The 55493-nt window shown below is 61.4% G+C and carries 55 protein-coding genes and 1 pseudogene (2 of these 56 cut by a window edge); 28 read left to right on the forward strand and 28 right to left on the reverse strand.

The genetic code is table 11. The annotated features are described in order from the left end of the window. The 3 genes from Q8O96_RS09770 to Q8O96_RS09780 form a co-directional block, all read left to right on the forward strand. A protein-coding gene (locus Q8O96_RS09770) for an arylesterase (protein ID WP_102860887.1) crosses the window boundary here: on the forward strand, positions 1-76 show its 3' end. 530 nt of this gene lie to the left of the window's left edge; 76 of the gene's 606 nt are visible here — the last part of the coding sequence; its start codon lies beyond the left edge, outside the window; the stop codon is at positions 74-76. Positions 77-132: 56 nt separating this feature from the next. Then, complete coding sequence (locus tag Q8O96_RS09775) at positions 133-426, forward strand: hypothetical protein (RefSeq protein WP_007931378.1); 294 nt, start codon at positions 133-135, stop codon at positions 424-426. A gap of 134 nt (positions 427-560) precedes the next feature. Continuing rightward, positions 561-1535 (forward strand): L,D-transpeptidase family protein, encoded by a 975-nt coding sequence (locus Q8O96_RS09780; RefSeq protein ID WP_207166345.1) that lies wholly within the window; start codon positions 561-563, stop codon positions 1533-1535. 127 nt (positions 1536-1662) lie between these two features. On the opposite strand, the gene oprI is transcribed toward Q8O96_RS09780, so the two are convergent. Then, on the reverse strand, positions 1663-1914 hold the full coding sequence (oprI, locus tag Q8O96_RS09785) for an outer membrane lipoprotei OprI (protein ID WP_003448337.1): 252 nt from the start codon (positions 1912-1914) through the stop codon (positions 1663-1665). 633 nt (positions 1915-2547) lie between these two features. Here oprI and Q8O96_RS09790 point away from each other — a divergent pair. Beyond that, complete coding sequence (locus Q8O96_RS09790; RefSeq protein ID WP_011062548.1) at positions 2548-2829, forward strand: GNAT family N-acetyltransferase; 282 nt, start codon at positions 2548-2550, stop codon at positions 2827-2829. A gap of 61 nt (positions 2830-2890) precedes the next feature. On the opposite strand, the gene Q8O96_RS09795 is transcribed toward Q8O96_RS09790, so the two are convergent. Both Q8O96_RS09795 and Q8O96_RS09800 read right to left on the reverse strand, forming a co-directional pair. After that, positions 2891-3967 (reverse strand): 3-deoxy-7-phosphoheptulonate synthase, encoded by a 1077-nt coding sequence (locus Q8O96_RS09795; protein WP_016967428.1) that lies wholly within the window; start codon positions 3965-3967, stop codon positions 2891-2893. A 140-nt stretch (positions 3968-4107) separates the two neighbouring features. After that, positions 4108-4542 (reverse strand): PilZ domain-containing protein, encoded by a 435-nt coding sequence (locus Q8O96_RS09800; protein WP_102860889.1) that lies wholly within the window; start codon positions 4540-4542, stop codon positions 4108-4110. On the opposite strand from Q8O96_RS09800, the gene Q8O96_RS09805 reads away from it, so the two are divergent. The 5 genes from Q8O96_RS09805 (at position 4541) to cysB (ending at position 8496) form a co-directional block, all read left to right on the forward strand. Then, on the forward strand, positions 4541-4927 hold the full coding sequence (locus Q8O96_RS09805) for a thioredoxin (protein ID WP_102880446.1): 387 nt from the start codon (positions 4541-4543) through the stop codon (positions 4925-4927). The two genes, Q8O96_RS09800 and Q8O96_RS09805, sit on opposite strands and share 2 nt — an antisense overlap. Beyond that, on the forward strand, positions 4927-5883 hold the full coding sequence (locus Q8O96_RS09810; protein WP_305948719.1) for a putative 2-dehydropantoate 2-reductase: 957 nt from the start codon (positions 4927-4929) through the stop codon (positions 5881-5883). Before Q8O96_RS09805 ends, Q8O96_RS09810 begins: the two co-directional genes overlap by 1 nt. A 25-nt stretch (positions 5884-5908) precedes the next feature. Then, positions 5909-6814, forward strand: coding sequence for a 5'-nucleotidase (locus Q8O96_RS09815; protein ID WP_102860892.1), 906 nt, complete (start codon positions 5909-5911; stop codon positions 6812-6814). A gap of 95 nt (positions 6815-6909) precedes the next feature. Continuing rightward, complete coding sequence (locus tag Q8O96_RS09820; RefSeq protein WP_102860893.1) at positions 6910-7410, forward strand: universal stress protein; 501 nt, start codon at positions 6910-6912, stop codon at positions 7408-7410. 111 nt (positions 7411-7521) lie between these two features. Beyond that, positions 7522-8496, forward strand: coding sequence for an HTH-type transcriptional regulator CysB (gene cysB / locus Q8O96_RS09825; RefSeq protein WP_102860894.1), 975 nt, complete (start codon positions 7522-7524; stop codon positions 8494-8496). A gap of 6 nt (positions 8497-8502) precedes the next feature. Here cysB and Q8O96_RS09830 read toward each other — a convergent pair whose 3' ends face one another. Both Q8O96_RS09830 and Q8O96_RS09835 read right to left on the reverse strand, forming a co-directional pair. Continuing rightward, positions 8503-8985 carry a GreA/GreB family elongation factor gene (locus tag Q8O96_RS09830; RefSeq protein WP_102860895.1) on the reverse strand — a complete coding sequence of 161 codons (483 nt, stop codon included), beginning with the start codon at positions 8983-8985 and terminating at the stop codon, positions 8503-8505. 2 nt (positions 8986-8987) lie between these two features. Next, positions 8988-9383, reverse strand: coding sequence for a hypothetical protein (locus Q8O96_RS09835; protein ID WP_102860896.1), 396 nt, complete (start codon positions 9381-9383; stop codon positions 8988-8990). 124 nt (positions 9384-9507) lie between these two features. Between Q8O96_RS09835 and earP the strand changes: the two genes are divergently transcribed. Further along, entirely contained in the window at positions 9508-10641 is a 1134-nt protein-coding gene (gene earP / locus Q8O96_RS09840; protein ID WP_305948720.1) for an elongation factor P maturation arginine rhamnosyltransferase EarP, read from the forward strand. A gap of 48 nt (positions 10642-10689) precedes the next feature. Continuing rightward, positions 10690-11262 (forward strand): elongation factor P, encoded by a 573-nt coding sequence (locus Q8O96_RS09845; RefSeq protein ID WP_007931398.1) that lies wholly within the window; start codon positions 10690-10692, stop codon positions 11260-11262. Between the two features lie 71 nt (positions 11263-11333). Here Q8O96_RS09845 and Q8O96_RS09850 read toward each other — a convergent pair whose 3' ends face one another. From Q8O96_RS09850 to Q8O96_RS09860, 3 genes are all read right to left on the reverse strand, one after another. Beyond that, entirely contained in the window at positions 11334-11753 is a 420-nt protein-coding gene (locus tag Q8O96_RS09850) for an organic hydroperoxide resistance protein (RefSeq protein WP_102860898.1), read from the reverse strand. 214 nt (positions 11754-11967) lie between these two features. Next, positions 11968-12429 carry a MarR family winged helix-turn-helix transcriptional regulator gene (locus tag Q8O96_RS09855; RefSeq protein WP_102860899.1) on the reverse strand — a complete coding sequence of 154 codons (462 nt, stop codon included), beginning with the start codon at positions 12427-12429 and terminating at the stop codon, positions 11968-11970. 75 nt (positions 12430-12504) lie between these two features. Beyond that, entirely contained in the window at positions 12505-13455 is a 951-nt protein-coding gene (locus tag Q8O96_RS09860; protein ID WP_102860900.1) for a LysR family transcriptional regulator, read from the reverse strand. Positions 13456-13560: 105 nt separating this feature from the next. Here Q8O96_RS09860 and Q8O96_RS09865 point away from each other — a divergent pair, with 105 nt between their 5' ends. Continuing rightward, positions 13561-14310: a sulfite exporter TauE/SafE family protein gene (locus Q8O96_RS09865; RefSeq protein ID WP_102860901.1), complete on the forward strand. Its 750-nt coding sequence runs from the start codon at positions 13561-13563 to the stop codon at positions 14308-14310. Here the strand turns inward: Q8O96_RS09865 and Q8O96_RS09870 are convergent. Next, a complete protein-coding gene (locus tag Q8O96_RS09870) occupies positions 14300-15154 on the reverse strand; it encodes a LysR substrate-binding domain-containing protein (RefSeq protein ID WP_102860902.1) in 855 nt (284 codons plus the stop codon). The genes Q8O96_RS09865 and Q8O96_RS09870 overlap by 11 nt on opposite strands. Before the next feature lie 97 nt (positions 15155-15251). On the opposite strand from Q8O96_RS09870, the gene Q8O96_RS09875 reads away from it, so the two are divergent. Continuing rightward, complete coding sequence (locus Q8O96_RS09875; RefSeq protein WP_102861006.1) at positions 15252-15473, forward strand: DUF1127 domain-containing protein; 222 nt, start codon at positions 15252-15254, stop codon at positions 15471-15473. 65 nt (positions 15474-15538) lie between these two features. After that, on the forward strand, positions 15539-16753 hold the full coding sequence (locus Q8O96_RS09880; protein WP_250329424.1) for a winged helix-turn-helix domain-containing protein: 1215 nt from the start codon (positions 15539-15541) through the stop codon (positions 16751-16753). 67 nt (positions 16754-16820) lie between these two features. Here Q8O96_RS09880 and Q8O96_RS09885 read toward each other — a convergent pair whose 3' ends face one another. Continuing rightward, entirely contained in the window at positions 16821-18167 is a 1347-nt protein-coding gene (locus tag Q8O96_RS09885) for a class II 3-deoxy-7-phosphoheptulonate synthase (RefSeq protein ID WP_305948721.1), read from the reverse strand. Positions 18168-18327: 160 nt separating this feature from the next. On the opposite strand from Q8O96_RS09885, the gene Q8O96_RS09890 reads away from it, so the two are divergent. After that, the gene (locus Q8O96_RS09890) at positions 18328-19083 is read left to right on the forward strand and encodes a spermidine synthase (RefSeq protein ID WP_102860905.1); all 756 of its coding nucleotides are present in this window, start codon (positions 18328-18330) and stop codon (positions 19081-19083) included. Between the two features lie 52 nt (positions 19084-19135). On the opposite strand, the gene Q8O96_RS09895 is transcribed toward Q8O96_RS09890, so the two are convergent. Next, positions 19136-19927, reverse strand: a complete 792-nt coding sequence (locus Q8O96_RS09895; protein WP_102860906.1) for a crotonase/enoyl-CoA hydratase family protein — start codon at positions 19925-19927, stop codon at positions 19136-19138. Positions 19928-20022: 95 nt separating this feature from the next. Beyond that, a complete protein-coding gene (locus Q8O96_RS09900; RefSeq protein WP_162884077.1) occupies positions 20023-20238 on the reverse strand; it encodes a hypothetical protein in 216 nt (71 codons plus the stop codon). A gap of 76 nt (positions 20239-20314) precedes the next feature. Here Q8O96_RS09900 and Q8O96_RS09905 point away from each other — a divergent pair. Further along, positions 20315-22022: pseudogene (locus Q8O96_RS09905) on the forward strand (DEAD/DEAH box helicase). Between the two features lie 138 nt (positions 22023-22160). On the opposite strand, the gene Q8O96_RS09910 reads toward Q8O96_RS09905, so the two are convergent. Further along, a complete protein-coding gene (locus tag Q8O96_RS09910; protein ID WP_305948722.1) occupies positions 22161-22928 on the reverse strand; it encodes a class III extradiol ring-cleavage dioxygenase in 768 nt (255 codons plus the stop codon). 101 nt (positions 22929-23029) lie between these two features. Here Q8O96_RS09910 and Q8O96_RS09915 point away from each other — a divergent pair, with 101 nt between their 5' ends. Next, positions 23030-23698, forward strand: coding sequence for a thiopurine S-methyltransferase (locus Q8O96_RS09915; protein ID WP_060840409.1), 669 nt, complete (start codon positions 23030-23032; stop codon positions 23696-23698). Positions 23699-23763: 65 nt separating this feature from the next. On the opposite strand, the gene htpX is transcribed toward Q8O96_RS09915, so the two are convergent. Then, entirely contained in the window at positions 23764-24651 is an 888-nt protein-coding gene (gene htpX, locus Q8O96_RS09920) for a protease HtpX (protein WP_016965069.1), read from the reverse strand. A gap of 304 nt (positions 24652-24955) precedes the next feature. Then, complete coding sequence (locus Q8O96_RS09925) at positions 24956-26167, reverse strand: pyridoxal phosphate-dependent aminotransferase (RefSeq protein WP_016965070.1); 1212 nt, start codon at positions 26165-26167, stop codon at positions 24956-24958. 223 nt (positions 26168-26390) lie between these two features. Between Q8O96_RS09925 and msrB the strand changes: the two genes are divergently transcribed. The 3 genes from msrB to Q8O96_RS09940 all read left to right on the forward strand — a co-directional run bounded on the left by msrB (position 26391) and on the right by Q8O96_RS09940 (position 27830). Next, complete coding sequence (gene msrB / locus Q8O96_RS09930) at positions 26391-26783, forward strand: peptide-methionine (R)-S-oxide reductase MsrB (RefSeq protein WP_102860909.1); 393 nt, start codon at positions 26391-26393, stop codon at positions 26781-26783. A 103-nt stretch (positions 26784-26886) separates the two neighbouring features. After that, entirely contained in the window at positions 26887-27372 is a 486-nt protein-coding gene (locus Q8O96_RS09935) for a glutathione peroxidase (protein WP_102860910.1), read from the forward strand. Next, positions 27369-27830: a MarR family winged helix-turn-helix transcriptional regulator gene (locus Q8O96_RS09940; RefSeq protein WP_305948723.1), complete on the forward strand. Its 462-nt coding sequence runs from the start codon at positions 27369-27371 to the stop codon at positions 27828-27830. The genes Q8O96_RS09935 and Q8O96_RS09940 overlap by 4 nt, the downstream gene beginning before the upstream one ends. On the opposite strand, the gene Q8O96_RS09945 is transcribed toward Q8O96_RS09940, so the two are convergent. After that, complete coding sequence (locus tag Q8O96_RS09945; protein WP_102860912.1) at positions 27814-30135, reverse strand: response regulator; 2322 nt, start codon at positions 30133-30135, stop codon at positions 27814-27816. The two genes, Q8O96_RS09940 and Q8O96_RS09945, sit on opposite strands and share 17 nt — an antisense overlap. A gap of 165 nt (positions 30136-30300) precedes the next feature. Between Q8O96_RS09945 and Q8O96_RS09950 the strand changes: the two genes are divergently transcribed. Next, the gene (locus tag Q8O96_RS09950) at positions 30301-31191 is read left to right on the forward strand and encodes an ATP-binding protein (RefSeq protein ID WP_102860913.1); all 891 of its coding nucleotides are present in this window, start codon (positions 30301-30303) and stop codon (positions 31189-31191) included. Next, a complete protein-coding gene (locus Q8O96_RS09955; RefSeq protein WP_016965076.1) occupies positions 31188-31670 on the forward strand; it encodes a GAF domain-containing protein in 483 nt (160 codons plus the stop codon). The genes Q8O96_RS09950 and Q8O96_RS09955 overlap by 4 nt, the downstream gene beginning before the upstream one ends. A gap of 6 nt (positions 31671-31676) precedes the next feature. Here Q8O96_RS09955 and Q8O96_RS09960 read toward each other — a convergent pair whose 3' ends face one another. The 10 genes from Q8O96_RS09960 to Q8O96_RS10005 all read right to left on the reverse strand — a co-directional run bounded on the left by Q8O96_RS09960 (position 31677) and on the right by Q8O96_RS10005 (position 48886). After that, positions 31677-34625 carry an HD domain-containing phosphohydrolase gene (locus Q8O96_RS09960; protein WP_305948724.1) on the reverse strand — a complete coding sequence of 983 codons (2949 nt, stop codon included), beginning with the start codon at positions 34623-34625 and terminating at the stop codon, positions 31677-31679. Positions 34626-34810: 185 nt separating this feature from the next. After that, on the reverse strand, positions 34811-36526 hold the full coding sequence (locus Q8O96_RS09965; RefSeq protein ID WP_305948725.1) for a response regulator: 1716 nt from the start codon (positions 36524-36526) through the stop codon (positions 34811-34813). A 43-nt stretch (positions 36527-36569) separates the two neighbouring features. After that, positions 36570-37196, reverse strand: coding sequence for a response regulator transcription factor (locus Q8O96_RS09970; RefSeq protein ID WP_102860916.1), 627 nt, complete (start codon positions 37194-37196; stop codon positions 36570-36572). Between the two features lie 249 nt (positions 37197-37445). Continuing rightward, entirely contained in the window at positions 37446-42404 is a 4959-nt protein-coding gene (locus Q8O96_RS09975) for a hemagglutinin repeat-containing protein (protein ID WP_305948726.1), read from the reverse strand. A 101-nt stretch (positions 42405-42505) separates the two neighbouring features. After that, a complete protein-coding gene (locus tag Q8O96_RS09980) occupies positions 42506-44230 on the reverse strand; it encodes a ShlB/FhaC/HecB family hemolysin secretion/activation protein (protein WP_371826166.1) in 1725 nt (574 codons plus the stop codon). A gap of 765 nt (positions 44231-44995) precedes the next feature. Then, a complete protein-coding gene (locus tag Q8O96_RS09985) occupies positions 44996-46327 on the reverse strand; it encodes a deoxyguanosinetriphosphate triphosphohydrolase (protein ID WP_102860919.1) in 1332 nt (443 codons plus the stop codon). A gap of 139 nt (positions 46328-46466) precedes the next feature. Beyond that, positions 46467-47630, reverse strand: a complete 1164-nt coding sequence (locus Q8O96_RS09990) for an EAL domain-containing protein (RefSeq protein ID WP_102860920.1) — start codon at positions 47628-47630, stop codon at positions 46467-46469. A gap of 212 nt (positions 47631-47842) precedes the next feature. After that, the gene (locus tag Q8O96_RS09995) at positions 47843-48184 is read right to left on the reverse strand and encodes a hypothetical protein (protein WP_102860921.1); all 342 of its coding nucleotides are present in this window, start codon (positions 48182-48184) and stop codon (positions 47843-47845) included. Beyond that, entirely contained in the window at positions 48181-48570 is a 390-nt protein-coding gene (locus tag Q8O96_RS10000) for a phage holin family protein (RefSeq protein ID WP_102860922.1), read from the reverse strand. The genes Q8O96_RS09995 and Q8O96_RS10000 overlap by 4 nt, the downstream gene beginning before the upstream one ends. Before the next feature lies 1 nt (position 48571). Continuing rightward, positions 48572-48886, reverse strand: a complete 315-nt coding sequence (locus Q8O96_RS10005) for a YqjD family protein (protein WP_011062506.1) — start codon at positions 48884-48886, stop codon at positions 48572-48574. Positions 48887-49218: 332 nt separating this feature from the next. Here Q8O96_RS10005 and Q8O96_RS10010 point away from each other — a divergent pair, with 332 nt between their 5' ends. Beyond that, positions 49219-50427, forward strand: coding sequence for an ammonium transporter (locus Q8O96_RS10010; protein WP_305948753.1), 1209 nt, complete (start codon positions 49219-49221; stop codon positions 50425-50427). A 50-nt stretch (positions 50428-50477) separates the two neighbouring features. Here Q8O96_RS10010 and Q8O96_RS10015 read toward each other — a convergent pair whose 3' ends face one another. Continuing rightward, the gene (locus tag Q8O96_RS10015; protein ID WP_305948727.1) at positions 50478-52433 is read right to left on the reverse strand and encodes a monovalent cation:proton antiporter family protein; all 1956 of its coding nucleotides are present in this window, start codon (positions 52431-52433) and stop codon (positions 50478-50480) included. A 299-nt stretch (positions 52434-52732) separates the two neighbouring features. Here Q8O96_RS10015 and Q8O96_RS10020 point away from each other — a divergent pair, with 299 nt between their 5' ends. The 4 genes from Q8O96_RS10020 (at position 52733) to Q8O96_RS10035 (ending at position 54858) form a co-directional block, all read left to right on the forward strand. Next, positions 52733-52969, forward strand: coding sequence for a glutaredoxin family protein (locus tag Q8O96_RS10020; RefSeq protein WP_102860924.1), 237 nt, complete (start codon positions 52733-52735; stop codon positions 52967-52969). 112 nt (positions 52970-53081) lie between these two features. After that, positions 53082-53528 (forward strand): S24 family peptidase, encoded by a 447-nt coding sequence (locus tag Q8O96_RS10025; protein ID WP_102860925.1) that lies wholly within the window; start codon positions 53082-53084, stop codon positions 53526-53528. A gap of 40 nt (positions 53529-53568) precedes the next feature. Beyond that, complete coding sequence (locus Q8O96_RS10030; RefSeq protein WP_102860926.1) at positions 53569-53889, forward strand: transcriptional regulator; 321 nt, start codon at positions 53569-53571, stop codon at positions 53887-53889. Positions 53890-53967: 78 nt separating this feature from the next. Beyond that, positions 53968-54858 (forward strand): pseudouridine synthase, encoded by an 891-nt coding sequence (locus tag Q8O96_RS10035; protein ID WP_305948728.1) that lies wholly within the window; start codon positions 53968-53970, stop codon positions 54856-54858. 72 nt (positions 54859-54930) lie between these two features. Here Q8O96_RS10035 and Q8O96_RS10040 read toward each other — a convergent pair whose 3' ends face one another. Beyond that, positions 54931-55152 carry a YgdI/YgdR family lipoprotein gene (locus Q8O96_RS10040; protein WP_102880419.1) on the reverse strand — a complete coding sequence of 74 codons (222 nt, stop codon included), beginning with the start codon at positions 55150-55152 and terminating at the stop codon, positions 54931-54933. Positions 55153-55436: 284 nt separating this feature from the next. Between Q8O96_RS10040 and moaB the strand changes: the two genes are divergently transcribed. Then, positions 55437-55493: the start of a molybdenum cofactor biosynthesis protein B gene (gene moaB / locus Q8O96_RS10045; protein WP_102860929.1), read on the forward strand. 483 nt of this gene lie beyond the right edge of the window; only the first 57 of its 540 coding nucleotides appear in the window; the start codon lies at positions 55437-55439; its stop codon lies off the right edge, out of view.

Consider the following 55493-nt stretch of genomic DNA (forward strand, 5'->3'; position numbering starts at 1 on the left):
CGGTCTGCACCCTGCAGCAGCGGCTCAGGACAAGTTGCTGGAAAATGTCTGGCCGACGCTAAAACCGCTGCTTTGACGCTTTTCTAGTGGCAGTGTTTCGGCTAATGTGGCGCCCCCGATTTGGAGCCCCCGATGCCGCGTCCCGCCTGGTCCCTGTTTGCCTATCAACTGATCGAGCCTGATGAACAGCTTGACCTGTTCGCCTGCCAGGAAGTTCGAGTGCATCTGGTGACGCGTCAGCTGGAGTTGGGTGGTTCTGCCGATCGGACCTTGTGTGGCACTTTGTTGCCCGCGCAGCCGCGCTGGTCGAGTGTGGATCGGACGATTTTCCAGGATCAACGACTCTGCCCTTTGTGCCGGGCAATCCTGGAGTCGCAAAAGCGCGGCACTCCGCCGATCTGGCCGGAGTTGCGCTTCGAGCTGTAGGCGGTCGATAGCGGACCGTTTCGACAGGGATTTCATGTGCCTGCGCTTGTGTCTCCCGCTTGGCTCCCGCAGCCAGGGGGCGGGGTGTACAATCGCGTTTCTATCACTCGTTTTTCATGCGAAGGATTATCCGGATGTTGCCGCGTCTCCCCGTCGTCACCCGCTGCCTGACACTTGCCGCATTGTGTGTGGCCGGTCCCGTTGCAGCATTGGAATTGCCTCTACCGCCGCCCGGTGAAGATATTGTCGGTCAGGTGCAGGTGATCAAGGCCAAGTACGAAGACACCTTCGCCGACCTGGGCACTGCTCATGACCTGGGGTATCTGGAGATGGTGGCGGCCAATCCGGGAGTCGACCCCTGGTTGCCGGGGGCGGGGACCGAGGTCATCTTGCCCACCCGTTTCATCCTGCCTCCCGGGCCCCGTGAGGGCATCGTGATTAACCTGGCGGAGTATCGTCTTTACTACTTCCCCAAGGGGCGGAATGTGGTTTACACCTTCCCGTTGGGCATTGGGCGCGAGGGTTGGGGGTCGCCGATCGCTCATACCAGCATTACTGCGAAAACCCCGAATCCAACCTGGACTCCACCAGCGTCGATCCGGGCCGAACATGCTGCCGATGGTGATCCGCTGCCGAGCGTGGTACCGGCAGGACCGAATAACCCGCTGGGGCCGTTCAAGTTCACCTTGGGCACGCCTGGTTACCTGATCCACGGTTCGAACAAAAAGTTCGGCATCGGTATGCGCACCAGCCATGGCTGTTTCCGTATGCTCAACAACAACGTGCTGGAAATGGCCGGGATGGTTCCGGTAGGAACTTCCGTGCGTATCATCAACGATCCGTACAAGTTCGGTATCAGCGGTGGCAAAGTCTATCTGGAGGCGCATACACCTTTGGATGACAAGGGTAATCCTTCAGTGGTCGACAAGCACACTGCGGTGATCAATGCTTTGCTCAAGCGCGAAGATCTGGCCAACAACCTGCGCATGAACTGGGATGTGGTCAGGGATGTAGTGGCGGCCGAAGATGGCTTGCCAGTGGAGATCGCAATACCGACCACTGCGCCTGCAACATCGTTGTCCAGTGCTCCGTTCGATCTGCAGCAGTAAGGGTTAGAACAACAACCCGTCGAGACCTGCCGGTGTCGACGGGTTTTTTATTGTCAGTGGAAAATCCCAGGCAATAAAAAAGCCGATCCAAAAAATGGATCGGCTTGATAACAATCCCGAGGGACTATTACTTGCGGCTAGCTTTTTCCAGCATACGCAGAGCGCGCTCGTTAGCTTCGTCAGCAGTCTGTTGTGCTTTTTGAGCAGCAGCCAGAGCTTCATCAGCTTTACGATAGGCTTCGTCTGCACGAGCCTGAGCACGAGCTGCTGCATCTTCAGTAGCAGTCAGACGAGCTTCGGTTTCTTTGGATACGCTGCTGCAACCGGTAGCCAGAACTGCGGCCAGAGCCAGAGCAGAGAATTTCAGAACGTTGTTCATCGTGTTCCCCTTCAAGGACTTTCTATTAGTAGCTATCACCTCAGAGTGAGGAAATAGCCGGCGTACATACTACCCATTACTTGTAGTAAGTAAACTGACGTAGCGCAAGAAGCAAAAAAAATTCTAGGCGGTGATTCTTTTTCGAGCAACTTTTTAAGCGATTGTATAAAAAACATTCAGCGGCAAGGCTCTGTCAGAGGGTGCTGGTTGTTTGCCAGCATTCTCCAGGCGCTGTTTCAGAGTCTAGGCTAAAGTAGCCTATATTCTGTCGATGGCACTTTTCTTCAGAATCTGCCCAGCCTTGGCCTATCTTTATCCATCTTGCCGGTGACTTTAAGAAACGGTGCTCGTCTTAAGTTTCAGCATCCGGCGATGTATAGCCTCAACGCATTTTTACACTGGGCCTGACGGTGCTTTCTGCAAGGCTTGCTGAGGGCGTTTTACGTTGATCTGTGACGAGTGTGGCTTGAGCATTTATGCCCAGGGCGCCTACTATTTTGTAACGTGCTCGCGATGTAAGGGGGATGCCTTCTACGGTGGTGTCCGACAGGCACGAGGTGGCGTAAGTTGTTCCTTCGCCGGAAAAACATCGGTAAGGTATGGGTCAGCATTCCAGACCCGCAAGGAGTAGTGATGAGCGAGGCGTTGTCCATCCACCATGACCAGGCTGGTCATCAGTTCGAGACCAATGTGGACGGTCATCGTGCCTACCTGACCTATATGGACCTGGGTAAGCAGACTCTGGATATCTACCGCACCTTCGTGCCCAACGCATTACGTGGGCGCGGCATTGCCGCGGCGTTGACCGAGCAGGCGCTGGAGTACGCCGAGCGTATGGGTTACACAGTGATTCCATCCTGTTCTTATGTAGAACGCTACATGGAACGCCATCAGCGTCACGCAGCAAAGCTCTGATCGGGGCGACCATAAAAAACGCCGGGCTTGGCCCGGCGTTTTTGTGTCTGACGAAAAGGAATCAGCTGCGATCGCGTTTCGGCAATACGTCCTTGAGCTTGGCGTGCATGCTGCGCAGGGTTTTCTCGGTGCTTTCCCAGTCGATGCAGGCGTCGGTAATCGATACGCCGTACTGCAGGTCTGACAGGTCCTTCGGAATCGCCTGGCAACCCCAGTTCAGGTGACTTTCCACCATCAGACCGATGATCGACTGGTTGCCTTCCAGGATTTGGTTGGCAACGTTTTCCATGACTAGAGGTTGCAGCGCCGGGTCCTTGTTGGAGTTGGCATGGCTGCAGTCGATCATGATGTTCGGCTTGATCTTGGCCTTGCTCAGGGCTTGTTCGCAGACAGCGACGCTCACCGAGTCGTAGTTCGGCTTACCGTTGCCGCCACGCAGCACCACGTGGCCGTAGGCGTTGCCTTTGGTGGTTACGATCGATACGCCACCTTGTGGGTTGATCCCCAGGAAACGATGCGGGCTGGATACCGATTGCAGCGCATTGATCGCCACGGTTAGGCCACCGTCGGTGCCATTCTTGAAGCCCACGGCCGACGACAGGCCGGAAGCCATTTCCCGATGGGTCTGGGATTCGGTGGTGCGTGCACCGATGGCCGACCAACTGATCAGGTCCTGCAGATATTGCGGGGAGATCGGGTCAAGGGCTTCAGTGGCGGTAGGCAGGCCCATTTCAGCCAGGTCCAGCAACAACTGCCGCCCGATATGCAAACCGTCCTGAATCTTGAACGAGTCATCCAGGTAAGGGTCGTTGATCAGGCCTTTCCAGCCAACGGTAGTACGGGGTTTCTCGAAGTACACCCGCATTACCAGATAGAGAGTGTCAGAGACTTCCGCCGCCAGTGCCTTGAGACGTTCAGCGTACTCGTGCGCTGCCTTGATGTCGTGGATCGAGCAGGGCCCAATGACGATAAACAGACGGTGATCAGTGCCATCGAGGATGTTGCGGATCACTTCGCGACCCTTGGTCACGGTGCGCAAGGCGGTGTCGCTAAGGGGGATGTCTCGCTTGAGTTGATCAGGGGTGATCAGGGTCTCGTTGGAGGCGACGTTAAGGTCGTTGATCGGTAAATCAGCCATCGTGTTACTCGTCAGGTCACGGGTGCCGGCCGCCAGCGATCCCCGCGCGGCGGAGCACAGCGGATTTGAGCGCGTCGGGGAGCGGAACCTTAGCGCGTTACCCGGTGACTCTACAATGGGCAGACGGCGGTTTTATTGGGCTAAGGCTGCACAAAAGCCTGGTGTACGCGGTCCTCGGAATAGTCCTCTGCGTGCTGCTCGACCCAATTCAGGGCCAGGGCCTCGATGCATTGTTGTTCGCTCTGAGGTTCATGCAGGCGGCAGTATCGAGCGATCTGGCACACCTGTTCGCCCATGCGGGCGCCGAACAGCGTTTGTTCATCGACGAAAGCGATGCCCACCAGGTAGCCGCGCTTGCGTTTCAGGCACCAGGCGACATAGCCGTTGTAGCGCGCATTTTCCCCCAGCGTCGGCATATACACCTCTAGTGCGGTGCCGTGGCGCCAGGCGCGGTGGTAATTGCACGCCATGCCACCGAGGCTGATAGTGTGCAACCGCTGACGCGAAATGCAGGCGTATTTACGCAGGGTCAGTTCAACCGGAACATCATCAGGATGAGGCAAAAAACGTCCCATGACCGCAGACTCCGAGTGTCGTCCATTTGACATTGTTTCCCCCAGTATAGTGGTCGAATTGGAACTGACAGACTTCGATATCGACCAGCAATTGCTGGGTCTGGATGGGGTTTCCCTGGTGGTTTTCACCAGCGTTGGCTGTTCCAGTTGCCGTTGGGCGCGGGCGCAATTGCCGGGGCTGGGCTTGCCGGTCGAGCGCTTGTGCTGGGTCGACGCCGCTGACAACGGAGGCGCCGTGGAGCGCTATCAGGTGTTTCACCTGCCGGCCCTGTTTGTGGTGAGCGACGGTGAGTTTTATGGGGCGTTGCAGTCGCGGCTGACGTACAAGGAGCTCACTGAGGGCTTGCGTCAGGCGCTCAATCGAATTCCAGAGGAGTTGCCTTGATGAATGCAGGTCGTAAACCGCGTGTGGGCATTATCGGGACCGGAGCGATCGGAGGTTTTTACGGGGTGATGCTGGCACGCGCCGGTTTCGACGTGCACTTTCTATTGCGTAGCGAGTTTTCGACGGTGGTGGAGCAGGGGCTGCAGGTCAACAGCGCTCAGTACGGGGCGTTGAGCCTGAAACCGGTGCAGGCATACGCCAGCGCTGAGGAGATGCCGCTTTGTGACTGGCTGCTGGTGGGAGCCAAGACCACCAGCAACCTCCAGTTGGCGCCGGCGATCATTCAGGCGGCGGCGCCTGATGCCAAGGTTCTGTTGCTGCAGAACGGCCTGGACGTTGAAGATGGCCTGCGCGCCGTGCTTCCTGAGTCGCTGCACCTACTGGGTGGCTTGTGCTTTATCTGTGTCCATCGTGCGGGTCCCGGCCAGATCGAGCACCAGGCTCTTGGTGCAGTCAATCTGGGTTACCACAGCGGTCCAGCAAGCGCTGATCCGGTGTTGAGCCAGGCTATTGTCGAAGAAGGGGCGGCGTTGTTTCGTGAGGCCGGGCTTGATTCCAAGGTCATGGGCAACCTGCAGCAGGCGCGTTGGCAGAAGCTGGTGTGGAATGTGCCTTACAACGGTCTGTCGGTGCTGCTCAAGGCCAGCACCACGCCGTTGATGGCCGATCCGGACAGCCGCGAGTTGATTCAGAACCTCATGCAGGAGGTGCTTCTGGGGGCCGCGGCTTGTGGTCATGTCATTCCAGATGCCTACGCACAGCAACTGTTCAAGTCCACCGAGCACATGCCCGACTACTGGCCGAGCATGTACCATGATTTCCTGCATCAGCGTCCTCTGGAGTTGGCAGCCATCTATGCCGCACCTTTGGCGGCAGCCAGGGCCGCTGGCTGTGAGCTGCCGAAAATCCAGGCGCTTTACCAGGCCTTGAGTTTCATCGACCGGCATCACGCTTGAGCTGATTACCTGAAGGGGACGGAATATGGCAAATGGCCTGGATGGCAAGCTGGTGGTGGCGATTTCGTCGCGGGCGCTGTTCGATCTGAGCGACAGCCATAAGGTCTATCTGGCCCAGGGGGTCGAGGCTTATAGGCAGTACCAGATCGAACACGAAGAGGAGATCCTCGAACCGGGCGATGCCTTCCCATTGGTGAAGAAACTGCTCAGTCTCAATGCCAGTCTGGGGCGTGCGCGGGTCGAGGTGGTGCTGGTTTCACGCAACAGTGCCGACACCGGCCTGCGGGTGTTCAACTCGATCCAGCATTACGGCCTGGGTATTTCCCGTGCGGCCTTCGTCGGCGGTCGCAGTCCCTATCCCTATCTGGCGGCCTTTGGCAGCGATCTGTTTCTCTCTACCCATGCCGACGATGTGCGCAGTGCTCTGGAGGCTGGGTTTGCTGCCGCGACCATCCTCTCAGGCGGCGCCCGGCGTGCCGCCAATGGCGAGTTGCGCATCGCCTTCGACGGGGACGCCGTGCTGTTTTCCGATGACTCGGAACGGGTCTATCAAACCGGTGGCCTGGAGGCCTTTCAGGCCAGTGAGCAGCAGTCGGCCCGGGAGCCATTGCCGGGCGGACCGTTCAAGGGCTTTCTGGCGGCACTCAATCTGCTTCAGGGCGAGTTTCCCAATGATGCCTGCCCGATTCGCACGGCCTTGGTCACGGCCCGTTCGGCGCCGGCCCATGAGCGGGTGATCCGCACCTTGCGCGAGTGGGACATTCGTCTGGACGAGTCCTTGTTTCTGGGCGGCCTGGAGAAAGCCGCCTTTCTTGAAGCCTTCGCCGCCGATGTTTTTTTTGATGATCAGGCCGGTCACTGCGAGTTGGCCCGCGAGGTGGTTGCCACCGGTCACGTGCCCCACGGCATCAGCAACGAAGCCAGGGATTGAGCCCTAAAATCCCAGGCTTGGCGTCGAACCTCCCACAGTTCCAGGCACTGCTAAGCTGAATCAATCTCCGCCATCTTGGCAGTTGAGGAGGTCATATGATTCGTTCGATGCTGTATGCCACCGACCTCGGTCTGTATGCGCCCTTTGTCATGCAGCATGCCTTGGAGCTGGCTCGAACGTTCAATGCCGACTTACATGTAGTGCACGCAGTGGAACCCATGGGGCTATTTGCCGAATCGGTGTTGCAGAGCTATCTGGATGAGCAATCCTTGAACGAGTTTCACCGCCAGGGCTTGAGCACGGTAATGGCCAATATCGAGCAGCGGGTGCTGGACAGTTTTCGCGAGGAGTTGGGGGAGGGCATGCAGGACCTGACCTTGATCCAGTCGGTGCGGGTGCTTCAAGGGGACCCATCCCAGGTGATTCTGGATCAGGCGGCGAAACTCTCGGTGGATTTGCTGATCGTAGGAAGTCACAGCCACGGGGGCGGTGCGCAAACCCCTTTGGGGCGTACGGCCGCACGGGTTTTACAGCTGGCCAAAGTGCCGGTTTATCTGGTGCCTCTGGTACAGCGTCGGCGTCAGGGGGATGTCTGAGAGCGGAATGGAAAATTCTGAATAAAAGTTCTAGATTTATTCTCCTGACCATTAATATAGTTATATACCGTCGCTGATACCCGTGGCGTCTACCTGCTTTGAGGGATTGATATGAAGCTTCAACAATTGCGCTACATCTGGGAAGTGGCGCACCACGACCTCAACGTCTCCGCTACCGCCCAAAGCCTCTACACCTCACAACCGGGTATCAGCAAGCAGATCCGTCTGCTCGAAGACGAGCTTGGGGTCGAGGTCTTCGCTCGCAGCGGCAAGCATCTGACCCGTGTGACCCCGGCCGGTGAGCGAATCATCACTACCGCTGGCGAGATCCTGCGCAAAGTCGAGAGCATCAAGCAGATCGCCCAGGAGTTCTCCAACGAGAAGAAGGGCACCCTGTCCATCGCCACCACCCATACCCAGGCACGTTACGCCCTGCCGCCGGTGATCAGTAGCTTCATCAAGCAGTACCCCGATGTGGCCCTGCACATGCACCAGGGCTCGCCGATGCAGATCGCTGAGATGGCCGCTGACGGCACTGTGGATTTCGCCATCGCCACCGAGGCGCTGGAGCTGTTCGGTGATCTGGTGATGATGCCGTGCTATCGCTGGAACCGTTGCGTGGTTGTGCCTCAGGGCCACCCGCTGACCAAGCTGCCGAAGCTGACCCTGGAAACCCTGGCCGAATACCCCATCGTTACCTACGTGTTTGGTTTCACTGGCCGCTCCAAGCTCGATGAAGCCTTCAGCCATCGTGGCCTGACGCCAAAGGTGGTTTTCACTGCGGCTGACGCCGACGTGATCAAGACCTATGTGCGTCTGGGGTTGGGAGTGGGTATCGTCGCCAAGATGGCGGTCGACACCAAGCTCGACAATGACCTGGTGGTACTGGACGCCAGCGAGCTGTTCGAGTCGAGCATCACCAAGATCGGTTTCCGTCGCGGTACATTCCTGCGCGGTTTCATGTGCGACTTCATCGAGAAGTTCGCCCCGCACCTGACGCGCGAAGTCATGGCCAAGGCGATTCAATGCCATAACAAGCAGGAACTGGAAGAACTGTTCGACGGCGTTGAACTGCCGGTTCACTGATTACAGCTAGCGGACCTCGGTGACAGTGAACTGTTGCCGGGTCCCCGCCACTACGATCTCCACCTCGTCGTCCTCGAACTTGCCCATCAGGCTCTTGCCCAGCGGTGACCGCGGGGTGATGACGGTCACCAGTTGCCCCACCACATAAACCTTCAAGCCTGCCCCGTCGGGACCAAGAAACAGCCATTGTTCGTGGCCGTTTTCATCCTCCAGCCCCAGCAACGCACCGACCTGGATTCCGGCCTGTGGGTCGTAGGATCGCAAACTCAGATTCTGCCAGAGACTCAATGCCTGACGGATTTCCTCGACCCGCCGAGCCTGGCCGGCCGCCAGGTAGGAGGCTTCCAGCCCCAGGGTGTCGTACTTGTTCTCGGCGATATTCTCTTCGTGAGTGGCGGTTTCGTAGGCGGTTTGCGCAGCGCGCACCGCGACTTCCAGATCCTCTCGGAGCTGTTGCAGAATCAGTTGGCAGACAGACTGTTTATTCATGATCAATTACAGAACTGCAGAACGTTGGCGCGACTCTTTTCGCTGGGCGCTGTCTGGTCCTGTTGCAACCAGAACTGGCATTTGGGATTGGACAGGTTGCGCGGGTTGCTACGAGCGTTATCCAGGGATTGCAACTCTTCGTTCTTGCGCAGGTTTTCCTGATACTGCTCGAACAGCCGATTGGGCGGCTCAGGCGCAACCACCGGCGGCTTCGCCAATTGCTGCACGGCTTGCGCTACAGGAGCCAGTTGCTGGCTGAAGAGAAAGTGCGAGGCTAGCCAGCAGGTCAGGGCAATCGCCAGAAAACCCAGCCACAGGCCCAGGGCAATGCTGCCGCTGAGCGCCAGGGCATTGAAGCTGATGCGCAAGGAGCGACGAGCGGGCGGGCGATAAGACATGGTTGCCTCCTGGCGGGCGATAGTGGGCGAGGGCTGATTGTCGCATGAAGATTAATCGAGGTTGGCTCTTCTGCGCAGGAGCATTTATGCGGACAATCGGCGCCTTTGCCAATCGGGGACTGGAATGAAAGCCTCCTGGGATATTTTTTGCAGCGTGGTCGACAACTACGGCGACATCGGTGTGACCTGGCGCCTGGCCCGACAATTGGTGGCCGAGCATCAATGCACGGTGCGTTTGTGGGTCGATGATCTGCGGGCCTTTGAAAAGATCTGTCCAGAGATCGATTTCCAGCGACACAGCCAGTATCAGGATGGGGTCGAGGTGCGCCACTGGCCGGCCCAGTGGCAGGATGAAGTTGCAGCCGATGTGGTGATCGCTGCGTTTGCCTGTCAGTTGCCCCATGCCTATATGGAGGCGATGGCCGAGCGCCAGCGTGCACCCTTGTGGCTGAATCTGGATTACCTGAGCGCGGAGGACTGGGTCAGCGGCTGCCACGGCCTGCCATCAGTGAAGTTTCGTGGTGTACAGAAGTACTTTTTCTTCCCCGGATTCCAGGCTGGCACGGGCGGCTTGCTGCGCGAAGCCGGATTGCTCGAGCGCCGCCGGCAATTTCAGGCCGATCGCCAGGTCCAGCTGGATTTTCTTCAAGGACTGGGAGTCACTCCCGCCGCCGATAGCCGCTTGATATCACTGTTTGCCTATGAGAACGCCAGTCTTGGTGGTTGGCTGGATGCCTTGGCCCTCGATACGCAACAGACCCATTTGCTGGTGCCCGAAGGGCGCATCCTGGGAGATGTGCAGCGCTGGCTGGGAGACGCGTCGTTGAGTGTGGGCAGCCTGCAGATCCGGCAGTCCCTGACGGTCCAGGTCCTGCCTTTTGTTCGCCAGGAAGATTACGACCGTCTGTTGTGGTGCTGCGATTTCAACGCGGTGCGTGGAGAGGACTCCTTTGTTCGGGCGCAATGGGCCGGGCGGCCGATGCTCTGGCATATCTACCGCCAGGACGAAGACATTCACCTGGACAAGCTCGAGGCCTTTCTCGCCTTGTACACCCGGACTCTTTCACCTGACGCCCAAGCGGCGGTGCGGGCCCTGTGGCAGGCCTGGAATACCGAGGCAGCGATGACCGAAGCCTGGAAAAACCTGCTGCAACACTGGCCCGAAGTCGCCGCGCACGCCGAACAATGGTGTCTGGAACAAGGCTTGCAAGCCGATCTTGCTGCGGCGCTGGTGCAGTTTTACCTAAATTGGATATGATACGCGGCCTAGATTTTTGTAAATCCCATCCAAATTCGGATATTCGCAATGAAAACTGGTAAAGAACTCAAACCCGGTACCGTGATCCGTATCGACAACGATCCTTGGCTGGTTCAGAAAGCTGAATTCACCAAGTCCGGTCGTAACAGCGCGATCATGAAGACCAAGCTGAAGAACCTGCTGACCGGTTACAAGACCGAAACCGTTTACGGTGCGGACGACAAACTGGACGACGTGATCCTGGATCGCAAAGAAGCGACCCTGTCGTTCATCAGCGGTGACACCTACACCTTCATGGACACCACCGACTACACCATGTACGAGCTGAACGCCGAAGACATCGAGGCCGTTCTGCCGTTCATCGAAGAAGGCATGACCGACGTTTGCGAAGCCGTGTTCTTCGAAGACCGTCTGGTTTCCGTTGACCTGCCGACCACCATCGTGCGTCAGGTTGACTACACCGAAGGTTCCGCTCGCGGCGACACTTCGGGCAAGGTGATGAAGCCTGCCAAACTGAAAAACGGTACCGAGCTGAGCGTTGCGGACTTCATCGAAATCGGCGACATGATCGAGATCGATACCCGCGAAGGCGGTTCCTACAAGGGCCGCGCCAAGGTTTAATCCTGGTTCGATCTTGTCGATGAAAAAGCCCGACCTTGAGTCGGGCTTTTTTATGCCTGGCGTTTACCGTTTCAGACGTTCACGTGCAGGCGTACATCAACATTGCCGCGGGTGGCGTTGGAGTAGGGGCAGACCTGATGTGCGGCATCCACCAGGCTTTGCGCCTCTTCCTGAGCCACGCCCGGAAGGCTGACATGCAGATCGATATCCAAGCCAAAGCCGCCAGGGATCTGACCGATACCGACATGGGCGGTGATCGAGGCGTTGTCCGGGATCTTGCGCTTGCTCTGGCTGGCAACGAACTTCAGGGCACCGATAAAGCAGGCCGAATAGCCGGCAGCGAACAGCTGTTCCGGGTTGGTCGCCTGTCCACCGGCCCCGCCGAGTTCCTTGGGGGTGGCCAGTTTGACGTCGAGGATGTTGTCACTGGAAACAGCGCGGCCATCACGGCCACCGGTGGCGGTTGCAACTGCGGTGTAGAGAGTTTGCATGGTGAAAACCTCGTGCTGGGTTGTTTTTGCGCTAATTATTTGCGCGCTAAGTAAGTGCGAAATAAATGTATCGCTCAAATATTTAGTGCGCAAGATATATTTTATGCAAACTCTTGCCTGAAGCCCTGTTTCTGGCTCAACTCATTGTTTTTTATAAATATATTTTTTTCTCAAAACCAGCCCCAGCCATAGGCGCTGGCTTGTCGGCGAAGCCTTAGAGACTGTCCTGCAAATGCCCCCGCAGCATCTGTAAATCTTCTTGCAGCTGCCGCAACTGCTCCACTGTCCGACCGCTGGCGCCGAGGATGCACTGTGGGATGTTCCGGGCTTGTTCGCGCATCGCTCGGCCCTGTTCCGTCAGCTCGACAATGACCACTCGCTCATCTTCCCGGCTGCGAGTGCGGCTCAGCAGGCCCTCGGCTTCCAGGCGCTTGAGCAAGGGAGTCAGCGAGCCGGGGTCGGTCAGCAGGCGCTGGCTGATTTCGCCGACGGTCAGGCCATCCCGCTCCCAGAGCACCAGCATTGCCAGGTACTGCGGATAGGTCAGCCCCAGTTGCTGCAGCAACGGTTTATAGACCTTGGTCAGTAGCAGCGATGTGGAGTGCAGGGCGAAACACACTTGGTTGTCCAGCAGCAGCTGTTCGCAGGTATCCGGGGTAGAGCGGTCGGTGGTCATGTCGGGGGCCTTGGTCGTTAATGGTCCTGAATCTAGCGGGCGAGTCTTTAATGCACCAGATAATTTTCTTCGACGTCAGTTCATTGCACTCTGCAGTGCCAGGTCCCATGGCGGAACCGGACTGAAGCGACTTTTCAGGTACTCCAGCAGCAGGCGGCTACGGGCATTGGGATGCTGCTCCATACGCAAGGCATAGATACCGGCGGTTTCCGGCTTGGGTAGACCGTTATCACAGAACAACGGCACCAGTTCTCCGCGCAACAGGTACTCACTCACCAGCCAGGTGGGCAAGTGAGCAATTCCCAGCCCGGCCAAGGCTCCCGAAAGCAGGGCTTCGGCATTGTTGGCGCTGAGGCGGATGCGTTGTGGGCGATGACTGTGCAGCTGTCCGTCCCGTTCAAAGCGCCAGGCGAACAAGGGTGCCAGGCCATCCCAGTCGAGGCCGTCGTGCTGGCTGAGCTCAGCGGGTTGAGTCGGGGTGCCACGGCTCTTCAGGTAGGACGGACTGGCGCAGGCAATGCGTACGATGCTGGCCAGGGAGGTGGCCACCATCCGGGTATCCACCTGTTGCCCGGCCCGCAGTACCAGGTCCACTTTGCCCAGGTGCGAGCCCTGCATGTCGACGAAGCTGTCGATCAGGTGCAGTTGTACATCCAGGCCGGGATAGAGCACCAGGAAGTCGGCGATCGCCGGTGCCAGATGACGGCGGCCGAAGGCGGCCGGGGCATCGATGCGGATCAGGCCTTCCGGCGCATGGCTCAGGGACACCGCCTCGGCCCGGGCCAGTTGCAGTTCAGCGACAATGCGCCGGGCCCGTTCGGCGAAGGCCAGGCCAGCGGCTGTGGCAACCACGGCATGGGTGGTGCGCATGAACAACGTGGTGCCCACGGCACTTTCCAGGCTGTCGATACGCCGGGCCACGGCGGAGGGCGTCAGTGGATGGCGGCGAGCCGCGGCGGAAAAACTGCCGGCTTCCAGCACATCGAGAAACAGCCCCAGTTGTTCGGTGAGAGTGTTGGGATTCATGGTCAGAGCGCTTATGCGAAAACGGCACAGCCATTGTGCGTTGCTGTGCGTTTCCGTGCCAGGGCCGACTGCGTAGCATGCAGCTCTCAGGTGAGGAGAGCGGCTGTGATCGAGTTAGTGATGTATCTGCTGTTGGGCGCGGCCCTGGGCACTGTGGGTGGTTTGTTCGGTATCGGCGGCGGCTTGATCGCGATTCCCGTGCTGGGGGTGTTGTTCGGCCTGGATCAGCAGATTGCTCAGGGCACCGCGCTGGTGATGGTGGTGCCCAATGTGATGCTGGCGCTGTGGCGTTATCACCAGCGCAACCGCATCGAACTGCGCCATGCCCTGCCACTGGCGCTGATGGGCTTTTGTTTCGCCTGGCTCGGCTCGATCTGGGCGGTGGGCATCGACGCGCAGAAGATGCGTATCGGCTTTGTCGTCTTTCTCCTGGTGCTGTCGGCCTACAACCTGCTGCGCATGTTCATGAGCAGCGCGCCGGCCAGCACGCGGATGCGTTATTCCTGGCCTTGGCTGGGGGTTCTGGGCGCTGCCTCCGGGGCCATGGGCGGGTTGTTCGGCGTAGGCGGAGCGGTAGTGGCCACGCCAGTATTGACCAGCGTCTTTGGCACCTCCCAGGTGGTGGCACAAGGGCTGTCCCTGGCTCTGGCGTTGCCGAGCACCGGGGTGACTCTGGTGACCTACGGCGTCCATCACCAAGTGGACTGGATGATTGGTCTGCCGTTGGCGGTCGGCGGCCTGTTGAGCATCAGTTGGGGAGTGAAGGTGGCTCATGCTTTGCCCGAGCGCCTGCTGCGGGCGCTGTTCTGCGGTTTCCTGGTGGTGTGCGCGGTGATGCTGGCCTTCAAAGTTTGAAGCCTTCGACAATGTGCTCCGCCAGGCATTCGGTGATGGGGGAGGGCGTATTGAGGTTGCGCAGCAGCATGATGCTCGCCTCCGGCAATTGGGGCAGGCCCTGTGCCTCGCCGAGAATGCGCATGTCCGGTGTGATCAGGCTTTCCAGTTGCGCGGTGATTGCCAGCCCGGCACTGACCACGGCCATCAACGCCGCCAGGCTCGAGCTGTTGTAGGCAATCCGGTAGTCGAGTCCGGCGGCGTCCAGGGCGTTGCAGGCCCAGAGTCTGCAAAAGCAGTCGCTGTTGAACATCGCCAGGGGCAATGGCGATTGCTCGTGGGGATTGAAGCCCTGGGCCACGGCCCAGACGAAGCGCTCCTTGCGCAGCAGTTGGCCGATCTCGCTGCCCGGCTCGCGGGTGACGATGGACAGGTCCAGGTCCTGGCGTTGCAGCAACTGTTTGCTGGATTCGCAATGCACCTCGATCTGGATCAGCGGGTAGCTTTGGGCAAAGCGCGACAGGATTCCCGGTAGAAAGCGCATCACATAATCATCCGGAGTGCCGATGCGAACCAGGCCCACCATGTGCGGCTCGCGCAGGGTGTTGAACACCTCGCTGTGCAGTTTCAGGATGCGTCGGGCGTAGCCCAGCAGCACCTGGCCTTCGGCGGTGAGCTTGACCTGGCGCCCGTCGCGCTGGAACAACTGGCGTTGCAGCACATCTTCTTCCAGGCGTTTCATCTGCATGCTCACCGCCGACTGGGTGCGATTGACCCGTTCGCCGGCCCGGGTAAAACCGCCTTCATCGGCGATGGCGACAAAGGTGCGCAGGACTTCGGTGTCGATGCTGGGGAACTGGGACATTCCATCAAATCCTGAGATGAATGACATAAGAAACATTCGTTGGATTGATCTTAATCCTAAGCAGAGACTGGCGTCATCCCCACTGGAGGGCAAGATGATGAAAGGTCAAAAGGGTTATGTGCTGGTCCACAAGCTGTCATTTCAGGCGCTGTCATTGAGCGGCTTATGGCGCAGGGTCATGCGCTGGTATGAGCTTGGGCGTGAGCGCCGGATGCTCGCCGGGCTGAGCGATGAGGCGTTGAAGGACCTGGGCCTGACGCGGGCCGATGTCGAGCATGAGCGGGTCCGCCCGTTCTGGGACGACCCGATGCATAAATAGCGGCAAGGGTGCTACACAAGCCGCTTCCCGGTGCGCTAGCGTGCGGGCAGACAAGGAGAACTCCCATGCCTGCACAATGCTCTTTCTCTCTCAAACAGGCTCGCCGACTGGCGCTGGCCGCCCAGGGTTTCGGCGGGCGCCAGCCGTCGGCAACGATCAAGGCCGCACGCCTCAATCAGCAGATAGAGCGCCTGGGCCTGTTGCAGATCGATTCGGTCAACGCCTTGGTACGGGCCCATTACCTGCCGCTGTTTTCCCGCCTGGGCAGTTATCCACAGGCGTTGCTCGATCAGGCCGCCTGGAGTCAGGGCCGGCAACGCACGTTGTTTGAATACTGGGGGCATGAGGCGTCGTTGCTACCCATGTCCATGTACCCGCTGATGCGCTGGCGGATGCAGCGGGCAAAACAAGGGCAGGGTATCTACTCCCAGTTGACGCGCTTTGGTCAGGAGCGCCAGGCCACTGTCCGTCGGGTAATGGCCGCGGTCCAAGAGCAGGGCGCGCTAGGCGCCGGCAGCCTGTCCACCCGTGAGGAGCGTGCCGGGCCCTGGTGGGATTGGAGCGATGAAAAGCATGCGTTGGAATGGCTGTTCGCGGCCGGTGAGGTAACGGTGGCGGGGCGTCGCGGCTTCGAGCGCCTGTACGATTTGCCGGAGCGGGTGATCGCGCCGCAGATCCTTCGGCAACCGCTGCTGGATGAGGCTCAGGCCCAGCGTCGCCTGATGCTGCATGGCGCAACCGCTCTGGGTGTGGCCACGGAAAAGGACCTTCGGGATTATTTTCGTCTCGATCCAGGCGACAGCCGTGCACGACTCGCCGAACTGGTGGAGTCCGGTGAGTTGCTGGCCTGCGAGGTTCAGGGTTGGCGTCAGCCGGCCTATTGCCTGCCGCAGGTCAAGGTGCCGCGCAAGGTCGAGGCCAGTGCGCTGTTGTCACCGTTCGATTCACTGATCTGGGAGCGCAGCCGCACTGAGCGACTGTTCGATTTCCGCTATCGGCTGGAGATCTATACGCCCCGGCACAAGCGGGTCTATGGCTATTACGTGCTGCCGTTCTTGCACAACGAGCGGATCGTCGCTCGGGTCGATTTGCGGGCGGAGCGAGCTCAGGGGCGTTTGGCGGTGCATGGGGTGCATGAAGAGCAGCCCGGTCTGGACGAAGAGGGCATCCGGGCATTGGCCGTGCAATTGCGCAAGATGGCCGATTGGCTGGGGTTGGAGCAGATTCAGCTCAATTGCCAGCGTGATGCTGCGCGACATCTGCGTGAGGTGCTGGAGTGAAGCGCTTCGCGGGCAAGCCCGTTCCTACAGTGGCCTTGCAGGAGCGGGTTTGTCCGCGACAGCGCTTTTAGCGTTTGACCTGCTTCAAGGTCTCGGCAATCAGGAAGGCCAGTTCCAGCGACTGGTCGGCGTTCATCCGTGGATCGCAATGGGTGTGATAGCGATCCGATAGGCCGTCTTCGGTAATAGGCCGTGCGCCGCCGATGCACTCGGTGACGTTCTGACCGGTCATCTCGATATGGATGCCGCCGGCATAGCTGCCTTCGGCCTGGTGCACCTGGAAGAACTCCTTGACCTCGGTGAGGATCTGCGCGAAATCCCGGGTCTTGTAGCCGCTGCTGGCCTTGATGGTGTTGCCGTGCATCGGGTCCGAACTCCAGAGCACCTGCTTGCCTTCGCTTTCTACCGCACGGATCAGTTGCGGCAGATGGTCGCCGACCTTGTGGGCGCCCATGCGCACGATCAGGTTGAGGCGCCCGGGATCGTTGTCCGGGTTGAGGATGTCGATCAAGCGGATCAGTTCCTCGGTGTTCATGCTCGGGCCGACCTTGACCCCGATCGGGTTGTTCACGCCCCGCAGGAACTCGACGTGGGCACCGTCGAGCTGGCGAGTGCGGTCGCCGATCCACAGCATGTGCGCCGAGCAATCGTAATAGTCGTTGGTCAGGCTGTCGCGGCGGACAAAGGCTTCTTCGTAATTGAGCAGCAGCGCTTCATGGGCGGTGAAGAAGCTGGTCTCGCGCAGTTGCGGCGAGCTGTCCATGCCGCAGGCACGCATGAAGGCCAGGGTTTCATCGATGCGGTCCGCGAGCTGGCTGTATTTCTCGGCCAGAGCCGAGTTGGCGATGAAGTCCAGGTTCCACTTGTGCACCTGGTGCAGGTCGGCAAAGCCGCCCTGGGCGAAGGCCCGCAACAGGTTCAGGGTGGCCGTGGCCTGGTGGTAGGACTGCAGCAGGCGGTCCGGGTCCGGTATCCGGCTTTTTGCATCAAAGCCGATGCTGTTGACGATGTCGCCGCGATAGGCCGGCAAGGTCACGCCATTGATGGTTTCGTCGTTGGCCGAGCGCGGCTTGGCGAACTGGCCGGCCATGCGTCCGACCTTGACCACCGGGCAGCCGGCGGCAAAAGTCATGACAATGGCCATCTGCAGCAGCACCTTGAAGGTGTCGCGGATCTTCGCGGCGGAGAATTCGGCAAAGCTTTCGGCGCAGTCGCCGCCCTGCAGCAGGAAGGCGCGGCCCTGGGTCACTTCGGCAAACTGGCGGCGCAACTCCCGGGCTTCACCGGCAAACACCAGCGGTGGATAACTGGCCAGGGTTTGCTCGACCTGCAGCAGATGCGCAGCGTCGGGGTACTGGGGTTGTTGCTGGATCGGCAAGGCGCGCCAGCTGTCGGGGCTCCAGGGTTGGCTCATCGCGGACTCGAGTGCGTTACGGTGGGAGGGGCATGTTAGCAGCAAATTAGTGCGTGACCTGCTCCTCTCGCTTGGCCGACAATCGCGCCTTTCCCGCTCGCTGCCGAGCGGTTGGTTTATCGCGCCGGCTCGATTGCGAGCCCCGCGACTAGGAGATGAAATGACTGAGGAGCGCGTCGAGCGTGTGCTCGCCGAGGTTCATGACCAGTTCGGCATGATTCGGGTATTGGAAGTGGCGGACTACCGCTTCCTCGAATTTGGCGACGCCATCGAGCAAAGCTGCGTGTTCACCGCCGACCCCAGCTGGCTGGAGTACGACTACACCCGGGCCATGCTGATCGGTGCCCTGTGTCATGAGGCGCCGGAGAGCGCACTGTTTCTCGGCCTGGGCGCCGGGACCCTGACCCAGGCCTGCCTGAAGTTCCTGCCCCTGGAAGACGTCGAAGCCATCGAACTGCGCCCGGATGTTCCACGCCTGGCCATCGAGTACCTGGGCCTGGACGATGATCCGCGTCTTTATATAAGAGTCGGTGACGCCCTGGAGTTGCTGGACAGTGCCGAATCCGCTGACCTGATCTTCGTCGACCTGTACACCGATGTCGGCCCGGGCGTCGGTCATCTGGCCTGGGGCTTCCTGGAAAACTGCCAGAAGCGCCTCAATCCTGGAGGTTGGCTGGTGATCAACCAGTGGGCTACCGATGACGGCAAGCCTCTGGGCGCAGCCTTGTTGCGTGGCCTTTATCACCGCCACTACTGGGAGCTGCCGGTGAAGGAGGGCAATGTGATTCTGATCGTGCCATCCGACCTGGAGCAGGACCTGGACCTGCCGAGCCTGACCGCCCGGGCTGAAGCCCTGGCCCCGCGCCTGGGCTATTCCCTGCAGTCGCTGATCAAGGCCATTCGTCCCGCCACCTGATACTTGCGCAGGAGCCGGTTTGTCGGCGAGGACGATCTGCCGGCCACCTGGTTCAGCAACCCTTGAACACCCCCGGTCGCTTCTCGATCATCGCCCGCACGCCTTCCTTGGCGTCCTCACTGTTCATCAGTTTGTGTATCAGCGGTGGCAAGCCCTGAGCGGCCAGCGTCTCGCCTTCGAGCCTGGCCTGGCGCGCCGACATCAGCGTCGCCTGCACCCCCAACGGCGCCTGTCGGGCAATCCGCTCGGCCAGTTCAATGGCCCGGGGCAGCAGGTCCTCACTGGCCATCACTTCCTGGACCAGCCCCAGGCGCAGGGCTTCATGGGCATCGAACTCGTCACCGGTCAGTAACCAGCGCATGGCATTGCCCCAGCCGGCCAGTTGATGCAGGCGCAGGGTTGCGCCGCCGAAGGGAAAGATGCCGCGCTGCACTTCCATCTGGGCAAAGCGCGTATTGCTGGCGCAGAGGTTGATGTCCGCCGCCAGCATCAACTCGATGCCGATGGTCAGGCAGTAACCCTGTACGGCGACTATCACCGGCTTGCTTACCCGTGGTCCGGCGAACACGCCCCAGGGGTCGCAGCCGCCGGGCGGTGCCTGCCAGCCCTGAGCCAGGGCAGCGCCGACATTGGCCAGGTCCAGCCCTGCGGTAAAGTGTTCGCCGTGGCCGAACACCACGGCGATCCGCGCTTGGCTGCTGGCTTCGAACTCGCCATAGGCCAGGCTCAGTTGGTTGAGCAGCTCCAGATCGAAGGCATTGCGCTTGGCGACCCGGTCCAGGCCGATCAGGAATAGATGACCGCGCAGTTCGCGGCTGACACGGCTGGCACTGGGCTGATTCATGGGCGCGATCCTCAAGGGGGAAAGAGGGAATGGGCGAGACGGCTTTCAAGCACCAGGGTGAATCGTTTTAGCGGTGGCGACCAACAACGGCGGGCTCAAGCAAAATAGCGCGCCCTTCGAGTCTGCGCAAAGCCCGTGACCATCGGGCGTTCAGCGGATTTTTCCGATAAAAAAAACTCCCTTTTTTGAGTAATTCCGGTATAGTGCGCGCCGGCCTTTAGCCGGGCCACGTTTAGGTAATGCAATTCCCCGAAGTCAGCTTCGGCTGCTTGTCCGCTGCGCGGACTATCCTTGACGATCCATTCATCCAATCGTTTTCGCAAATCCCCGCCGACAAAGCTGCCAGGGTGACTCTTGAGTCTTACACGGCATGCGCAGCTTTGGAGCATGGGTCTTTGCGGATGCACTTAGAGGCAGACCCATGACCCAGGAAATCGGCGGCTTCGCCGCTCTTGAACTTCATCCCAATATTGTCGCTGCAGTAGTCGCTACCGGCTATGAAGAGCCTTCGGCTATTCAGCAGCAGTCGATCCCGATCATCCTTGCCGGTCACGATATGATTGGTCAGGCGCAAACCGGTACCGGTAAAACCGCTGCCTTTGCCCTGCCTATCCTGCACCGCATTGATCCGTCCAAGCGCGAGCCGCAAGCTCTGATCCTGGCCCCAACCCGTGAGTTGGCGCTGCAAGTTGCAACCGCTTTCGAAACCTACGCCAAGCAAATGCCGGGCGTGACTGTTGTGGCCGTCTACGGCGGTGCGCCGATGGGCCCACAACTGAAAGCAATCCGTAATGGCGCACAGATCGTTGTCGCCACTCCGGGCCGTCTGTGCGACCACCTGCGTCGCGACGAAAAAGTGTTGGCCACCGTGAACCACCTGGTTCTCGACGAAGCCGACGAAATGCTCAAGCTGGGCTTCATGGATGACCTGGAAGTCATCTTCAAGGCCATGCCTGAGTCCCGCCAGACCGTACTGTTCTCGGCCACTCTGCCGCAGTCGATCCGGGCCATTGCCGAGCGTCATCTGAAGGACCCGAAACACGTCAAGATCCAGAGCAAGACCCAGACCGTCACCGCGATCGAGCAGGCTCACCTGCTGGTTCACGCTGACCAGAAGACCTCTGCTGTTCTGAGCCTGCTGGAAGTTGAAGATTTCGACGCCCTGATCATGTTCGTGCGCACCAAGCAAGCGACCCTGGACCTGGCCAGTGCCCTGGAAGCCAAAGGCTACAAAGCCGCTGCGCTGAACGGTGACATCGCCCAGAACCAGCGTGAGCGCGTGATCGACTCCCTCAAGGATGGCCGTCTGGACATCGTTGTGGCCACCGACGTCGCCGCTCGTGGTCTGGACGTACCGCGTATCACCCACGTATTCAACGTGGACATGCCGTACGACCCGGAATCCTACGTGCACCGTATCGGCCGTACCGGCCGTGCCGGTCGCGAAGGTCGTGCGCTGCTGCTGGTGACTCCGCGTGAGCGCCGCATGCTGCAAGTGATCGAGCGTGTGACCGGTCAGAAGGTTGCCGAAGTTCGCCTGCCGGACGCCCAAGCTGTTCTTGATGCGCGCATCAAGAAACTGACCAACAGCCTGTCGCCGCTGGTAGCTGATGCTGAAGCCACCCACGGTGAGCTGCTGGATCGCCTGACTGCCGATATCGGTTGCAGCCCGCGCGCCCTGGCCGCGGCCCTGCTGCGCAAGGCCACCAATGGTCAAGCGCTGAACCTGGCAGCCATCGAGAAAGAGCGTCCACTGGTGCCCAACAGCGCGCCACGTGGTGATCGTCCTGAGCGTTCCGGCGATCGTCCTGATCGTGGTGATCGTGAGCGTCGCGCGCCAATGCCTCTGGGCGAAGGCCGTGCTCGCTGCCGTACCGCGCTGGGTGCCCGTGACGGTATCGCTGCCAAGAACCTCTTGGGCGCGATCCTCAACGAAGGCGGCCTGGCCCGTGAAGCCATCGGTCGCATCCAGGTGCGTGACAGCTTCAGTCTGGTCGAGCTGCCGGAAGACGGTCTGGACCGTCTGCTGACCAAGCTCAAGGACACTCGCGTGGCCGGCAAGCAGCTGAAGCTGCGTCGCTACCGCGAAGATTGATCCGCCCTCGGGCTGATTGATCAGGCATAAAAAATCCCCGACTGGTTCGGGGATTTTTTTTGCCTGGAGTTCAGGCCGGGACTGTTCGCCGGCAAGCCGGTTCCTGCGGGGTTGTGTAGCAGCCCTGCCGTTGAGGCTTCAGCCAAAGCGGTAGATGTCCATGCCCAGCGCGCCCAGGGTGAAGCCCTGGTGGGCCACGCTGAATTCGCCACCGGCACCTCGGGCGAAGTACAGCGGCAGCAGGTGTTCATCGCTGGGATGGCTGCGCACGGCATTCGGTGCCTGCTGCCGGTAATCATGCAGGGCCGCTTCATCATTGGCCGCCAGTTTTTCGATCATCCAGTCACGAAAGGCCTTGGCCCAGGGTTCGACGCTTTCCGGGCCGGCGTGCCAGTCCAGTTCCCGCAGGTTGTGGGTGATGCTGCCGGAGCCGATCAGCAACACGCCTTGTTTCCTCAGGTTCGCCAAGGCATGACCGATGCGGGTCTGCAGGGCAGGGCCCTGGTGACTGGGCAGTGACAACTGGATCACCGGGATGTCTGCTTGTGGATACATCAGCGACAGTGGTACCCAGGCGCCGTGGTCGAAAGGCCGCTGGTTGTCCAACTGCGCCGGCAGGCCGTCGGCCTTGAGCAACTCCACCACTTGTGCTGCCAGTTCAGGATCGCCGGGCGCCGGGTATTGCACGGCAAACAGTGCAGCGGGAAAGCCGCCGAAGTCATGCCAGGTTTCCGGATGAGGGTGGGCGCTGACCCGCAGATCCTGGCTTTCCCAATGGGCTGAAACCACCAGGATCGCCTTGGGGCGTGGCAGCTGTGCCGCCAGGTTGGCCAGGGCAGGACCGCTGGCACCGGGCTCCAGGGCCAGCATGGGAGAACCGTGGGAGATAAACAGGCTGGGGAGCATGAGAAGGTCCTGAAGGTTAAGATGCGCCATCTTCAATCAGATCATTGATCTAAATCTAATATAAGTTTTAGGGCTTTTTGATCGAATTTTAAGGACTTCTCATGCAAGCGGACTTTTGGCACAAGCGTTGGGAGCGGGATCAGATCGGCTTTCACCTGGCAGAGGTCAACCCCTACCTGCAGCAGTACTGGCCGGCTCTGGGGCTGGCGGCACAAACCCGTGTGCTGGTGCCGTTGTGCGGCAAGAGCCTGGACCTGATCTGGCTCGCCGACCAGGGCTTCGAGGTGCTGGGCATCGAGCTGGCGGAAAAGGCGGTGGAGGATTTCTTCCGTGAGCATCAGTTGCAGCCGCAGATCAGCCAGCACGGAGAGTTCAAGGTCTATGCCCAGGGTCCGATCCAGCTCTGGTGCGGCGATTTCTTTGCCCTGACTGCCGAGGACACAGCTGGTTGCACAGCCCTGTACGACCGTGCGGCCATGATTGCCTTGCCCCCGCCGATGCGGCAGCGCTACACCGCCCACCTCAATGGCCTGTTGCCGGAGGGCAGCCAGGGGCTGCTGATAACCATGGACTACGCCCAGGAGCAACTGGACGGGCCGCCATTCGCGGTGCTCGACGATGAAGTTCGACAGCGCCTGGGGGATGTCTGGCAGCTGCAGGTCGAAACGGAGCGCGACATTCTGGGAGAGAGCTGGAAGTTTCTCCAGGGTGGCGTGACCCGGCTGGTGGAGCGGGTCTATCGCCTGAACAAGCAAGGTGTCCGTGAATAGGCTTTATTGGCGGCCATGCAAAAGGGCGACTCGCGTCGCCCTTTTGGGTATGGCCTTGCAGCGGATCAGCCGCGACGACGCAGGGCGTCGATACGCTCTTCCAGCGGCGGGTGGCTCATGAACATGCGAGCCAGACCCTGTTTGATGCCGCCATTGATGCCGAAGGCGTTCAGGGTGTCGGGCATATGCACCGGCAGGCCCTGTTCCGAACGCAGGCGCTGCAGGGCGCCGATCATGGCGTTGGTGCCGGCCAGGCGGGCACCGGCTTCGTCGGCACGGTATTCACGCTTGCGCGAGAACCACATGACGATGGCGCTGGCCAGGAAACCCAGGACCAGCTCGGCGAAGATGGTCGCCACGTAGTAGGCAATGCCCTGGCCCTCTTCGTTCTTGAAGATCACCTTGTCGACGAAGTTACCGATGATCCGCGCGAAGAACATCACGAAGGTGTTCACCACGCCCTGGATCAGCGCCAGGGTCACCATGTCGCCGTTGGCTACGTGACCGATCTCGTGGGCCAGTACGGCTTTCACTTCATCGGGCGAGAAGCGTTCCAGCAGGCCCTGGCTGACCGCCACCAGGGCGTCGTTCTTGTTCCAGCCGGTGGCGAAGGCGTTGGCCTCGTAGGCCGGGAAAATACCCACTTCGGGCATCTTGATCCCGGCTTCGCGGGACAGTTGCTCAACGGTTTGCAACAACCATTGCTCATGGCGGGTGCGCGGTTGAGTGATGATCTGCGTGCTGGTGCTCATCTTCGCCATCCACTTGGAGATGAACAGCGAGAACAGCGAACCGGCAAAACCAAAGACGGCACAGAAAATCAGCAGCTGATTGAGGTTGAGATCAACCCCATTGGCCGCCATGAACCCGTTGAAGCCGAAAAGGCTCAGGGTGATGCTGGCAATCAGCACGACCGCAAGGTTAGTGGCCAAAAACAGCAGGATTCGCATCATGGTTGTAGAAATCTCCTCAAGCTAAAGATGTAGCGTACTGCGGGGTATATAAGGTGCGGCAACGGCCTATTCAATACGGCTTCTATTTCAAACTGTGTCGTCTAGCCCCGGGGTTAGACGCTTGCATTGACGCGGCGCGGGCGATTGTCGGATGGGGCAATCAACCGGCTGCGGTGCAGGATTTGTGACAATGGGCCGGACGGAAAGTGCAAGCTTATAGAAGGGGCGTGGTGCAGGGCAGCGAAGATGTGTTGCTGAATTAATCGCAGTGCGACCGGGTAAGGATCGCACTGCGTGATTCGGATTACTGGCGGTAGGACTTGAGGAAACTTCCGATCCGCCCAATGGCCTGTTCCAGGTCATCGACCCGCGGCAGGGTGACCACGCGGAAGTGATCCGGCCAAGGCCAGTTGAAGGCGGTGCCCTGGACCACTAGGAGTTTTTCCGAAAGCAGCAGATCGAGAACGAACTTCTCATCGTTATGGATCGGGCAGACTTTCGGGTCGATCCGGGGGAAGGCATACAGCGCGCCCATGGGTTTCACGCAGCTGACCCCGGGAATGTCGTTGAGCAGCTCCCAGGTACGGTTGCGCTGTTCCAGCAGGCGGCCGGGCGGCAGCACCAGGTCATTGATGCTCTGGTAGCCGCCCAGGGCGGTCTGGATCGCGTGCTGGCTGGGCACGTTGGCGCACAGGCGCATGTTGGCCAGCATGTCGATGCCTTCGATATAGCTCAGGGCATGCTGCTTGGGACCGGAAATGGCTACCCAGCCGGAACGGAAGCCCGCCACCCGATAGGACTTGGACAGGCCGTTGAAGGTCAGGCACAGCAGGTCCGGCGCCAGGGAAGCGGTGCAGATGTGCACGGCGTCATCGTAGAGGATCTTGTCGTAGATCTCGTCCGAGAACACCACCAGGTTGTGCTGGCGGGCCAGTTCCAGCATGCCCAGCAGCACTTCCTTGGGGTACACGGCGCCGGTGGGGTTGTTCGGGTTGATGATCACCAGGGCCTTGGTGTTCGGGGTGATCTTGGCCTTGATGTCGGCCAGGTCCGGCCACCAGTTGGCCTGCTCGTCGCACAGGTAGTGCACCGGGTTGCCGCCAGCCAGGCTCACCGCGGCGGTCCACAGCGGATAGTCCGGGGCCGGCACCAGCACTTCGTCGCCGTTGTTGAGCAGGGCCTGCATGGCCATCACGATCAGCTCGGAAACACCGTTGCCCAGGTAGATGTCTTCAATGCCGATGCCTTCTACCTGCTTTTGCTGGTAGTACTGCATCACCGCCTTGCGCGCACTGAACAGGCCCTTGGAATCGCTGTAGCCCTGGGCGGTGGGCAGGTTGCGGATCACGTCCTGGAGAATCTCGTCCGGCGCTTCGAAACCAAAGGGCGCCGGGTTGCCGATGTTCAGCTTGAGGATGCGATGGCCTTCCTCTTCCAGACGCTTGGCGTGCTTGAGCACTGGGCCGCGAATGTCATAACAGACGTTGGCGAGCTTGTTCGATTTGCTGACCTGCATGGCGATGTGTTCCCGAAAATGAACGATCCAGGCGGAGGATGAACTACCGTACTGGGAATCCTGCCGTGTCACACCGGCCTGTAGCCCGCACCGGCGCGGCAAAATCCGTTTGAATGGGTGTAACGCGGCTGCCAGACTGGCGTCTGACGAGGCGCAATCATACGTGCCGCCCGATCCGTGGAAAAGACACAGATCGGGCTTTTTCCGTTGCAGAGGAAGGACCATGGAAAAGCTGGAAAAAACCCTGGAAGAGTGGCGGGCGATGCTCGATCCGGAGCAGTACAACGTCTGCCGGCTCAAAGGCACCGAACGGCCCTTCTCGGGCAAGTACAACGGCACCAAGACCGATGGGATCTATCATTGCATCTGCTGCAATGAGCCGTTGTTCGACTCCAAGGCCAAATTCGACTCCGGGTGCGGCTGGCCGAGTTTCTTTGAACCCATTGCCGACAGTGCCATGGTCGAGATTCGGGACGTGAGCCATGGCATGATCCGGACCGAAGTGGTCTGTGCCAGATGCGACGCGCACCTTGGCCATGTTTTCCCGGACGGCCCGCCGCCCACCGGCTTGCGTTATTGCATCAATTCGGTTTGCCTGGATCTGGTTCCGCGCTAAGCACCAGGGCGATTCTTTGGAGTCGCCCTTTGTTCAATTAAATTGCGTGCAATTTAATTGAGCGCTATTTTTACCGCCTCTTATCTTGAATGGAATTGCTGCCATGACCGATTCGCTGCTGACTATTCCCTGCACCACCATCAAGGGTGAACACAAGACCCTGGCAGACTTCTCCGGCAAGGCCGTGCTGGTGGTCAACACCGCCAGCAAATGTGGCTTCACGCCCCAGTACAAGGGATTGGAGGAGTTGTGGCAGACCTACAAGGACCAGGGCCTGGTGGTACTGGGGTTTCCGTGCAACCAGTTCGGCAAGCAGGAACCGGGTGACGAAGGGGCGATTTCCGAGTTCTGCGAGCTGAACTACGGTGTCAGCTTCCCGCTGTTCAAGAAGATCGAAGTCAATGGCGCCGCCGCTCACCCGTTGTTCGTCCAGTTGAAGAAGCGTGCGCCTGGGGTCCTGGGTTCCCAGGGCATCAAATGGAATTTCACCAAGTTCCTGATTGGCCAGGACGGCAAGCTGGTCAAGCGTTTTGCGCCGACCACCAAGCCCCAGGACCTCGGCCGCGAGATTGAAGCCCTGCTCAAATGAACGACCTGTCGGCTGATTCACTGAAACTCGATTCCCAGCTGTGTTTCAAGCTGTACGCTGCCTCGCGGGCGGTGGTTCGTGGCTACAAGCCGATGCTCGACCGCCTGGGCCTGACCTATCCGCAGTACCTGGTGATGCTGGTGCTGTGGGAGTGGCATGCGGTGCCTGTGCCGCAGCCGACGGTGAAGGCGCTGGGGGAGCGTCTGTCCCTGGACTCCGGCACCCTGACCCCATTGCTCAAGCGTCTTGAACAACTGCAACTGGTGCAGCGCCAACGCTCAGGACGTGATGAGCGGGAAGTGCACCTGAGCTTGAGTGAAACGGGCCTGGCGCTGCGCGATCAGGTGCCGTCGCTCAAAGCGGCGCTATTGTGCGAGAGCGGCGTTGACCTCAACAGCCTGGACCAGTTGCGCGACGGCCTCGATCACCTGCTGCAGCAGATCAGAGCCTTGTCGTAGTGGGCACCCACAGATCCAGCAGGGCGATCAGTTCCTCGCGGCGAAATGGCTTGGCCAGGTAGTCGCTCATGCCCGCCGCTCGGCAGCGTTCGCGTTCCTCGGGCATGGCGTTGGCGGTCAGGGCAATGATCGGCAAGTCCGGCCAGCGCCCACTGCGGCGGATCTGTCGGCTGGCTTCATAACCGTCCATGACCGGCATATTGCAGTCCATCAGCACCAGGTCGAAGCGGTTGTGCTCCAGCTGGTTGAGGGCCTCGGCGCCATGGACGGCCACGGTCACGGCACACCCGAGCTTGCTGAGCATGCCTTTGGCCACCAGTTGATTCACCGGGTTGTCTTCCACCAGCAGAATGTCTGCCCGGCGGATCTGCGCCGGCATTTCCAGTTGGGCGTCATTGAGGGTAATGGTTTCCGCCAGCAACGAGCGGCGCAGGGTCTGATACAAGGCATTGCGCGCCAGGGGGCGAGCCTGTTGCTGCAGCGGTGCCAGGGCGCTGGCCTCTTCGCTGGGCAGGAAGCTGCCATAGGCGGTCACCAGCAGGATCGGCGCGGTAATGGCCGGGCGCAGGCCGAACAGGCATTCCGGGCAATCCGTGATCAGCAGGTCGGGGTCACGCCCGGCCAGCGAGTCCTCGATGTCGTAACGCTGGTAGTCGAGCCCCCAGGTCGGCAGCAGGGAACCCAGCAGTTCAGCCAGGCCGCTGCCGGCGTCGGTGATGGCGATGATCTTGCCGGACAGCGCCGGCGGCGCAATGGCCGGGGTGTGGCAGGGCAGCGGCAGATCGGCGCAGAACTGACTGCCGAAGCCCACTTCCGAGCTGATGCTCAAGCGCCCGTTCATGGCCTCGCAGAGGTTGTAGGTCAGGGCCAGCCCCAGCCCCGTGCCGCCGTATTGGCGGGTGATACCGGCGCCCGCCTGGGTGTAGGGCTGGAAGATCCGCACCTGGGCTTCCTGGGCGATGCCGATCCCGGTGTCGCAGATTTCGATACGCACCCCGTCGCCCTGGGTGCTCAGGCGCACATCGACGCGGCCGAAGCGGGTGAACTTGAGGGCATTGGACAGCAGGTTGCTGACGATCTGTCGTACCCGCATCGGGTCCCCCAGCACCAGGGCCGGAAAGTCCGGGGCGATCAGGCAGGCCAGTTCCACGCTGGCTGCCGCGTTCTGCGACAACAGGTTGGCGGTGTCTTCCACCAGCACCCCGAGGTCGAAGGGGATGCGCTCCAGCTCCAACTGCCCGGCGTCGAACTTGGACATGTCGAGAATATCGTTGAGCAGCTCCACCAGGACTTTGCCGGAGTCGTGGGCGATAGACAGTTGCTGGCGCTGTTCGGGGGTCAGCGGGCTGTCCAGGGACAGGGCGATCATCCCCAGCAGGCCGTTGAGCGGGGTGCGGATCTCGTGGCTCATGTTGGCCAGGAATGCGGCGCGGGCCTGGGCCATGTCCAGGGCAGTGCGCCGGGCGATCTCCAGCTCCTCGTTGGACTGGCTGAGCCGGGCGTTGCTGGCCTTGAGCTCGGTGGTGCGTGCCGAGACCATGTTTTCCAGCTGCCCGAGGTATTCGGTCAGACGGTTCTCGGCATTGCGTCGTTGCTGGATCTCGGTGGCCATGATCTCGAATTGCTGGTTGGCCACCTTGACCAATACCCCGACTTCATCGTTCTCGTGGCCATGGGGAAACTCCAGTTTGGTCTGTTGCGGGCTGCGCGGGTCACGGCTGCTGAGCTCGCGGATCACCCCCACCAGAGGCTTGGTCAGCATCACATAGAACAGTGCCAGGAGAATCCCGGTGAGGATCAGGCTACGGGCGAAGCCGTTGATCAGGGTGACCTCGGCGCGGCGCAGGAAGCGGCTGCCGAAGGCATAGGTGTCGACGTCCAGATGCAGCGTACCGAGGGACTCCTCGGGCAGGTGGCTGAGGTACAGGCGATTTTCGAACTGCCGGTCGGCACCGAACAGGAAGTCGCTGAGGGCCCGGTAGGGGCTCTGTTGCGCGGGCCGTTCGACGTTGGCCAGCAGGGTATTGTTGTTGTCGATGAGCTGCGCACGAATGATCGCCGGGGAACGCAGCAGACCCAGGGTCAGTTCCTGGGCCAGTTCGGAGTCGATGTTGTAGGCAATGCGTGAGGCCGGGTTGTGACTGATTTCCAGCAGTGACTGAATTTCACGATTGATGGAGGCATCTTCGCTGGCATAATCGATGCCGATTTGCAGCAGACTGAGCGCGGTCCCCAGAATGAAACCCACCAGCACGGTGAGCCGGGCCTGTTTATAGGACAGGCGATTGGTGAACTTGATATCCATGGGGGGCTGAACCACTTTCGTTTCCCTTCGCTGCGCAAGCATAGCTGATCATCTTTGGTTGCCGGCCTGGCCTGGCAGCAGCTGATAAGGCAATAGACCCTTTGATCAGGACGGCGTTTGGTCTGTGTGACGCATCATTACCTTGAACGTGCCTGAGGAAAAGTCGTGGATGCCCGATTGAATGCATTTCTTGAACGTGCCGATGCCGTCCTGGCCCGAATCGAACCGCTGCTACCTGCCTTGCGCCAGAGCATCGACTGGAATCAGTGCCTGGCAGCCCGCTGGCAGCGTGAAGGCCGCGGTGGCTTCCTGCTGCCCCTGGAAGTCAGCCTGGACATGCGCCTGAGCGATCTGATCGGGGTCGACAAGCAGCGCGAGCAGTTGGCGCGCAATACCCAGCAGTTTCTTGACGGCCTGCCGGCCAACCATGCCTTGCTCTGGGGCTCGCGTGGCACCGGTAAATCCTCCCTGGTGCGAGCCTTGCTGGCCGAGCACGCCAAGGGCGGCCTGCGGTTGATCGAGATCGAGCGTGATCACCTGGCGGACCTGCCACGGGTGGTGGAGCAACTGGTCAAGCTGCCCCAGCGTTTCGTGCTGTTCTGCGACGACCTGTCGTTCGAGGCCGGCGAGGGCGACTACCGGGTGCTCAAGAGCGTACTCGACGGTTCCCTGGAGCAGGCTCCGGAAAACGTGCTGTTGTACGCCACCTCGAACCGCCGGCACCTGGTGCCGGAAAAGGAAAGTGACAACGAGAACTGGAAGCGCGTCGACGGCGAGCTGCACCCCAGCGAAGCGGTGGAAGACAAGATCGCCCTGTCGGACCGCTTCGGCCTGTGGCTCTCGTTCTATCCCTTCACTCAGGAACACTTTCTCAATGTGGTGGAACACTGGATCGGCGAACTGGCGCGCAAGGCCGGCTTGAGCTGGCAGCGCACTGAAGAGCTGGACATTCTGGCGGTACGCTGGGCCACGGGCCGGGGCAACCGCAACGGCCGATGTGCCTATCAATTTGCCCGCTATTGGGTGGGCTTGCAGTTGTTGGAGCAAAAAGCATGATCGATTTGCAAAGTGCCGGCCAAGGCCTGGATGGCTACGGGCTGCTGTGTGCCCAGCTGGAGTCGCTGTTGGCCGATGAGCGTGACTTCATCGCCAATGCCGCGCAGTTCTCGGCGTTCCTGTTCAGCCAGCTCGATGACCTGAACTGGGCCGGCTTCTACCTCAATCGCAACCAGGAATTGGTGCTCGGCCCGTTCCAGGGCCAGATCGCCTGCGTGCGGATACCCTTCGGTCGTGGCGTTTGCGGCACCGCCGCGGCCACCCTGCAGACTCAACGGGTAGAGGATGTGCATGCCTTTGCCGGACACATCGCCTGTGACAGCGCGTCCAACAGCGAGCTGGTGGTGCCCCTGGTCAAGGACGGCCGGTTGATCGGCGTGCTCGACCTGGACAGCCCGAAGCTGGCCCGCTTCAGCCCGGCGGACCAGGCCGGGATCGAACAACTGGCGGCGATCTTCCTGCGCTTGAGTGACTGCTGACCGCCATCAGGCGGTCAACCCTGCCTTTTTCAACAGAGCGTCACGATCCACGGCATCGATCTGCTGTGGCACCAGGAAGCGCTCGGCGTAGCGCTGATAGATCTGCTCCTGAAGAAACAGCTCGAACAGTTCGGGATCGATGTGGGCGTCGCGGCACATCATGGCCATGATGTTCAGCGCTTCGCTGAGGGTCTTGCCCTTCTTGTAGGGGCGGTCTGCCGCGGTCAGTGCCTCGAAGATATCGGCAATCGCCATCATCCGCGCCGGCAGGCTCATCTGTTCACGCTTGAGCTGTTTGGGGTAGCCGCTGCCGTCCATTTTCTCGTGATGGCCGCCGGCGATCTCCGCCACGTTCTGCAAGTGGCTGGGAAAGGGCAGGTGGTTGAGCATGATGATGGTCTGCACGATGTGGTGATTGATCACATAGCGCTCCTCGGCGGTCAGCGTGCCTCGGGGGATGCTCAGGTTGTACAGCTCGCCACGGTTGTACTTGTGGGCTGGCACCTGGAGCTTGAAGCCCCAGGGATTGTCCGCGGTCATGATCTCCACGGCGCTGCGTTCCAGCAGGTGTTCCGGCTTGTCCGCCAGCAGATGCTCCTGCACCGGCAGGCTGGGCGCCGGGGTGCGGTTCTGACGCTGCAGCTCTTCCCAGGAAACCCCCAGGCGATCGTCCAGGGTCCGGCTCCAGGTGCGCTGGGCGATGATCTGCAGGCGCTGCTGGTCGGCCTCGGCCATGAACTCGGCCCCCAGATTGCAGTGCGCGACAAAAGCGAAATCCTCGTCCAGGGCCCGCAGGTGCTCGTCGCGCTCGGCGGCCTGGGCGGTGGCCTCGGCCCCTTCGGCCACGGCCCGCCAGTAGTCGATCCAGGCATCGCGCTTGAGCACTTCGAAGCGGGTGCGGATTTCATGAATCCGGTCATTCAGGGTTTCCAGCTTGGTGGCTTTGTCCACCACGTATTCCGGGGTCGTGACCTTGCCGCAGTCATGCAGCCAGGCGGCGATATGCAAGGCTTCCCACTCGTCGTCGCTGGGTTGATAGGCGGCGAACCTCGGGTCCTGGCTGGCGGCAGCGGCTTCGGCCAGCATCAGGGTCAGGGCCGGCACGCGCTGGCAGTGGCCGCCGGTGTAGGGACTCTTGGCATCGATGGCCCCGGCCAGCAACTGGATAAAGGCGTCCAGCAGATGCTTTTGCTTGTTCTGCAGGCGCTGGCTCTCGATGCACAGCGCGGCAGTGGCGGACACCGCCTGGATAAAGGCGATACGGTCCGGGCTGAGTTTTTCCAGGTCTGCCTCGGTGCCGCTGTCCACCAGAAACAGTAGGAGCATGCCCACCGTTTCGTTGTGCCGATTGCGCAAGCGGATGCCCACCAGATGGGAGCTGGGACTGTCCAGGGCCAGCAGTACGCTTTGCAGGCTGCCGGCCTGTTCGAAGCCCAGGGTAGTGACCACGTTGTCGTTGTCGGTCAATTGATGCAGCCAGTCCGGGAGCCTCGGGTCCGTCAGGTCTTTGGTGGCGATATCGAAGCGCTGCAGGTCCTGGAGTTGTCCATCGATGATCAGGCCATAGGGTTGCAGGCGCGAACCCTTGCTTTCCGTGAGGTAGATCAGCCCGGCCTGGGCCTGGGCGATCTTCACGGTCTCGAACAGCACCCGTTGCAGCAGGGGATCGAAGCGGGTTTCGGCGGACAGGCTGGCGTTGATCTCGAAAAAACTGGCCAGGGTATCTTTCATCCGGGCCATGGACAGGCTCAGTTGGTCCACCTCCAGCACAGGTGAGCGCCGCGACACCGGGTAGTCGAAATCGAAGCTGCGGATGGCGTCCGCTTCCTGCACCAGAGCGTGCAGTGGCCGTACCAGAATGCGCGAGATCAGCCAGCCCAGGGGCAGGCACAGCAACAGGGTGGTCAGCGTGATCAAGGCCCCTTGCCAGCGCAGGCGGTAGGCATCGACCAGCAGTTCGTCCTCGGGCACCAGCAATGCCAGTCGCAGTCCGCCGGGCCCGCCTTCGGCGATATGGCTGCTGGCGACTATCCAGTCGCGTCCCAGGGCCTGCAAGTGACCGTCAACGGTCTGTCCCTGCAACAGGGCATCGAGCATCGGGTTCAGGTCATTGCCCTTGATCAGGCGCGCGCTGCGCTGTTCCAGCAGCAGCTTGTGGCTGTCGGGGTAGGCCACGACGTTGCCCTGGTCATCCAGCAGTGCCACCTCGGTGGCCGGTGTGACCCGGTTCTTGGCCAGGGTCGATGACAGTTGTTCGAGGGTCAGATCGGCACCGATCACTGCCATTCTGCCGCTGCGCCGGGCCAGGGTGGTGCCGACGTTGAGGGTGGAATAAAACACATAGGGCCGGGTGGTGATCTGGTCGGCATCGCCCCGGGCGCTGGAGAACCAGTCACGGGTTCTTGGGTCGTAGCGCTCGTCGGCGTGGTGCCGACGGTCGATCAGGGACAACCCGGCGTCATAGAACAGCGACTGTGAGTGAACCTGGCCGTTGCTGGCATTGCGCTCGATGCTCCAGATTTCGTAGGCGCTGTCCGGCGGGGCATGGCGCTTGTCCTTGATCTCGGCGTTGCGCAGCGGACGCACCATGAAGAAGTCGCCATTGGCATATCCCAGGTACAGCGAGGCCAGGTTCGGGTTGTCCTGCAACGACTGGCTGAACGGCTTGAGCAGCGCCAGACGCTGTTCCAGGTTGGAAGCCTGGGCTGCCGGGTTGTCCGCCAGCAGGCTGAGCAGGTGGCGTATGGGGTCATAGGTGGATTTCAGGTCGCTGCGCACATCCTGTTCGATGCGCTGGAAGAGTTTTTCACTGCTGCCCAGGATGATGCGTGTGGTCTGTTGGTAGTTGTAGATGCCCAGTACCACGCCAGTCAGGAGCAGCAGCAGGGTGAACATCACGCTGATATGGATATGAAGAGGAAAGCGGCGTTGTGTCGGTTGTGGCGTGCTCGGCATTCCAATTCTCTCCAAGGGCACATCAGGCATGGCTCAGGAACCAAGCATAGTTAAGGCCGGTATTCTCTGCCTTGGCTTTGCCTGGGGATTGAGGATGTCGGGAAGTCCATGGGCATGGACCCCATGGAGGTGGACTACTGCGCTGAAATACTGGCCCTTTGATATATACCTGGCAAGAGGCTTGATCATCGGGGATCCGCAAGGTCCGAAGCCTCCGGGGCCACGGCGGGGCAGGTGGCAGTCGGTGTCCATTGCTGGTCCAGATGCTGCAGCAGGGATTGGGTAAAGCGCAGCAGGGCCCGGTCCAGGGCGTTGCTTGCGGCGCGACAGGCCTCGATCCCGGCGTTGTCCTGGCAGACCCGCTCCAGGGCTTCGCAACAGGCCAGCAAAGAGGTAGCACCGAGCATTTTCGCCGAACCCTTGATCTTGTGTGCCAAGGCTGCCAACGCTTGGGAATCGCCGGCCGGAATCAGTCCCAGGGCGAGGCGGTCCTCGCGACAGCACTGCAGGAGCGCCTTGAGCATGCGCAGGGCAAGCAGTGGCTGGTTGCGGGTCAGGGTGCGCAGGGTCGATATGCTGAAACTGTCCGCCCTGGGCAGCGCCTTGAGTGTCTCCAGTGTCTGGCTCAGCAGGTTCAGATCCAGGGGTTTGAGCAGGCAGTCGTGCATGCCGGCATTCATGCAGCGCTGGATCGTCTGGGTATCGTCGCTGGCGCTGCAACCGAGGAGTGTCACCGGCGGCCGTTGCTGCAGCGCTTCATGTCGGCGGATGGTCTCGGCCAGTTGATAGCCGTTCATCAAGGGCATGTTGCAATCGACGATCAGCAAGTCGAAATCGCCTTCTTGCCATTGCTCGTAGGCCTGCACCCCATCCCCCACGCAGGTGACCCGGTGCCCGAGGTACTCCAGTTGTTCCTGCAGCAGTGTCAGGCTGGCGCGGTGGTCGTCCGCCAGCAGGATGTCCAGAGGCAGGCGGTTGGCCTGGGGTACAGGGGCCGGGCTGGCTCGGGCTGCCCCCTCCCGCCCGGCCAGGGGCAACTCCACCCGGACTTCGCTGCCGGGGCCGCGGCGCCCGTGCAGGCTCAGCTTGCCCCCCATCTGCTGGCACAGCTGATGGCTGATGGGCAGCCCGAGCCCGGTACTGTCCCGTGGCGACTGGCTGTGCGGGTCAACCTGGGCAAAGGGTTGCAACAGTCGTTGCCGCTCCTCCCGGGGCATGCCTATGCCGGTGTCCAGCACCTGCAGTAGCAGCTTGTAGTGCCCCTTACGCATCGTGGGTTGCAGTTGCAATCTGACCAGGACCGTACCCTGGTGGGTGAACTTGATTGCGTTGCTCAGCAGATTTGCCAGCACCTGCTTGAAACGCAGGGTGTCAAGCAGCACCAGGGGCTCTGGCTCAGGGGCCTTGAACTCAAGGCTGAGGTCCAGGTTCTTCTGCCGGGCCAACGCCTGGAACATCCCCATCACCCCGTCGACGCTGCCCCGCAGGTTGCTCCAAGTCGGGTTCAGTTGCAGGTGGCCGGATTCGAGCCGGCTGATGTCCAGCAGGTCCCCGAGCAACTCGCGCAAATCCCTGGCGGCGCCCAGGGCCAGTTCCAGGGAGGCGTGGTTTTGTGGATGGTCCCTGGTTCGTTGCAGGATCAGTTCCAGTAGGCCGATGAAGGCGTTCAGCGGAGTACGGATTTCATGGCTCATGCAGCCCAGGAACTGGATTTTGCACCGGTCGGCTTCTTCGGCTTGGCGCTTGCCGGTTTCCAGTGCCGCCACCGATTGTTCCAGCCTCCCGGATTGCTGCCGAAGACTGTGCCGTTGTCGGTAGAGTCGCGCCTGGTTCAGCCATGACGCCAGCAGCAGGACCAGCAGCGTGATAACGCCGGATGGCGAGAGCAGGACCTCGATCATCGCCGCGGCGCTCGACGGGGCCAGGGCATGAGGAGCTGGCGCTTCATATCAGTTCATTGCGCTTGGCCATGTCCACCAGTTCATTCATGGAGGTGGTGGCGAGTTTTTGCATGATGCGCTTCTTGTAAGTACTGACAGTCTTGTTGCTGAGAAACATGCCCGTAGCAATTTCCTTATTGGTTTGGCCCATTGCAAAAAGCTTCAGAACCATCAACTCCCGATCATTCAACGAGTTGAATTGCGCCAACTCCAAAGTTTCACCAAGAGCACTTCGATCAACTTGCAGCGCCTGGCTGGGAAAGTAGTTGTAGCCACTGCAGATGGCCTTGATGGCGCTGAGCAATTCACTCAGGTCTTCCTGTTTGCAGACATAGCCGCTGGCCCCGGCGCGCATGCAGCGATTGGCGAACAAGGCCGCCGACTGGGCGGTGAGGACCAGGATTCGCAAGGGCCTGGGCATGTTGCTCAAGCGTTCCAGCAGCTCCAACCCGTCGAGTTTTGGGATGCAGATATCGAGTATGACCAGGTCCGGTTCGCCTTCACGAACCATTTGCAAGGCATCGACTCCATTATCGGTTTCCCCGAAGACTCTATAACCCTCGTGTTCCAGCAGAATACGAATGGCCATGCGTATGACAGGGTGATCATCAACGATAAGTACTGTGCCCATACTGGTCTCCTACCGATAAATGGAAGTTCGAACAGTAGCCCAGCTGATGGAATGGAAGTAGCTGTGAAAGTGTGGAAAAACCCAATCTAAGACGGGTCCTACAGCGAATAAGGGGAGGTATTACAGCCAGTTGGCATAGAAGGGAAGTTAAAGCGGGATTGACCTGCATCGGGCCGCCGGCTACGGCGGTAAAAAGTCGCTGGCGAATGCCATCGCAGGCCGCCCCCCGGGAGGAGGGCGGCCTGAGCCTCATGGCGTTTTCTGATCGATACCGGCTTGCAGCAGCTGGCTGTCACTGTGGGCGCCGACACGCAGCGGGCCGAGGTTGAACAACTGGTCCTTCTGGGTGGCGTCATCCTGTTTGCGGGTCAATTCGGCCACGCTGCCCGTGGCAATGTTGACCGGTGACTTGGACAGGTTGGCGCCGACGTCCACGCGCAGTTCCGAGCCGGCCAGGTCGGTTTTGCTGACCTTGGAACCTCCCAGTTCGACGCGACCCTCGCTGGCCCCGATGCGCGCACCGGTGAGCTGGGTTTCGCCGCTGACCTTCAGGTTGACGCCCTGCTGGGTACTGATCCCCGAGGCCTGTTCCACGCGGTTCTTGCTCTCGTGGCTGACGTTCAGGTTCAAGGTCGGGGTATAGGAGGTCTGACCGCTCTTGTCGCCAAACAGCACGCCTTCAGCGGTATTGGCCACTTTGCTGCCGGCGGTGTTCTTCTCGCTGACCGAATAGCTGTCGCTGGTTTTTGGCCAGAAGCGCTCTTTCAGGCTGGAGAGACGATTGCCCACGGCGTCGGCCTTGTCGGCCAGGTAGTTCTTGGCCTTGTCCACGCCGTTGCCAATAGCGCCGCGGGGTTCGGGGTTGACGTCGTAGCTGCCGCTGCGGCTGAGTTTCTCCCCCAGGCGCTCCTTGGCTTCGCTGGCCTTGGCGACCACGCTGTCCTTGGCCGAGCTGACCTTTTCCACCCCTTTGTCGACGGCGTTTTCCAGCTTCTCGCGGTGTTTGTCGAAACCTTTCTCGGCCTTGGCCTTCAGGTCGTCCTTGAGCGGACCGGCCGGCTTGGCCAGCTTGTCCACCAGCCCCGGCTGGTTCTTCGCCACTTCCAGCTTGGCGTCGATATTGACCTGGGTGCTGCGCAGCCGATCCTGGCGGCTTTCGATGTCGAGGTTGCCACCGATGGCACCGTCGAGGCGTTGCGCGTCGATGTTGGCGCCGGCCAGATGCACGTTACCGGCACTGTTGAGGGTCACCTGATCGGCCTTGATCAGGCTGTTGTGCTGAGTCGTGTTCTGGCGCTGATCGACGTCGATCTTGGCCCGGGCATTGATCCCGCGATCGACTTTCGGCGTGTCGTGCTCACTGGCATCGGCCAGGGTGGTCTTGCCCATGCTGCCACCGGCGCCCAGGGTCAGGCCCCAGTTGTTGTGGGCCTGGGTGGACTGCGCCGACTCCTGGTAGATGCCGCCCTGGGCCGCATCCAGCACCACCTTGGCGGCGTCGATGCGCGTGCCTTGCAGGTGAATGGCGCTGTCGCCCTCGGCTGCGCTGGCCAGGCGTACCTGGCCCTGGCTGTAGAGCTGGGCGCCGCGCTGGCTCTGGTCGTTTTCATTGACCCGGCCGATGTTGAAGTTGGCGCTGAGGTTGACGCTCTTGCCGCTGCTCTGCTCGCTGCTGGTCTTGCTGCCACCGGCCGTGAGGCCGCCACCGAGGTTGCTGCCCTGGCTGTGGTGGGTGTCCACCGCGGCTTGCAGGTCGAGCTTGCCGCCGGCGTCCAGGGTGATATCGCCGGCCGGACGCGCGGCGTTGCCGATCTGTGTGCCTTGCAGCGTCAGGTCGCTTGCACTCTTGAGGTTGACCGGCCCCTGGCCCTGGATGCTGGCGACCCGCGCCTGGCTGTCCTGCTGCTCGAGGCTCTTGTGGTCCAGTTGCAATCCGGCGCCGACGTTGAGGTTGGTGCCGCTGCTACCTGGAGTGGTGCCCAGGGTCAGGGAGGCATCGCCACGCAGGCTGGAGTTGCTGCTGCTCTGGCGATCATTGGCCTGATTGAGTGCCAGCTTGCCGTCGGTCTTGATGTTGACGCCGCCCAGGCCGCCATTGAACTGGCTGCCTTCGAAGCGGGCATCGCCACCGACCTTGATGTCCACGCCCTGGCTGCCGGCGTAGCTGCCGACCTGGGCCTTCTCGGAGTTGCTGGTGACGTTGCTGCTGCCACCGGCACCGCTGCCACGGATGTTCAGGTCTTCACCGGTGTTGGTGTAGACCCGTACGCCGGCCTTGGCGTCCACGGCCTGTTCGCTGCTGCTGTGGGTATTGCTGGCGGCACTGGCCACCAGGCTGCCGGCGCTGATCTGCACGGCGCCGTCGGTGGCGCGGTACTGGGTGCCCTGGTCCTTGAGTTGCCCATCGGCCTTGACCGCGACCTGGGCGCCGCTCAACTGGCTGACCACAGCGGTGCTGGCGTTTTCGCTGCGTTGGCGGTTCTGGTGGCTGACATCCACATCGAGCCCGACATTGGGCTGTTCCAGGGCATCGAGTACCCCAGGCTGGTGGAACTTGCGCTGGGCCACACCCTGGATGGCTTTTTCGATGGGGCGGGTGACGCCCTTGTATTCGACGTTGGCGCCGACATCCACCGCCCAGTTGTTCTCCTTGTGGCTGCTGCTTTCGCGGTTGTGTGCGGCCTGGTTGTCGATCTCGGCTGCATTGACCTGCAATGCACCGCCGGCCTTGACCTGGGCGCCTTCGGTGGTGAGGCGGTTGCCGGCATTGATGGTCAGGTTGCCGCTGGCGGCGATGTTGCTGGTCTGGGCAGTGCTCTTGCTGCTGCTGTCCTGGCTGCTGGTGTGGGCCACTTCCAGGCCATTGCCGGCGCGGTCGAGGCCGCCGGTGTAGTAGAAGCCGCCACCGGTGGTGGTGCTGTCGCTGTGCTTGTCGGTGGTGTTGTCCGCCGCCAGCAACTGCACATTCTTGCCGCTCAGGCTGGCATCGCCGGCCGTGGCCGCAAGGTCGCTGCCTTGCACCTTGAGGTCTTCACCGGCGGTGACCGCCAGGGTGCCGCCAGTGAGGCTGGAGGCCTGTTGCCGGGTGCTGTCGCTGCTGTCGTTGCGCTGCTCATCCTGGTAGCGCACCCCGGCCCGGTACTGGCTGGTGCCCGGGGCGTTTTCCTTGGCGTAGGCGTCGAAGCCGCGCTTCTGGGTGCTGCTGCTGTCGTGCTGGGTGTCTGCGGCGGCCGCGACCTTGACGGTGCCCTTGGCGCTGGCGTCCAGTGCTCCCGCAGCGGTCACCTGGGAGCCGCTGATGGTCAGGTCCTCGGCACTTTGCAACTTGAGGTTGCTGTCCGAGCGCACCTGGCTGCTGACGGTGGTGCTGTCCTTGTGCTGCTGACGGCTCTCATCCTTGGTGATGCCGAAGAACTTGCTGTCCTTGCTGTGGCTGTTGCGGTGAGAAGTGTTCTGCACGCCGTCGATGGTCAATGAACCCTTGTCGCTGATAACGCTGGCCTGGGTGCCGCCCCGGGCCTGGCTGCCGCTGATGCGTACGCTGTCGGCGCGCACGATCAGCTTGCCGTCGGCGATGACCTTGCTGCCCTGGTTCTCGGTCTTGCCCTGGTCGCCGTCGGCGTTCTTGCCGAAGAAACCACCGCCCACCAGGTCACCGGAGTAATGCTGGTTGCTTTGGCTCTGCCGGCGGCTGGCGCTGTTGATGTCGACGTCCTTGGCGGCCAGTTGGATGTCGCCCTGGCTGTGCAGTTCGGCGCCCTCAAGGCGCAGATTCTGCTGGCTGTCGAGTTGCAGTTGCTTGCCGCTCTTGAGCTGGCTGGTGACGCTGCGCTGCTGGCTGCTGGCGTTGTCCCAGTTTTCTTTCCACAGGTGCTTGCGGTGCTGGCCCTGGTCGCGCTGGGTCTGGGTTTCGGTGGCGGCAGTCAGTTGCAGGTCGCCGCCGCTGCGGGCACTCAGGCGATTGCCGGCTTCGACGCTGCTGCCCTGGATCCGGGTATTGGCGCCGGATTTCAGCTCGGCGTCATGCTGGGCCAGCACCTTGTTACCGTGCTGGCGTGTTTCGCTATCGGTCTGGGTAGCGTCGTAGGTCTCCCAGGTGATGCCGATGGTGCTCTTGTCCCACTGTTGGCGTTTTTCCTGGAGCTTGCGGCTTTCGATGCTGCTCAGGGTCAGGTTGCGCCCGGCATCGAGCTTGACGTTGCGGCCGCTGACGTCGGTGGCGGCCAGGGTCAGGTCCTTGGCGCCGTGCAGTTCGATATCGCCCTGGCTGCGGACGCCGGCGCGCGTGGCGTCGAGGCTGTTGGCCACGGCCTCGCCGCGGATGTCCAGATCACCGGCGGAGCTCAGCTTGACTCCGTCGCGGCCATCCACCTGGACGGCGCCCACCCGGACTCCGGCACCTTCAGCGGTGCTGACGATGTTGATCCGCCCGGCCTGCATGGCACCGAACAGGCTGGCATCGATGCGCTGGTCCTGGGTGTGGCTGCTCGGGTCGACCTTCAGCACCTTGCCGCTGGGGTAGTCGAGCTGATTGCGGCCCACGGTCACGTTCAACTGGTCCCGGGCGGCGAGGCTGCCCTTGCTGTCGATGCGTGGGGCGATCAGGTTGATCGAGCCTTCGGCATTGCGCAGACCGCCGCCGTGGATATCCAACTGGCCCCGAGCGTCCTGGGTGTTGAGTCCCTGCAGCTTGCCGTCCTGGAGTTCCGGGCGACCCACCACCAGGCTGGCATTGGGGGTGTTGATGAAGCTGCCACCATTGACCGAGATGCCGTTGGGGTTGGCCAGCACGAAGTCGGCGGCGCGGCCGAAGATTTCCTGGGCGCCATTGAGTTGCGAGGCGTTGCGGCTGATCACCTCGTTGAGGATCACGCTGGCCGCCTGGCCCTGGAGTTGTGCGTTGGCCGCCAGTTGTCCGGCCAGTTGCGACTGCCCGGCCTGCAGGGCGTTGTTCAAGACCACGCCTTGTTGCCCGACGTTGTAGTCCAGGAACTGGTTATGGGACAGGCCTCCGGCATTGGGCGCGACGATGTTGACGATGGGCACGCCGCCCTGGTTTTGCAGTTGCGGGGTGCCGCCGGGGCCTTCGACCACGGTGATTCCGCCGGCCAGGGCCAGGGGCAGATGGGACACCAGCAGCAGGCCGGCGATGGTCCAGCGCAATGTGCCTTGGGGTGAAAGGTTGAATCTATGAGTGTTGTCAGGCATGAGAACCTCGTGCTGAGTGGGTGAGCCGGGCGTTGCTTTCTTGGGTGCAACGGCGCGTTGTGCTCAGGTTCATCGGGTGTTTCAGGCTAATCGGCGGTTGATCAAATCTGCAGGCTGAACCTGGCCAGCCAGACTTCCGGTTCTGTGCGAAAGCCCTGCGGGTTGGTGAGGCTGCGTTGGTAATCCAGGTCGACCTGGAGGTTTTTCCAGGCCAGGTTGAGGCCCAGGCTGGCACCGCCGAGATGGCGGCTCTGGGCGCCGTGCTCAGCCTTGATCCAGCCGTTGTCCAGGCCCAGGCGTGGGGTGATCTTGACCGGCAGGTCGCTGTTGAGCGGCAGACGCAGGGTGTTGCGCCACACCACGCCGATGGCGCCGGAGGCACTGTTGACGCGGTAGCCGCGCACGGCCGAGTCATCGGTGCCCAGCAGTTGTTCGATGGCCGGCAGCGGGTCCGGGCTGTATTGGGCCGAGAGCTGGCTCTGCCACTGCCAGCGCTGCTCGCCCAGCTGGCCGTTGCGCCACTGGCTGAGGCCGGCGCGGTACTTGCGGAACTGCGCCTGGGGCAGGTTGCGTTGCACCTGCTGCGAGTCACGGTCGGCGCCGAACCAGGTCAGGCCCTGGGCGTAATTGACATCCAGGTTCCATACCGCGCTGTTGAGCCAGAACAGGTTGAGCCCGGCCTCGGCCACGGTCAGGGTCGGGCTCTGGATCTGCAGGTGGGCTTTTTGCAGGTAGCTGTCCACGTCCTTGTAGGCCAGTTGCAGGTTGGCGCTGAGCTGGTGGCTCTGATCGCGCCACAGCACCCGGTCGGCGCGGCCGCTGACCATGTCGGTGCGGCCGCTGTTGTACAGGGTGGTGCGGGCCAGCTTCAGCGGGGCGCGGTATTCGGCGTGGCTGGCGAACAGGCTGTAGGTCCAGTAACCGTAGGGCACCGAGTAGAACAGGCTGCTGCTGCGGCTGTAGCGCGGGCCGTGGTTGAGGGTGTCGCTGTAGTTCAGGTTCAGCGCGTCGTTGATCTGCAACGGGCTGTCGAGGTTGAGGTTGATCGACTGGCGGTCACGCCCGGTGCCGGCGCTGCCGAGGTTATCCACACCCAGGCCGAGGCCCCAGCGCGCGGCGCTGCTGCGCGAACGCAGGATGATCCGCGAGGCGCCGGGCTGGCTGCCTGGGGCGATGTCGGCAGTCAGGTCCAGGGAGCGCAGGCGGTTCAACTGGTCCAGGCCCTGTTCCAGGTCCCGCAGGTTCAGCGGCTTGCCGAGCATGCCGGGGAAGGCCCCGCCCAGGGACACCGGCAGGCTCTGGTCGGCCAGTTCGATGGCTTCGACGTAGCCTTCCTCCACCAGGATATCCAGGCTGTGCCCGGCGGCCGGGGTGCTGGCCAGGTACGGGCGGCTGGCAATGTAGCCGGCCTCGACATAGAGGCGAGTGATGGCCGCCAGCAACTGGTTGATCTGATTGACCCCCATGCACGGCGCTACGTACGGCTTGATGGCGTCGTTGAGCCGGGTTTTGCCGAACAGGCTGACACCGCCGATGCGGGTGCCGCTTAAGGGCCAGCAGCGGCTGTCGCTGGCGGTCTGCTCCGGCAGGTTGGGCGTGGCCGGGGTGTTGCTGAAGCTGCCGCGCTGCATCTGCCGCTGGCGCTGCTCCAGTTGCAACTGTTGCAGGTCCCGTTGCTGTTGCTGCTGCAGGCGCAGGGCTTCCTGACCCGGTTGCAGATCGTCGGCCAAGGCCGGGGCCAGGCAACTCAGACCCAGTACCAGTCCCAGGCACCAGCTGCCGGAGTGGGCAAGAAGGGAGCGGTCGGTGCGTGATGAATAGGGCACTTGGCATCCTTACTGTAAAAAGACCAAGTGACGAACAACAGAAAAGCCGATCGTTGAGGCTCAACTAGTGACGTCGCTTTAAGTTCTGCACGGTGAATATGAGGTGCCGTCGATTGCTATATCGTTGGCCTATGTTCAAGTGCTCGCGAGTGACAATTCCTGAGTGAGAGCCGAGTGCTTCAATCTAAAATCAGGTATGACAAAAGGGTTGAGTGAGTTGCAGTGCAAACGTTACAGCGCAGTGTGAAATTAATTTTTCCGAGGGCGGTCAGCGGGGAAATATCTTGTTGAAATCGAGACTATCCGAAACTAAAAACTCGATTTGTACGTAAATTGTAAATACATAGAAGGCTAACAAAAATTCCTGGCGGCCTTGATTGGCAAGGGGTTCAGGGAATTCGTGAGAATCTGCAAAGGTAGGATGTTTGGTTGAATCAAGAACAGGTGTTCGAATTTGTGAAAGCAGCGCAATATCTGCGCCCCGCACACCAAGTGTTTACGGCTAGTTGCTCTTTCTATCTGAGTAGTTGCTCTAGTCGTGTTGTTCGTTAATTGAAGTCATGTTGGTCGGGGAATGCCTTAGAGTCGGACTCTTGAATGAAATGCCCGTAGCGCCGAGTGTTTTTCCCCTTGTACTGGCGTATATCCGGAGTTTGTCGGCTGCTGTTGCGGCGGCCGGGCTAGGGGAATCCCTTAGTTGTTGATTGGATGTTGCAGGTCATATCAAGTGCCTGGCGCAGCGGCCAGGCACTTGATGAGCGAGGGTCATTGCGGACTTGAGCGTCCGGTCATTTCCCGAGCCATTTCACTGGCGTAGCTGTCGGTCATGCCGGCGATGAAATCGATCATGCGCAGGAACGAGGTGTGCAGCGGCCAGTTCGGGTCCGGTGCGTTATTGCCCAGCAGATCGAGAATCCGCCGGTTCTTGAACGACGGGGTCTTGCCGCCGTGCTGCTCCAATGCCGCGCCGCAAAACGAGTTCAGGAGAATTTCCAGGGTGGTGTAGGCGCCGATCTCGTGCAGGGTCTTGCGCTTGTCCTGGAAGATCTTGCGCCGCGCCACGTCCTTGGCATTGAGCACACAACGCTTGGCCGGGCCATGCATGTGCTCCACCAGATCGCCGTGCAGGGTGCCGGCCAGCAGGGCGTCCTGCTGTTCGACAAAGGCCCGGGCGGCGGCGTTGGTCAGGTGCTCGATGGCCTTGCCCCGCAGGATCGCCAGGCGCCGCCGGCGCGAATCCCCCGGGCCCAGCTGGCGATAGGTTTCCGGCAGGTCGTCGCCCACCAGCCCCAACAGCAGGGACTCGACTTCGGCGTACTCCAATAGGTCCATCTCCAGGCCGTCTTCCAGATCGATCAGGGCGTAGCAGATGTCGTCCGCCGCTTCCATCAGGTACACCAGCGGATGCCGGGCCCAGCGCTGTTCCTCCAGTTGCGGCAGGCCCAGCTTGTGGGCGATCTGTTCCAGCAGCGGCAATTCGCTCTGGTAGCAGCCGAACTTGTGCTTCTTGTAGCCCAGGGAGTCGGCGTGGCGCGCGGTCCAGGGGTACTTGAGGTAGGTGCCGAGGGTGGCGTAGGTCAGCCGGGTGCCGCCATCGAACTGATGATATTCAAGCTGGGTCAGGACCCGGAAACCCTGGGCATTGCCTTCGAAATTGAGGAAGTCCTGGCGTTCGGCCTCGCTCATTGCGTCCAGCCAGCCACGCCCGGCGGCCTGCTGGAACCAGTGGCGGATGGCGTCTTCGCCAGAATGGCCGAAGGGCGGGTTGCCGATGTCGTGAGCCAGGCAGGCCGACTGCACGATCATCCCCAGGTCGCTTGGGTCGCACCAGTCGGGCAAGGCGCCGCGCAGGGTCTCGCCGACGCGCATGCCCAGGGAGCGACCGACGCAACTGACTTCCAGGGAGTGGGTCAGGCGAGTGTGGATATGGTCGTTGCTGGACACCGGGTGCACCTGGGTCTTGCGCCCCAGGCGGCGGAAGGCGCCGGAGAAGATGATGCGGTCATGGTCTTTATGGAAAGGGCTACGGCCGAGTTCTTCCGGGCTGTGCACTGGCTTTCCGAGGCGTTCGCGGTTGAGCAGGGTCTGCCAATCCAAGGCGGGGTCTCTCCGAAAAAAAACTGAAGGGCAGAGCTTCCGGGTTCCTGGGCGTGGCCGCAAGAGGGGCGTGGCCTGCACTCGTGTATCCATCGCGTCGCCGCGTTCGTCGGCAAGCCGGCTGGAAACAAGGCGAGGGCTACAGGCCGGCGGCGTCGATATCGATCAGCAGCAGGCGCTGGCCGTTGTCGAAGAACTGGCCGGCAGTCAGGCAGTACTGGTTGCTGGTGGCGTCGCGGTAGGTGTTGGACAGGGTCAGGCGGCGCTCCTCCCAGCCTTCAGCCAGCAGGTGATAGAAGTACGGGCGCCACGACCAGTTGTGGCCGACGTAGCTGCTGTCGGCCTGCCAGTGGTCATGCCGCCATTCCAGGTTCGGGGTCAGTTGGGTGCCGTGGCGGTCGCACTGGTAGAAACGCAGCAGCCAGGGAAAGGCCTCCACGGCGGGCAGTTGACTGATGGGAGCCTGAGCCTGGGCCCAGGCCTGCAACAGGTTCATCAGCTCTGCCAGTTGCTGGCGCATGCGCATCAGGCGGTTGCGTTCGGCCAGCTTGTGCCGCACATAGCGCTCGCGCAGGCGGGCGAAGGGCTGGACGAAGGCATCGCTGGCGAACAGCTGTTCCTCGGCCCGGGCAAACAGGAAGCCCTGTACGTAACGCGAGCCGCACTCCAGGGCGAAATCCAGTTCGGCTTCGGTTTCCACCCCTTCGGCGATGATCCAGCAGCCGGTTTTTTCCGCCATCTGTGCCAGGGCCTTGACCACATCGCTGCTGGGCCCGCCCCGGGCTGCGGCCTGGAACAGGCGCATGTCGAGCTTGAGGATGTCCGGTTGCAGCGCCAGCACCCGGTCCAGTTGCGAGTAGCCGGCGCCGAAATCGTCGATGGCGATTCGCGCCCCCGCCTGGCGATAGCGCGCCACCACCTCGGTCAGGCGCTGGCTGTTGCCCCCCAGCTCGGTGATCTCGAAGACGATGCGCCGCGGATCGACCTCGTTTTGCTGCAACTGCTTGAGGCTGGGCAACGGTTGTCCTGGCCGCAATCGACTGATCCAGCGTGGGGAAATGTTCAGGCTCAGGAACCAGTCCGCCGGGGCTTCGTGCAGGCGGCGCAAGGCATCGTCGCGGACCAGGCGATCAAGACGGCGCAAGGCGCTGGAAGGGGTGCGGGGATCGGCGAACAGCGGCCCCACCGACGCCAGTTGCCCATTGCCCTGGCGCAGGCGGCCCAGAGCTTCGACTCCGGCGATGCGCCCGGTAGCGGTATCGATGAATGGCTGGAAGCAGGCGAGCGGTTGCCCGTCGATCACAGGGCCTCCTTATAGAGTCTTGTTGGTAGGGGGGGCTGTGGCTGTCGGGTAGACAGACAGGCGTCCAGGCTGGGTGAACATTGCCGCGTTCGACAATACGGCGTTTTCACCCACCCTGGGTCGACCCCTTGGTTAAGGGGCCGATCCGGGTTGCTTAGCAAGAATGCAGCCAGATCAGCCGTTGCCTGTTGCAGGCGCTTGCCGATGCTCGCTCAGGGTTTGCGCGAGGCGCCTTGCAGCGCCAGTCTGATCAGAGGCAACAGGCTGGTGCCCAGGCGTATCAGGCGGGTGAGGCTGCTGGTGCCGCCGCTCTTGGCACCCTTGCCGGTGATGAACCCCAGCAGGGTCACCGCCGCCACGCCCCAGAGTGGGGCGTGCTTGATGCCAAAGCCTTCCTGCCAGCTTTGCCCAAGGCCGCGAACCCGTTGCAGGGGTTGCAGCAATTGCTGGGACTCGTGACGGATTTCCTGGCGGTGCATTTCCATGCGCAGGCGGATCAGTACCTTGCGCATTTCCCGGCGTGAGGTGTTCTGCGGAATGTCCGGCAACTTCATGGCAGCAGGCGCTCCCGATCATTGGCCAGCTCTTCGAGCGTGGCGTGGAAGGGCGAAGATTCATCAAAGATCGCCGACTTCAGGCGCAGGCCGCAGAACACTGCCGCCAGGGTGTAGAACACGCACAGGCCGATGATCCCGGCCAGGCGATAGCTGTCCCACAGCAGGATCAGCACCAGCGCCGACAACCCCACCAGCAACAGCAGGGCAAACACCAGAGCCAGGCCGGCAAACAGCAGCAGGCTGACGGTGCGGGCTTTCTGTTCCTGTAACTCGATGCCGAACAATTCGACGTGGCTGTGCAACAGGCCCAGGACAGCGGCCCCCAGGCGCCGCGAGGACGCGCTTGGACCGCTGCCGGACGAAGTGGATTCGCCGATAGCCATATCAGCGCCGCGTCGCCAGCAGGCCGATGAGAAAGCCGACGCCGGCAGCAATCCCGACGGACTGCCAAGGGTTGCTCTGTACATAGTCTTCAGCAGCCGTGACTGCAGCCTGGCCACGCTGGCGCAGGGAGTCCTCGGTCAGTTGCAGGGTTTCCCGGGCCTTGAGCAGGCTGTCGTGGATCTGCTCGCGCAGTTCATCGGCCTGGTCGCCGGCCAGGGTCGCGGTGTGTTCCAGCAGACGCTCCGTGTCACTGACCAGTGCCTGAAAATCCGCCATCAGTACTTCTTGAGCCGTCTTCGCCGTTTTGCTGGCCATGGTTGTTTCTCCGTTGATTGCGTGTGTGAGCTATGAGTGTGAGCCCCGAGTGAAGGTTCACTGTAATTGTCTGGTACAGCTTTTGCTTTGTCCTGGTGCGCAAGGCGTGACGCTTGCGCCGAAAACGAGCAAGGGTGGCGCTCTAGCCCGCGTCAACCCTGGGCAAAAAATCACAACCTCAGGTCAATCTCCTTCCCGTGGTTTCGCGTGCGGCCCCTGGCGCGCCAAAACGGTTCACCGATTACGCGTGATAGCGTGTCCCGGAGCCAATTTGGTGCAAGGCCGGCCGTGGAGCCGGGGAGATGATGGCCGATTTCGGATCTGCCTACTCCATGGAAAATCTGCAAAGCGCTGTGGACACCCTGGTCCACGGTTCCAACACCCTGTTCATTCTGATCGGGGCGGTCATGGTCCTGGCCATGCACGCCGGTTTTGCCTTCCTCGAAGTGGGCACGGTCCGGCAGAAGAATCAGGTCAATGCGCTGTCGAAAATCCTCAGCGACTTCGCCGTCTCGACCCTGGCCTATTTCTTTATAGGCTATTGGATCTCCTACGGCGTGAGCTTCCTGCAACCGGCGGCGGTGATCAGTGCCGACCACGGCTACGGTCTGGTGAAGTTCTTTTTCCTGCTGACCTTCGCCGCAGCGATTCCGGCGATTATCTCCGGCGGCATCGCCGAGCGTGCGCGTTTTGTACCGCAATTGTGCGCCACGGTGCTGATCGTGGCGTTCGTCTATCCATTCTTCGAGGGGCTGGTGTGGAACGGCAACTTTGGGGTGCAAGCCTGGTTGAAGCAGCGTTTTGGCGCCGGCTTCCATGATTTTGCCGGGTCCGTGGTGGTGCACGCCATGGGCGGCTGGCTGGCGCTGGCAGCGGTGCTGTTGCTGGGGCCGCGCAACGGCCGTTACCGCGACGGCAAGCTGGTGGCGTTCGCGCCGTCGAGCATTCCCTTCCTGGCGTTGGGCTCGTGGATCCTGATTGTCGGCTGGTTCGGCTTCAACGTGATGAGCGCCCAGACCCTGCAAGGGGTGAGCGGGCTGGTGGCGGTGAACTCGCTGATGGCCATGGTCGGCGGCACCGTGGCGGCGTTGATCGTCGGGCGCAACGACCCGGGCTTCCTGCACAACGGGCCGCTGGCCGGGTTGGTGGCGATCTGCGCCGGCTCCGACCTGATGCATCCGGTGGGCGCCTTGGTCACCGGGGCGATGGCCGGGGCCTTGTTCGTCTGGTGCTTCATGGCCGCCCAGAGCCGCTGGAAGATCGACGATGTGCTCGGAGTCTGGCCGCTGCATGGCCTGTGCGGTGTGTGGGGCGGGATTGCCTGCGGGATCTTCGGCCAGCGTGCATTGGGTGGGTTGGGCGGTGTCAGCCTGGCCAGCCAGTTGATTGGCACCGGCCTTGGGGTACTGGTGGCGCTGCTGGGCGGATTCGCCGTGTATGGCGTGATCAAGGCCGTCTGCGGGCTGCGCCTGACCCAGGAGCAGGAGTATTACGGCGCCGACCTGTCGCTGCACAAGATCGGTGCGGTGAGTCAGGACTGAGGGGCCACGGGCCCAGGCAGCGAACTGCTCAGGGCCGCGGCGGGACGGCCTCAACCGCCCTGCAGGCGTGCTTCGCAGGCCTCGATCGCGGCCTGGGAACCGGACACCAGTATCCGGTCTCCGGCTCGCAGGCGCGGGGCCGGATTGAGCGGCAGCTCGCTGCCATTGCGTTGCACGCCTTGCACATCCACGCCTAGTGCTTCCAGTCCCAGCTCTTGCAGCAGTCGGTTGCAGGCGTAGGCGTCCGCGTCGAGGTTGACCGCGTGCATCTGCACCGCGGGTGGCTCGTGATTGTCCTGGGTGCTGCTTTGCGCCCCATGGTAGAAACCGTGCAGCAGGCGATAGCGGCTGTGACGCACCTCGTCCACGGTGCGTTGTACCCGTTGCTCCGGCAGGCCAAGCATGATCAGGGCGTGGGAAGCCAGCATCAGGCTCGACTCTAAAAGCTCTGGCACCACTTCATTGGCGCCGGCGGCCTTGAGTTCCGCCAACTGGCTGTCATCCCGGGTCCGTACCAGGATCGGCACGTTGCGGTCCAGGCGTCGCGCTGCCTTGAGTACAGTTAGCGCTATATCGGTTTTATCCACCGCGATCACCAGCAGTCGCGCCCGCTCCAGGCCTACCGCCGCCAGCAGGTCGCTGCGCCGGCAGTCGCCGTAATGCACGCAGCTTTCCGCCGCCGAGGCTTCCTGGACCCGCACCGGGTCATCGTCCAGGGCGATATAGCGCAGTTGCTCATGGTGCAGGAAGCGCCCGATGGATTGGCCGACCCGGCCGTAACCGCAGATCAGTACGTGGCCCTGCAACTGGGCGTTCTGCGCGCTGATTTCCTCCAGTTGAGCGGCCTGGTTGGGTTTGCGGTGCAGGCGAGCAGTGATCAGCGGGGCGGCGCGCAGCAGCAGCGGGGTCAGCAGCATGGAGCAGAAGGTGGCAGCCAGCAGCAGGCTGCTGATCTGCGGCGGGATCATCTGGCTCAGTTGCATCTGCGCCATGAGGGCGAAGCAGAATTCACCACCCTGGGCCAGGGCCAGGCCGCTGCGCCAGGCGGTTTCGCCGTCACTGCCGCGCAGTTTGAGCAAGGCGGCCACTACCGAGCCCTTGATCAGTAGCAGGGCCAGGGTCAGGCCGAGGATCAACAGGCTGTGGTCGATGAACAGTTGCAGGTCGATGAGCATGCCGATGCTGACGAAGAACAGCCCCAGGAGAATGTCGCGGAACGGACGGATATCGGCTTCGATCTGGTGCCGGTAGTGGCTTTCTCCCAGCAGCATGCCGGCAAGGAAGGCCCCCAGGGCCGGCGACAGGCCCAGCAAATGGGTGAGCCAGGCGGTCAGCAGCACAATCACCAGGGCCAGCAGTACGAACAGCTCGGCAGAGTGGGAGGCGGCGACTTCGTGGAACAGCCGGGGCAGCAGCCAGCGGCTGGCCAGCAGCAGGCCGAAGAACAGCACCAGGGTCTTGCCCAGGGTGACAGGCAGGGCCCAGTACCAGGCCTGGTCGCTGTGGCCGGCGAAGACCGGCACCAGGGTCAGCAACAGCACCGCCACCACGTCCTGGAACAGCAGCACGCCGATGGCATTCTGTCCGTGGCTGCTGAAGATCTCGCCGAGGCTGGTCAGCTCCTTGCTGACGATGGCGGTGGACGACAGGGCCAGGCCGGTGCCGAGCATCAGCGCCGAGGTCAGGGGCATGCCGAACAAGGCCAGGAGCACGCCGAGGATCAGGCCGCTGCACAGCACTTGCAGGCTGCCCAGGCCAAACACCACGCGGCGCAGGGCGAGCATCTTCGACAGGGAAAATTCCAGGCCCAGGGAAAACAGCAGGAAGACCACCCCCAGTTCCGCCAGGTCCGGCAGGTCCTCGCTGTCATTGACCCAGTCCAGGGCGGTGGGTCCGACCATCAGCCCCACTGACAGATAGCCCAGGACCGGTGGCAGGCTCAGGCGCCGGAACAGCGCAATGACCACCAGTGATGAAGCGAGAATAATCAGCAGATTGGCAAACAACGGGCATCTCCGGACAAGGGGCGGGCAGGGCAAAGCCTAGAGGCAAAAAGGCCGCGAGGATCGCCCGGTTGGCGGTAAATAATGCTGACTCATGTCATTTTTTGTTGAGAATTTCGCATATTCGCGAGCCTTGGCCAGGCTCAGAAAGTGTCTATCGAGGTGCTGTACGCCTGTCGGAGCATTCTCTGTGCAGGGCCGCAGAGGGGCAGGGGGCCTGGGCATCTCTGGACAGAGGCGGGTCGACGGCTTTCGCGCTCGGGCCTAAAATAAGCACCCGTTCTTCACACGGTTGCCCTGTCATGCCCCCTGAATGCCAATTGTTCGGCACCCTTGGTTGCCACCTGTGCGAACTGGCCGAGGCCGAGTTGATGCCGCTAGTGGAGCACGGCCTGATGGTCGAGCTGGTGGACATCGCCGAGAGTCAGGAACTGTTCGAAAGCTATGGCCTGCGTATCCCGGTGTTGCGCCGGGTGGACAATGGCGCCGAGCTCGGCTGGCCCTTCGACGCCGAGCAGGTGGTGGCGTTCCTGCGCTGACACTTGGCTTGCAACATCCGAGGCTTCCGCCTGTCGCCCGTGGTCAGAATTCATTGGCGAGATCTGTCGATTGGTTTACTGTATGCATATACAGCTATCGAGGAGTCTCGTCATGTCTCTCACTTTCCTGACCGGTACCGAACGCTCACAGCCGTTGCCAACCTGTTTTCTGGAACTGGGTGATAGCGGCTGCGCTGCCGTTGCCAATGAGCCCACCGGTAGCGGTTTTTCCCTGGATCGGACCCTGGGTCTGGGGTCTCCCCAGATCCACGGCCTGTTGGTGGACGACGACAACCTGCTGGGGTTCGGCATCTACCCCGGGGATCGGCTGATCGTCGATCGCTCAGCCAATCCGGTGGTGGACCAGTACCTGGTGGTACGTCCCCAAGGCGCCCATGAATACTCGCTGCGCCTGCTGGCTCCCGATCCTCGTGGCGGTCTTTTGCTCAAGGCGGCGCGCCCTTCAATCCCTTCCTTGGTGCTGGATGACCTAGGCTCGATCGAGATCTGGGGCGTGGTGTTGTGGGTGGTCAGTTATGTGGGACGCAAGCAGCCCTGATGGATATGGCGGACGCTTCAAACGGTTAAAGGAATAAATGATGGTCAATGTCGAACAACTGAAAAACAGCGTGAACAGCATGTCCACTGATGTGCTCCGTGAGGCGGTGCTTGAGTTACGCCTGGATGGGTTGGTCACCGAGGGCAAGACACCCTTCAACAAGCTGCACTTCAATACCTGCTTTGCCGAGATCGAAGCCCTGTTCCAGCGAGCGGGTTACCACCGGCAGCTGGATGTGGTGGGTTATCAGGGGCTGCTCTATGCCCTCTATGATCCGGGTCGCTGGGAGGCTGTGGACGTGCTGCGCTGGCTCAAGGAGTTCACCGAGGCAGCGGCCCAGGCCAAGCACTCGTGTGCCTGAGGTCGGGCAAACTGCTTCTAGGTTCCTGAGGGGCGCTGTTGGATAATGCCGCCTTGCATTGATCTTTCGAGCTTTTGTATGTCCACCGCGAGCTTTTCCGCTGCACAGCATCAGGCCAGTACCTTGTATCTGCCCCCTGGCTCCTGGCCGACGGTGCTGGATTGCCTGTGTGATCACTTCAAGGCCATCAGTCGTGAACAATGGCTGGATCGTATCGCCCGCGGCCGAGTGCTGGACGGGCAGGGCCAGCCCATCAGTCTGGACCTGGCCTATCGCGAAGGCTTGCGGATTCATTATTTTCGCGAGGTGCCGGATGAGAAGGTGATCCCGGTGCAGGAGACCATCCTCTATGCCGACGAGCATCTGGTGGTGGCGGACAAACCGCATTTTCTTCCGGTCACCCCTGCGGGCGAGTACGTCGAGCAGACTTTGCTGCGTCGCCTTATCCGCCGCCTGGACAACCCGAATCTGGTGCCCCTGCATCGCATTGACCGGCATACGGCAGGGCTGGTGCTGTTTTCTGCCCATCCCGGCAGCCGCTCGGCCTATCAAGCGTTGTTCCCTACCCGGCAGATCGAGAAACGCTATGAAGCCATTGCCGGCGCCTTGCCACACCTGAGTTTTCCCCTGGTGCACAAAAGCCGATTGGTGGACGGGGAGCCCTTCTTCCGCATGCAGGAAGGCGAGGGGGCGAGCAATACCGAAACCGCCATCGACGTCAGGGAAAGGCACGGCGATCTGTGGCGCTATGCCTTGTACCCGGTGACCGGCAAGAAGCATCAGTTGCGGGTACACATGAGTGCCCTTGGAGCGGCGATCTGCAATGACCCGTTCTATCCCGAGGTGCTCAAGGGCGCCGAGGATGACTATGACAATCCACTGAAGCTGCTGGCTCAGGGCCTGCGCTTCATCGATCCGCTGACTGGGCAGGAGCGCGATTTCGAAAGCCGTATCAGTCTGCAGTGGTGAAAAACCGTCTCGCAGAAACAATAAAACCCGCAGCAAGCGGGTTTTATAACATCAGAGCAACCACCGTCGGACTTACAGCTCCTTGACGGTACGAACCTGATCCTTGTTGATGCGAGTCTGTTTGCCGTCCAGCTGTTCAAACTCGTAGAAGCCGGAATCCTTGTCGTATTCAGGGGTATCGACGGCCTGGATTTCGCGACCGTCATTCAGGGTGATCACTGTCGGCGAGGCGCAACCGGCGAGAGTGGCCAGGCCCAGTGCGAGCATGAGAGTGGCGAGGGTCCGTTGAGTCATTGTGTGTCTCCGAAATGAGTACTTTTGAGTGCTGGTCTTCAGACGTATACAACGTCTGCAAGTTCCTTGGCCAGGGACATTCTGTCACGTTGCCGGGCGGATCGCAGGCGTTGGCGGCTGCAGCTTAGCTCACAGCGCCTGTTTGTCCGCGGTCTGGCTTTCTCGACGGCCGGACTGCGTGTGCTGGCAGTCCGGGGCAAGGTGAAGGCCGACCCCGCAGCGGCGCCGGATCAAAGCGCTGTGATATAACACCGGGCTGTGTCTCCTACCTCTGGATCGAGCCTATGAAAGCCAAGGCTGATGTACCTTTTGCTCCCCTGAATATTGCGGTGCTGACCGTC

The organism is Pseudomonas sp. LPH60, assembly GCF_030718165.1.
In the GTDB taxonomy this organism is placed as follows: domain Bacteria; phylum Pseudomonadota; class Gammaproteobacteria; order Pseudomonadales; family Pseudomonadaceae; genus Aquipseudomonas; species Aquipseudomonas danubii.

Coding starts and splice junctions, on each gene's coding strand:
- Q8O96_RS09775 (WP_007931378.1), top strand. CDS start 133: ATGCCGCGTCCCGCCTGGTCCCTGTTTGCCTATCAACTGATCGAGCCT.
- Q8O96_RS09780 (WP_207166345.1), top strand. CDS start 561: ATGTTGCCGCGTCTCCCCGTCGTCACCCGCTGCCTGACACTTGCCGCA.
- oprI (WP_003448337.1), bottom strand. CDS start 1,914: ATGAACAACGTTCTGAAATTCTCTGCTCTGGCTCTGGCCGCAGTTCTG.
- Q8O96_RS09790 (WP_011062548.1), top strand. CDS start 2,548: ATGAGCGAGGCGTTGTCCATCCACCATGACCAGGCTGGTCATCAGTTC.
- Q8O96_RS09795 (WP_016967428.1), bottom strand. CDS start 3,967: ATGGCTGATTTACCGATCAACGACCTTAACGTCGCCTCCAACGAGACC.
- Q8O96_RS09805 (WP_102880446.1), top strand. CDS start 4,541: ATGACCGCAGACTCCGAGTGTCGTCCATTTGACATTGTTTCCCCCAGT.
- Q8O96_RS09800 (WP_102860889.1), bottom strand. CDS start 4,542: ATGGGACGTTTTTTGCCTCATCCTGATGATGTTCCGGTTGAACTGACC.
- Q8O96_RS09810 (WP_305948719.1), top strand. CDS start 4,927: ATGAATGCAGGTCGTAAACCGCGTGTGGGCATTATCGGGACCGGAGCG.
- Q8O96_RS09815 (WP_102860892.1), top strand. CDS start 5,909: ATGGCAAATGGCCTGGATGGCAAGCTGGTGGTGGCGATTTCGTCGCGG.
- Q8O96_RS09820 (WP_102860893.1), top strand. CDS start 6,910: ATGATTCGTTCGATGCTGTATGCCACCGACCTCGGTCTGTATGCGCCC.
- cysB (WP_102860894.1), top strand. CDS start 7,522: ATGAAGCTTCAACAATTGCGCTACATCTGGGAAGTGGCGCACCACGAC.
- Q8O96_RS09830 (WP_102860895.1), bottom strand. CDS start 8,985: ATGAATAAACAGTCTGTCTGCCAACTGATTCTGCAACAGCTCCGAGAG.
- Q8O96_RS09835 (WP_102860896.1), bottom strand. CDS start 9,383: ATGTCTTATCGCCCGCCCGCTCGTCGCTCCTTGCGCATCAGCTTCAAT.
- earP (WP_305948720.1), top strand. CDS start 9,508: ATGAAAGCCTCCTGGGATATTTTTTGCAGCGTGGTCGACAACTACGGC.
- Q8O96_RS09845 (WP_007931398.1), top strand. CDS start 10,690: ATGAAAACTGGTAAAGAACTCAAACCCGGTACCGTGATCCGTATCGAC.
- Q8O96_RS09850 (WP_102860898.1), bottom strand. CDS start 11,753: ATGCAAACTCTCTACACCGCAGTTGCAACCGCCACCGGTGGCCGTGAT.
- Q8O96_RS09855 (WP_102860899.1), bottom strand. CDS start 12,429: ATGACCACCGACCGCTCTACCCCGGATACCTGCGAACAGCTGCTGCTG.
- Q8O96_RS09860 (WP_102860900.1), bottom strand. CDS start 13,455: ATGAATCCCAACACTCTCACCGAACAACTGGGGCTGTTTCTCGATGTG.
- Q8O96_RS09870 (WP_102860902.1), bottom strand. CDS start 15,154: ATGTCCCAGTTCCCCAGCATCGACACCGAAGTCCTGCGCACCTTTGTC.
- Q8O96_RS09875 (WP_102861006.1), top strand. CDS start 15,252: ATGAAAGGTCAAAAGGGTTATGTGCTGGTCCACAAGCTGTCATTTCAG.
- Q8O96_RS09880 (WP_250329424.1), top strand. CDS start 15,539: ATGCCTGCACAATGCTCTTTCTCTCTCAAACAGGCTCGCCGACTGGCG.
- Q8O96_RS09885 (WP_305948721.1), bottom strand. CDS start 18,167: ATGAGCCAACCCTGGAGCCCCGACAGCTGGCGCGCCTTGCCGATCCAG.
- Q8O96_RS09890 (WP_102860905.1), top strand. CDS start 18,328: ATGACTGAGGAGCGCGTCGAGCGTGTGCTCGCCGAGGTTCATGACCAG.
- Q8O96_RS09895 (WP_102860906.1), bottom strand. CDS start 19,927: ATGAATCAGCCCAGTGCCAGCCGTGTCAGCCGCGAACTGCGCGGTCAT.
- Q8O96_RS09910 (WP_305948722.1), bottom strand. CDS start 22,928: ATGCTCCCCAGCCTGTTTATCTCCCACGGTTCTCCCATGCTGGCCCTG.
- Q8O96_RS09915 (WP_060840409.1), top strand. CDS start 23,030: ATGCAAGCGGACTTTTGGCACAAGCGTTGGGAGCGGGATCAGATCGGC.
- htpX (WP_016965069.1), bottom strand. CDS start 24,651: ATGATGCGAATCCTGCTGTTTTTGGCCACTAACCTTGCGGTCGTGCTG.
- Q8O96_RS09925 (WP_016965070.1), bottom strand. CDS start 26,167: ATGCAGGTCAGCAAATCGAACAAGCTCGCCAACGTCTGTTATGACATT.
- msrB (WP_102860909.1), top strand. CDS start 26,391: ATGGAAAAGCTGGAAAAAACCCTGGAAGAGTGGCGGGCGATGCTCGAT.
- Q8O96_RS09935 (WP_102860910.1), top strand. CDS start 26,887: ATGACCGATTCGCTGCTGACTATTCCCTGCACCACCATCAAGGGTGAA.
- Q8O96_RS09940 (WP_305948723.1), top strand. CDS start 27,369: ATGAACGACCTGTCGGCTGATTCACTGAAACTCGATTCCCAGCTGTGT.
- Q8O96_RS09945 (WP_102860912.1), bottom strand. CDS start 30,135: ATGGATATCAAGTTCACCAATCGCCTGTCCTATAAACAGGCCCGGCTC.
- Q8O96_RS09955 (WP_016965076.1), top strand. CDS start 31,188: ATGATCGATTTGCAAAGTGCCGGCCAAGGCCTGGATGGCTACGGGCTG.
- Q8O96_RS09960 (WP_305948724.1), bottom strand. CDS start 34,625: ATGCCGAGCACGCCACAACCGACACAACGCCGCTTTCCTCTTCATATC.
- Q8O96_RS09965 (WP_305948725.1), bottom strand. CDS start 36,526: ATGATCGAGGTCCTGCTCTCGCCATCCGGCGTTATCACGCTGCTGGTC.
- Q8O96_RS09970 (WP_102860916.1), bottom strand. CDS start 37,196: ATGGGCACAGTACTTATCGTTGATGATCACCCTGTCATACGCATGGCC.
- Q8O96_RS09975 (WP_305948726.1), bottom strand. CDS start 42,404: ATGCCTGACAACACTCATAGATTCAACCTTTCACCCCAAGGCACATTG.
- Q8O96_RS09995 (WP_102860921.1), bottom strand. CDS start 48,184: ATGAAGTTGCCGGACATTCCGCAGAACACCTCACGCCGGGAAATGCGC.
- Q8O96_RS10000 (WP_102860922.1), bottom strand. CDS start 48,570: ATGGCTATCGGCGAATCCACTTCGTCCGGCAGCGGTCCAAGCGCGTCC.
- Q8O96_RS10005 (WP_011062506.1), bottom strand. CDS start 48,886: ATGGCCAGCAAAACGGCGAAGACGGCTCAAGAAGTACTGATGGCGGAT.
- Q8O96_RS10010 (WP_305948753.1), top strand. CDS start 49,219: ATGGAAAATCTGCAAAGCGCTGTGGACACCCTGGTCCACGGTTCCAAC.
- Q8O96_RS10020 (WP_102860924.1), top strand. CDS start 52,733: ATGCCCCCTGAATGCCAATTGTTCGGCACCCTTGGTTGCCACCTGTGC.
- Q8O96_RS10025 (WP_102860925.1), top strand. CDS start 53,082: ATGTCTCTCACTTTCCTGACCGGTACCGAACGCTCACAGCCGTTGCCA.
- Q8O96_RS10030 (WP_102860926.1), top strand. CDS start 53,569: ATGGTCAATGTCGAACAACTGAAAAACAGCGTGAACAGCATGTCCACT.
- Q8O96_RS10035 (WP_305948728.1), top strand. CDS start 53,968: ATGTCCACCGCGAGCTTTTCCGCTGCACAGCATCAGGCCAGTACCTTG.
- Q8O96_RS10040 (WP_102880419.1), bottom strand. CDS start 55,152: ATGACTCAACGGACCCTCGCCACTCTCATGCTCGCACTGGGCCTGGCC.